Genomic DNA, 57,671 nt, shown 5'->3' with positions numbered 1-57,671 from the left:
AATGATCCATGAAATGCGCAATGAAGTCGTGGAAGATCTTGTAGAAACTTATATTCCGTCTGGGACATATTCTGAAAAATGGGATGTAAAAGCTCTTGAAGAAGAACTTCAACAACTCTTTAACCTTGATCTTCCTGTGGGAGAATGGGCAAAAGAAGATGGAATTGCCGAGGAACAAATTTTAGAGCGTATCTTGGACGCTGTTACAAAACTTGAAAATGAGCGTACTGAACGCTACTCTCCAGAGGTTATGGCTTATTTTCACAAAGCAGTATTGCTTGAAACTATTGACATGTTATGGCGTGAACATCTGGTAAGCTTAGACCATTTGCGTTCTGTTGTGGGTTTTCGTGGTTATGCACAGCGAGATCCACTCAATGAGTATAAGACAGAATCTTTTGAACTCTTTCAAAGTATGCTAAGAAATTTGCGCCGGATTGTGACTTCTAAACTTATGCGCTTTGAAATTATTCAACAAACTACCGATCCGTCCCTGCCTGAACAAACTGGTGCTGATTCTTCTGTTTTTAATGATCAAAATCAAGAAAATACTCCACCATTATGGGCACGATCACAAGAAAATAGGTTTGTTAATCCACAAGACCGTGACCCCAATGATGTAAGCACATGGGGAAAAGTTGGACGCAATGAACGTTGTCCTTGTGGTTCAGAGAAAAAATACAAACACTGTCATGGAGCCTTTGTTTGAAAAGCAAACAGTGAACGATGAATAAAAAGCAAGACTATGAGCAAGAATTGCGCACAGCTGGTTTAAGAGTAACGCGCCAGCGGCGTGTTATTCTTGATATTTTGACGGATACAAATGATCACCCCAATGCCTTTGAAATTTTTCAGCGTGCAAACAAAATAGATTCGAGTATTTCACTCTCAACGGTTTATCGAACCATRAAAATATTAGAAGGAAATGRAACAATTCACCGCCATACCTTTAGTAGTGGTCCATCTCGTTTTGAGCAAGCAGATGGGCAACATCATGATCATCTCATTGATATAGAAACAGGACAAGTTATCGAGTTTCATTCTGATGTTATTGAAAAACTGCAAGAGGAAATTGCAAAATCCCTTGGCTATGATATTGTTCATCATCGTCTTGAACTTTACGGAAAAAAAAACTCTTAAAAAGATGATTATATGCCATAAGATGAAGATATCTCAGATAAATCGAATTTTATAAAAATTTATTTTAAAAATATAATAGATTTCATTGGCAAAAAAGTTATTCTGCTCTATTACCCCTTTTGGTATGATGCTATACGATAATTCATTGCCAGTGTTATAATAAAAAAACCATTATAACAAAAAATGTTGCAACAAAATATTATAAAAAATTGTATTATGAAAAATTAGGCTAGTATTATCATGGTTTCTTTGCCACAAGATCGCATAAAACAGCTTGAAAAGCGCTTTGAAATAATTGAAAGCCAAATGACAACCAATCCAAATGCTGAAACATATGTCAAATTAGCTTCTGAATACGCAGAGTTACAACCCGTTATTACCTCTATACGCGCATTAAATGCTCTTTACGGAGAGATTACAGAATTAGAAACGATTATCAACGATAAACAAACAGATATAGAGATGCGTAATCTTGCCCAAGAAGAGCTACCATCACTCTATAAAAAGGTAGAGCAACTTGAAAAAGAACTGCAGATTCTACTTTTGCCTAAAGATGTTGCTGATGAAAAAAGTGCTATTGTTGAAATTCGAGCAGGAACAGGAGGATCAGAAGCAGCACTTTTTTCCGGTGATCTTTTCCGCATGTATGAACGTTATGCCCATGCTCACCATTGGAAAGTAGAGGTTATTTCACTCAGTGAGGGAGAATTTGGCGGATATAAAGAGATTATTGCTACCATCTCAGGAAAAGGTGTCTTTTCTAAATTGAAATATGAATCAGGTGTCCATCGTGTGCAACGCATCCCTGAAACAGAGACTGGAGGACGTATCCATACATCAGCTGCGACCGTTGCAGTGCTCCCAGAGGCTGAAGAAATTGATATTGATATCCGTCCTGAAGATATTCGTATCGATACAATGCGTGCATCTGGAGCAGGAGGACAGCATGTCAATACAACAGATTCAGCTGTTCGTATCACCCATATTCCAACAGGAATTATGGTCGTACAAGCAGAAAAATCACAACACCAAAACCGAGCACGAGCTCTTCAAATTTTAAGGGCACGCTTATTCGACATCGAACGACAAAAAGCAGAAAGTGAACGTTCAGCTTCTCGTAAAAGCCAAGTTGGTTCTGGTGATCGTTCAGAACGTATTCGTACCTATAATTTTCCACAAGGACGCGTCACCGATCATCGTATTAATCTGACCTTGTATAAGCTTGATCGCATTTTGGAAGGAGATCTTGATGAGCTCATTCATGCACTCATCTCAGATCATCAAACAACACTCCTGATGGAAATGGATAATAATTGAGCAAATATTCTTTCAAGAATGTCATTCAACAAGCGCAAGAAAAATTGCGCACGGAAGGGATTTTGGAAGCTGATCTCGATGCGAAAATACTCGTCGAATGGATAACAGGAATAAATGCTGCGACAAGAATTTCTAAACCAGATATGCATCTGTCTTCTGAACACATTATACAAATAGAACAGGCTCTACAACGGCGTATTGCAGGCGAACCCGTCTACCGTATTATAGAGATGAGAGAATTTTATGGCATATCCTTCGCATTGTCTCGAGAGACGTTAGAACCCCGTCCGGATACAGAAACGCTCATCGATCTTGTTCTTCCTTACCTCAAAAAACAGCTCGAAAATTCGAGAAAAATAACACTCCTTGATATGGGAACAGGAAGTGGCGCTATTGCCATTGCCATTCTTAAACAAATTCCCCAAGCCTATGCAGTAGCGGTCGATATTTCTGAAGATGCCCTTAAAATGGCTACAAAAAATGCAAAAAATGCTGACGTCATACATCGCTTCACACCTCTTCTTAGCGATTGGTTTGATTCTGTCACAGATCGCTTTGATTTTATTGTTTCTAATCCCCCCTATATTCCCGAAAAAGATATCAAAACACTTGCAAAAGAAGTGCGCTTATATGATCCATTACGTGCTCTTATTGGTGGAAAAGATGGGCTTGATTTTTATCGAAAGCTTGCCCATGAATCAGCCAACTACTTAAGAGAAAACGGCACTATTGCTGTTGAAATCGGTTACTCTCAAGAAAAAGAAGTCTGCAATTTGTTTGAAAAAAATGACTTTCAATGTTTAGAAATGCGCAAAGATCTCAATGGGATACCCCGCGCACTTCTGTTTGCATGCAAACATTAAAATTCCCAATCATCATCCGTAGTCGCAACCGCCTTGCCAATGACATAAGAAGAACCAGCCCCTGAAAAAAAGTCATGATTCTCATCAGAGTTTGGTGATAAAGCTGCCAAAATCGCAGGATTAACACGACACACCTCAGGAGGGAAAAGAGCTTCAAAACCCAAGTTCATTAAAGCCTTGTTGGCATTATAATGGAGAAAAATTTTTACATCTTCCGTCAATCCAAGGGCATCATAAAGATCTTCAGTATATTTGCACTCGATGTTATAAAGGTCAAAGAGCAAGTTAAAAGCAAAATCTTTGATTTCTTGTCTTTTGGCTTCATCAAGCTTTGTAAAGCCCAATTGAAATTTATAGCCTATATAATAACCGTGGACCGCTTCATCACGAATGATCAGTCGAATGAGATCTGCTGTATTGGTCAACTTAGCGCGACTAGCCCAATACATGGGCAAATAAAAACCAGAATAAAATAAAAAGCTTTCCAGCAAAGTCGAAGCAATTTTTTTCTTGAGTGGATCATTTGCTTCATAACGCTCAAGGACTAATCTAGCCTTTTTCTGTAAATGACTATTTTCTTCTGACCATCTAAATGCATCATCGACTTCTACCGTCGAGCAAAGAGTTGAAAAAATAGAGGAATAAGAACGTGCATGAACCGCTTCCATAAAGGCAATATTCGTCAAAACAGCCTCCTCATGCTCTGTTATCGCATCAGCAAGCAATGAAATAGCTCCTACCGTGTTTTGAATTGTATCTAGAAGCGTTAATCCTGTGAAAACACGAATCGTTAATTTACGTTCTTCATCCGTTAAGCTTGACCATGAGGGAATATCATTAGAAAGCGGAACTTTTTCAGGCAACCAAAAATTTCCAGTTAAGCGGTTCCATACTTCAAGATCTTTCTCATCGTGTAATCGATTCCAATTAACAGCAGACACAACAGGATTTTTGGTTGTAATCTTTGTCATATGATGATCTCCTATAAACTGCACGAAACACAGCCATCAACTTCTGTTCCACTCAATGCTACTTGCCGCAGTCGAACATAATAAATACTCTTTATACCCTTTTTCCAGGCATAGATTTGTGCGCGATTAATATCACGTGTGGTAGCAGTATCCGGAAAAAATAGTGTCAATGAAAGACCTTGATCAACATGCTGTGTTGCAGCAGCATAGGTATCTATAATTTTTTCAGGACCAATCTCATAGGCATCTTGGTAAAAATTCAAATTCGTATTATCCATATAAGGAGCGGGATAATAAACGCGCCCAATTTTCCCCTCTTTGCGAATTTCAATTTTTGAAGCAATTGGATGAATAGAAGAAGTGGCATGATTAATATAGGAAATAGATCCCGTAGGGGGAACCGCCTGTAAATTGCGATTATAAAGCCCGTATTCAATAACGCGCTTCTTGAGTTCCTGCCAATCTTTTTGATCTGGAATAATAATATTGTTCCGTGTAAAAAGCTCTTGTACAAGCGCAAATTGCGGTTTCCATTCTTTTTCAATATATTTTTCGAAAAAACGTCCATCTGCATAAGCTGATTTTTCAAACCCTGCAAACATTTCTTGACGTTCGCACGCGATTAAATTGGAAGCCCGTATGGCATGATATGTCACAATATAAAAATAGATATTAGTAAAATCAATGGCTTCTGGAGAACCATAATAGATCTTCTCACGCGCTAGAAACCCATGCAAATTCATCTGTCCCAAACCAATCGCATGACTTTCAGCATTGCCTTTCGCAATGGAAGGCACGCAAGCAATATTACTCATATCCGAAACTGCAGTAAGAGCACGAACAGCAGATTCTACGGTCTGTCCGAAATCAGAACTTTCCATGGCTTTGGCAATATTCATTGATCCAAGATTACAGGATATATCACTTCCAATTGTGCGATAGGTTAAATCTGTCTCTAGCTCACTCGCCTCACTTACCTGTAAAATTTCTGAACATAAATTGCTCATACTTATGCGTCCAGCGATTGGATTCGATCGATTAGCAGTGTCCTCAAATAAAATATAAGGGTACCCAGATTCAAATTGAATTTCTGCCAATGTCTGAAAAAAAACACGTGCACTTATTTTCTTCTTCCGAATCTTTGCATTATCAACAAAAGAGCGATAATGCTCCGTTAAAGAAATATCGCTAAAGGGTTTACCTGTCACACGCTCAATATCATAAGATGAGAAAAGATACATATCCTCATTATTCCGAGCAAGCTCAAAAGTAATATCAGGAATAACCACACCAAGCGAAAGCGTTTTAATTCTGACTTTTTCATCAGCATTTTCACGCTTTGTATCCAAAAACTTCATAATATCTAAATGATGTGCATGCAAATAAACAGCGCCAGCCCCCTGCCGTGCCCCAAGTTGATTGGCATAAGAAAAAGAATCTTCCAAGAGTTTCATTACCGGTAAAACACCGGATGATTGATTTTCTATTTGCTTAATTGGCGCTCCAGCCTCCCGCAAATTGGTTAAACAAAGTGCCACACCTCCACCGCGTTTTGAAAGCTGCAAAGCCGAATTAATCGCACGACCTATCGATTCCATATTATCTTCAACACGGAGCAAAAAACATGAAACCAATTCACCACGTTGTTTTTTTCCAGCATTTAAAAATGTTGGTGTTGCTGGTTGAAAACGTCCTGTAATAATCTCATCCACAAAACTTTCAGCAAGAGCCTTATTTCCTTGTGCCAAATATAAAGCCACAAGACAGATACGATCTTCATAACGTTCAAGATAACGCTTTCCATCAAAAGTCTTTAGTGTATAGCTGGTATAATACTTAAATGCGCCTAAAAAGGTAGGAAAACGAAATTTAAATGCATAAGCACGTTTAAAAAGCTTTTTAATAAAAGAAAAATCATAAAGCTCAAATAAAGCTTTTTCATAATAACCTTCCTCTATTAAGTAATCTATTTTTTCCTTCAGGTTATGAAAAAAAACTGTATTTTGATTAACATGTTGAAGAAAATATTGCCGTGCGGCAAGCCGATCCATATCAAATTGAATATGACCATTTTCATCATAAAGATTAAGCATTGCATTCAGCGCATGATAATCCGTAATCTGATCTGGTTTCTGCGATTGTTCTATACCAATTGTTTCCAAAATCTTTCCAATCCCTTTTTTACACAAATAACGTCTTCATCAGTTCCACGCAGCTCAAAATGATAAAGGCAAGGTATACAACATTTCTCAGCAATGATCTTACTGGCTAAATTATAATAGCGACCAAAATTACGATTCCCACCACCAATGACACCACGAATTAATTTGCGGTTCTCAGCTTCATTAAGAAAATGAATAACGGCTTTCGGCACCGCCCCTCTTCCTTCACCATCTGCATAGGTAGGAATAACCAGTACATAAGGTTCACCAACGAATGCAGAGGGCTTTCTTTTATCAATTTTGAAGAGTCGTTGACCAAGCTGCGAGACAAAATGTTCTGTATTACCCGTTGCACTCGAATAATAAACAATAAGCCCCATTAAGCACAAAGACCACTAATCATATCTGGTCTAAAACCCGACCAATGATTCTCACCACAAACAACGACAGGAACCTGACGATACCCAAGAGACTGAACAAAACTGTATGCTTGTTCATCACAGGAAATATCAACAACACGATAATGAATGCCTTTTGCATCAAAAGCGCGGCATGTAGCATCACATTGGACACAAGATGGTTTGCTATAAATAGTGATCGACATTTTCTTCAACTTTCACAATTCAAAACAATCAACCCTAAAAGAGTCAATCTAATAATTTTATAGGTACTCAAGAATAACAAACAACAGAAATCGTACGCAAAACGTGTGATTATTTTCAAATAGCACACAACTTTCTGAACATAACAGAATCCCTCATCAAGTAACTTTAAAGACTGTGATGAGAATAAGCGATTGTTCTACAACTTAAATGGACAACCCCAGTTATAAAATCTTTTGGTCGCATTACAATTCCCTCCTGCTGTCTAAAAAACTAACGTTCTAAACCACCGCTTTCAAGAGTTCTTGTTTTACTCTTTTACGGCAAAAATCAATTACAAAAACGAAAGGAAACCCTTCCAAAAGAGATACTCGAGCAAAAACATCACCACACTCTTGCTCAACAAACTCTTACGATAACATTGGAAATAACTTAGACACTAGACGAAACACACTAAATACCCTCTCTTGTGCTTATTCAGAATCGCCAATCATTTTGATACTATATATAGTATATACTCTTCCTCTTTCGTCAAGGAGAATTCGACCATTATTTTGAATTGTCCACGATCTTCCCACTAAAATAGTCATCCCTCACAACTATGTAATAATATAACATCTTGTTGACAAACGTTATGTTATTACATAGTTTCTCAAATAATAAGCAAAGATGGTATAAGTTATGGATCTGCACTTTAAAAAGACAACATTAGGTTATAGGAATAGAATAGCGATCAAGGACTTTTCAGCAAAGTTAAAAGCGGGTTCATTGGTCGCAATAACAGGCGATAACGGTGCTGGAAAATCAACATTGCTAAAGGCTATCGCCGGATTAATTAAACCTCTTAAGGGAAAAATTATAAACCCCCAAAAAAACCGCATTGCTTATCTTGCTCAGCAATGTGATATAGACCAAACATTTCCCATTGATGTGAAAGCACTTGTTAAAACAGGATTATGGTCTTTTTGTGGGTTGTGGAAAAACCAACGCCCTTATGATTCTAAGATTCAGAATGCGCTTGAGATGGTTGGACTCACAGCTCTCGCCACCCGTTCACTTGAAATATTATCAGGTGGGCAATTACAACGCGCTCTTTTTGCACGTATCATTGTACAAGATGCCGATATTATCCTGCTTGACGAACCTTTTAATGGTATCGATCGCAATACTCAAAAAGACCTTCTTGCACTGATCACGGACTGGAAACAGCAAGGTCGCACAGTTCTCACAGCACTCCATGACCCTCTCGTCGTGCAAGAATTTTTTCCTCAAATGATTCAAATTCATCAACAAAACGCCTTTTATGGAGAAACAACACAGCTTCTCGACAACATCATTCACCACATTATGCCCCCCCTCTCCTCCGACTCTTTGTGTATTCGTATGCAAAAGCATCTCCCTCCTATCAATGATTCTCTCTTTCTTAGGTAATAAGACGTGTATGCATTTTTTCTTGCCCCCTTTGTTGATTTCCATTTTATGCAAAACGCCCTTATCGGCTCTATTCTCCTTTCTATTAGCGCTTGTCCTGTTGGTGTATTTTTGATGCTCCGTGGAATGAGTTTAACAGGAGACGCTATTTCTCATGCCATTCTTCCTGGTGTTGCAACTGCCTTTCTCATTTGCGGCTTCTCCCTTATATCTATGACACTTGGTGGTATTTTCGCTGGCATTATTGTTGCTTTAGCAACTGTTTTAATTTCACGAAATAGCTTTCAGAAAGAAGATGCATCTATGACCGTCTTTTATCTTATTGCACTCGCAGCAGGTGTCATTATTATCTCACTGAAAAATTCAACCATTGAACTTCTTCATCTCTTATTTGGATCTGTTCTTGCAATTGATACACAGGCTCTTTGGTTGATCACCACCATCATGTTGATCACACTCTGCAGCCTTTTTATTCTCTGGCGTGCGCTCGTCTTAGAAAGCGTTGATCCCCTCTTTTTTAAATCACTCTCTCCATTGAGTAAATATATTCATATTTCATTGCTTGGACTTGTGGTATTGAATCTGGTTGGGGGCTTTCAATCCCTAGGAACATTACTTTCCGTTGGCATTATGATGATTCCAGCGATTACAGCCCGTTTTTGGTTTTCACGCTTAGTCCCTATTTGCGTACTTTCCACTCTTTTTGGCATCATTTCTAGCGTATGTGGTCTCCTGCTTTCTTTTCATCTCTCACTTCCCTCAGGCCCTGCTATCATCATTGCCGCAGGATTTATTTACCTCATTTCCTGCCTCATAAGCCCACGTGGTTTTATTGTCGCATGGTTTCCTCACCTCTTTTATACTTCCTCACTTTAAGGAAAAATTATGCTTAAGCTTACTCAAAAATTTATTCTGCTTGGTACTTTATTGTTTGCCCTTTATCCTTTTTCTGCTTCTGCACACAATAAAATAAAAGTTGTTACAAGCTTTTCTATTCTTGCTGATCTCGTAAAAAATGTAGGAGGCAACAATATCTCTATAACCACTTTTGTAGGCCCCAATGCAAACACCCACACTTATGAACCTACGCCTCATGATGCTCAAGCTCTTAGAAACGCTCAGATTATTTTTATCAACGGGCTTCATTTAGAAGGATTCATTGACCGTCTCATCACAGCTAGCGGTACAAAAGCACTTCTTGTCGAGGTTAGTGCTAACATTCCCCCCCTCGAAATGAAAAATCAAGAACATGACGCCCATCACCACCATCACGGCGTTATTGATCCGCATGCTTGGCAAACAATTCCCAATGTCGAAATCTATGTGAAAAATATCGCCGCTGCTTTTTGCAAAATTGATCCACAATCTTGTACGCGCTACAATAAAAATGCCGAAACCTACATCAAAAAGCTTCAAACAGCACAAAATACCCTAAAAACAAAAATCGCTACCATCCCTCAAGATAAACGTACCATTATCACATCTCATGATGCTTTTGGCTATTTTGCCAAAGAATATGGCTTCACTATCCTTGCCCCCCAAAGCGCTTCAACAGAAGCTGAAGCAACCGCAGCTGATGTAGCTCAACTTATCAAACAAATTAAAGCGAATAAGGCAGCAGCATTGTTCGTTGAAAATATCTCTAATCCCCGTCTCATCAAACAAATTTCAAAAGAAACAGGTTTGAAAATTGGTGGAACACTTTATTCTGATGCATTGTCAAATGAAAACGGCCCTGCCGCAACTTATCTTGATATGATGGAGCATAATGTGAATACCATCATTGATGCCATCACAAAACATTAAAAAATTCATAAAATCAGAGGCTTATTATTATATTAACAACGAGATCCAATATCCATAATTGATAACAATGATATGAAATAAAGTTAATTTTACAGAAAAAAATTATACTCGATAGATATCCAGATAGATAAGATCATAAGTGGATTTATTACCTCATGGTGCCCAAACCGCAAACACTATTATTCTATTTTCAAAATTTCTTTTGCTATACTTCTCGACACTTGAAACAATTCATAAAAAGCATTTGTATTTTTTTAGTGTTTTATCTACACAGCAGCTCCCACTTATGACATACAATTAGGATTAGTGTACGGATAAAACACTTGAAAAAATGCCCTCTTATAAAGAGTCTCAAGACAACACCTGTCGCAACATTAGAGAATGGCAGAGCGTATAATGACACCCATCTGCACTTCGTTGTATAAGCATAAAGGTGGCAATTCTCAATGGATTTTATGTGATAGCACTCAGATGATTGCATAAAAAATAGATTGGAATACCCTTGAAAAATGGTTTTAAAAACAAGTGCGTAAATTGGCGCCCCAATAGCATTTTGGTTAGGACATTTTGTTGTGTATGAGGGGCACGATTCTATTCAAAGAATGTGATAAACAAAAATGCGCGCCAATGCGTAATCTTCATTATTTAGGAGACATTGCCTCAGATATTTTTTTAAACCATAATGCTAAATTAAAAAGACGATGCTAAAAGACATTTCTTAATGTACCCGAATCTATTTCGCAACGGCGCCCACAAATGGTAATGGTATAGAGAAATCCATTGAGCCCCCATCTTTACATTTATGAAGAAGAAAGCAGGCACCATCACACGATTTGCCAGCTCGTGGATATTATTTATAGCCCTTGCATCCAGACTATTTCATAAGAGACATTTTATTTTAAGTCTTTTCTTAATAGTTTTTTATCCACATGGCTTTTCCTGCTTGTAAAGGCCAAGCGAATGGTTTTGATTGATTCAACATGGAGCAGTTTTAGAATGAGAAAATCATACGGTACTTAAGATGCTCACGCAATACAAAAAAAGTGAATTATCATACTAAATCAATCTATTCTCGTTAAGCAGAACGTACCTATTTTTGTACAAGCTATTCAGAACACCGTCCTGTTTTTTATAATTAAAATGGACTTTTTATATCACCGATCAAAGCTAAAGATATAGGCGACCCGACGCCACCATTTGAGAATAATTTTATCTCTCTATTGTTCTTATTCATTCTTTATAAGACATATAAATTATTCCATCAAAAAGTTTATGATAAGAGACTTTTTAAATCAGAAAAAATATGATTAATAAATTATTATCGCTATTAATTTAAATGAAAAAAACTTTTATGTTTAAAAATAATATCCTTTTTATAGAGCATAAAAATATAGAATTTCTTTATATGAGTATTTTAGCATTCTCGTGTCATGTCGCAATGCATCATTACAAAAACTTTTAATTTTTTTAATCTCATCGATCACACTTTAATTTTGCGAATGTAATCGAGAGGGGGAGAACATAACATTATCATGATGCATGCATAAAAAAGTCTTATCACATCGATGAATGTTTACTTATTCCTTGTCCGCTTTCCCGTGTTTTTTTTAAAGGTATGAAAGTCTTGATGAGCGACAGTGAAACTTAATTTTTGACCATGGTCGTGTGTCAAGCGTTCTTTTATTTCAATCGTAAAAATCATATTATTCCAACGCGTTAAAACATGGCAACCTGTTCCAATAGGCTTAATAAGTTCAATTTGTGTGTGAAAGACAGGTCCTTTATCTAGGTGTTCGCCCAATAAGATTATTTCTGGCCTGAAAGCTAAAAGATCAGTTTCTTCACTATAAGAAAAGGAATGCCCTAAATGTTGTTCTAGGACATGACGATCAAGAAAATTCATCGGAGGAGAACCAATAAAATCGGCAACAAATATGGTTGCTGGAGTATCATAAATTTCCATTGGTGTTCCAATTTGCTCGATAGTGCCTTTATTCAAAACGACTATTCTATCAGCTAATGTCATGGCTTCTAGTTGATCATGCGTAACATAGAGGCTGGTTGTTCCTAATGAACGCTGTAGCGTTTTTATCTCAATACACATTTGCGCCCGTAATTTTGCATCAAGATTTGAAAGAGGTTCATCAAAGAGAAAAACACGGGGTTGACGTACAATGACACGTCCCATTGCAACACGCTGGCGTTGTCCTCCTGATAATTGTCGTGGTTTACGATCAAGAAATGGTTCTATCTCCAAAAGCTTTGCAGCATGTGCGATGCGTTTTTTTATTTCTTCTTTAGGCGTTTTACGATTTTTAAGACCATATTCTAAGTTTCCACGAACTGTCATATGGGGATAAAGAGCATAATTCTGAAAAACCATAGCAATATCACGATCGGCTGGTTCACGATCATTGATGCGTTCGTTATCAATACATAGTTCCCCTGAGGTGACTTGTTCAAGTCCTGCAATAATACGTAATAAGGTTGATTTTCCACATCCTGAAGGACCAACAAGAACAAGAAGTTCTTTATCAGCAACCGTTAAGTTCAAGTCATCAATGACCAGAATGCCATTGTCATACCGTTTTTTTATATTTGATAACTGAATTATGGCCACAATTACTTCTCCGTTTCAATAAGGCCTTTGATAAAAAGCCGCTGCATGAAGATAACAACAAGAACAGGCGGTACCATAGCAATAACCGATACTGCCATGAGGATATTCCATTGAGGATCATGTTGTAGTGATTCGACAACAAGCTGTTTTAAAATAATAAGGATTGTTTGATGATCTTGATCCGTTGTGATGATAAGAGGCCAGAGATATTGTATCCATCCATAAATGAACATAATGATAAATAAAGCAGCGATATTACTTTTACTAAGAGGAAGAAGAATATCCTTAAAAAATTTGAATGGTCCTGCACCATCAACACGTGCTGCCTCTAAGAGTTCATCTGGAACAGTCAAAAAAAACTGACGAAATAAAAATGTCGCGGTTGCCGATGCAATAAGTGGAATAATCATTCCACTATAGGTGTTAATCATTCCCAATTTCGCAACAACCACATAGGTTGGCAGAATACGAACTTCGACAGGAAGCATCAATGTAACAAAAATAAGAACAAAAGCAATTTTTCGGAAAGGAAAACGCATGTAGACAATTGCATAAGCAGACAAAAGTGAAATAATAATTTTTCCAATACTAATCCCAAAAGCCATAATAAGTGAATTCATTAAAAGTGGCCACAGATTGGGTAAACCACGCTGTGAAAGGCCGTTACCAAAGATTATTTTATAATTTTCCAGAGCGTGTCCCCCAGGTAAAAGAGGAAGTGTCCCTGAATTAAATGCTGCTGAACTATGTGTTGATGCAATGATAGCAACATAAACTGGAAAACAAATAATGATAATGCCAATAATGAGAGTGATATGGGTTAGAAATTTCAAAATAGGGCGATTTTCAACCATAATTTATTTCCTAATATTGTACACGACGCTCAATCCAGCGAAACTGGATAAAGGTTAAGACAATAACCATCAACATCAGTATTGTTGATTGTGCTGCTGATACACCGATTATCTGATTTCTAAAACCATCGTCATATACTTTATAGACGAGGATGTTCGTTGCACGCGCAGGCCCCCCAGAAGTTGTGTTATCAATAATACCAAAAGTATCAAACATAACATAATTGATATTGACGATAAGAAGGAAAAATGTCGTTGGTGAAATTTGCGGAAAGACTACAGTCCAAAATCGTTTAAAGGGACCAGCACCATCAATGGCTGCTGCTTCTATTTGAGAACGCGGAACGGACTGAAGACCTGTAAGAAAAAAGAGAAAATTGTAAGCAATCTGTTTCCAACTAGCCGCAATAACAATAAGAATCATCGCTTGGGTGCCATTAACACGATAATTCCATAGCACTCCTATTTTTTCGAGAAGAAAAGGAATAATCCCAATGGTGGGATGAAAGATAAACAACCATAATATACCAGCCAATACTGAAGCAACAGCATAAGGCCAAAGCAAAAGAATTGTATAAGCCTTTTTTGCACGAACAACACGATCAACACAAACAGCTAAAAGAAGTGATATTGTCATTGAAACGACAGTAACAGAGATGGAAAATATTACGGTTGTAAGAAGTGATTGCCGATAAGTAGGATCAGAAAGAACGGTTAGATAATTTTCAAGACCAATAAAAGTTGTTGTAAAGCCAAAAGGATTTTCACGTTCAAAGGATGATTTTATGGCTTGAGCGGCTGGCCAAAAGAAAAACAAAAACGTCACAAGGAGCTGAGGAAAAAGCAGTCCGTAAGAAAGGAGACTATTTTTAAAATATGCATATTTTTCTTGCATTCGTAGGGCTCTTTAAATGTAGAGACTTTAAAAAGATAAACAAAAAGGACTCAACTGTTTTTGTTGAGTCTTTGAATGTTTAACAAAAAAACAAATTAACGATTAGATTTCTCAAATTCACGCAAGAGTTTATTTCCACGCTCAACGGTCTCATCCAAACCATCTTTCGGTGTTTTTGAACCACTAAGAACAGCTTCCAACTCCTGATCAAGAATGGTACGGATTTGTGGTAAATTACCAAATCTTATCCCTTTCGAGTTAATTGTTGGCGGATTAAGATTGATCTGTTTGATAGCGATATCAGCCCCTGGCGTTTTTTCATAGAAATGTTGTTCTTTGCTCAATTCATAAGTTGCTTTTGTTGTTGGAAGATACCCTGTTTTCTGATGCCATTTTGCCTGGTTTTCTGTTTTTGAAAGAAACTTAAGAAAAGCAGCTGCTCCAGCATATTCCTTTGGCGTATGCCCTTTAAACGTCCAAATAGAAGCGCCTCCAACAACTGAATTTTGCGGCGCTCCTTCTACATCCTTATAGTATGGTAGCATACCAACGCCCACATTAAACTGAGCTTCAGAAACAATGCCAGCATGTGATCCTGAAGATTGTATAAAAATTGCACAATTTTGTGCCATAAACATTGGTGCTGCATCTAATGCGCCCGCAGGACCACCATAGCGGAAAATACCTTGATCAGACCACCTTTTTAGATCTGTCCACATACGTACTTGTAAAGGTCCATTAAATGTAAGTTCTGAATCAAGTCCTTTAAAGCCATTTTCTCTCGTTCCAAAAGGAACGTTATGCAACGCTGAAAAATTCTCGACACCAATCCATTGAGCTGCATAAGCCATTGTAAAACCACACGCTGCCGCTTTAGTTTCAAGAATTTTTTTAGAAAAACCTTCTATATCTTGCCATGTTTTAGGAGGCTGTTCTGGATCAAGTCCTGCTTTTTTAAAGATATCTTTGTTGTAATAAAGGATTGGTGTTGAAATATTGAATGGCATAGAGACCATACGGCCCTGTTTATCTGAATAATAACCACTAATAGCAGGAAAATAATCGGCAGGATCGAATTCCTGTTTTGTGTCAGCCATAAGTTGATAAAATGGATAAATTGCACCTTTTGCAGCCATCATAGTTCCAGTACCAACGTCATAAATCTGAGCAAGAACGGGCTGTTTTTTTCCACGAAATGCTGCAATGAGTGAAATCAACCCCTCTTCATACTCACCGCGAAATGAAGGCACAACTTTATATTCAGATTGACTTGCATTAAAATCGTTAATGAGACTTTCAGTTTGCTTTCCTACTTCACCACTCATAGAATGCCAAAAGCTGATCTTTGTCTGCGCAAAACTCGCTGTTATTCCAGCTGCGGACATTATGATAGCAACCGTGGCCGCTATGGAAAGATAAAAACGACTCATGGTCTACCCTTTCTGAAGTGATGAAATACAAACTACCCTTAGATTTATAGTATTACACATGAAAATGCTATGATAGTTTTATTTCCGAAATACATTCTTCCATTTAAACAGGAACCACAAAAAGGTCAAATGAATTTGTCTAGATTTATTCGTTTTCTTTTATAAGCTTTCTTATGCTTTAAAAAGATACGGGGTTGTAACTATCTGAAAAAAATGAAATGACTTAAATAAAAAATGCAATAAGTAAAAAGATATAGATCGTCAATATCATTTCATGACTTTTGTAATATCTATAATATCTGGATTTACTTTTTTAAAAAAATAATTGTTATTCTTTATACTATTTTTCTTATAATTCTCAGTTTATAACTTTAAAATAATGTTGCTACTAAATTTAACAAAGAGATGAATAGAATTTTTTCCAAATTAAGAAAATCATTTTGAAGTGCTTAATTGTCTCCTTCTCTGTAATGGAATCACCCCCCTCATGCAAAACAGCATGATATTGTATAACCAATTTCCATGCCGTAAAAAATCTTTCAATCCATCTACACCCATTTCATGATAGCGTCTTATAATAAGTCATAAAACCCTCTGTTAAAGTATATTAGACTTTTTCTAAACCATCATTTTTACACTTGATAAAGGTGCAAAACGACACCATCATACGATTCCCCTCATCCTTCACTAAGCCTTGCTTTTAAGAGAGTTTAAATGAATATTTTATTTTTTTTCAATAGCTTTTTATCCACACACCAATCCCGCTCGTAATATGCAAATGAATGATTTTTCTTGATTCATTGTAAAAAATTTGAAGTGAGAAAATCTTTTGATATTAAGAGCTCTCACTCAATATAAAAAATATTGAGTGATTATTAAAAATCAACGTGTTATTATTGCGCAAAAGAAAACACTTCCTACTTTTTTTCATGAGGCTAGCTTTATGAAGGGACAGTGATTTTGTAGAAGTATATTTTTTTACCTTTGTGTACGCAATTGCAATGCAAGATCCGGTTGATCTGTCGTAATGTAATGTACAGGCATATTAAGCCAATGTGATAACCGAACTTTTCCGTTGATTGTCCATACCCCTACAGTAAAACCAGCTTCAAGCGCTGCTTCAATAAAATCCTGTGAGGCAATGGAACCATCTAAACTTAAATCAGAATACCCCAATTGTTTCCATTCAGAAAAATGGCGATACATATCACTTTCAAAATTATCAATGCATGGACCAGATGGTATGCCTGCTTCAATAAAAGGACGAAGGACCAAAGGATCAAAACTAATGGCAGAAACCCGTTCTGATAAATTTCTACTTTTTATGAGTGCAAGCGCTTTTTGGGATAATATTGTTTCACGCTCCACTTCACCACATGTTTTGATTTCAAGATGCAAACCAACATTGGTTGGTGCTAAAAGATCAAGCACTTCTTCTAATAAAGGGGGGGCTTCTCGACTTCCTTTCACGCAAAGTTGTTTGCGTGTTTCATTATCAATGTCATGAATATACCCCTTTTTGCCAACCAATTGATCTAAACCAAAATCGTGAAAAACAACCACTTCACCGCTTTTCAGTAAATGAACGTCGCATTCAATTTCATCAATATTTAACGCTATAGCGTTATTAAATGCCGAAAGGGTATTTTCAGGATAAAGATGAGCGCCACCACGGTGTGCAACAATTTTTTTCTCATACATGCAAATTTCACACTTCTTCGTCTTAAATGATATTGGTCAATTTTAAATGACATTGGCTCTCAATGAGATTAGCGGACAAATTTCCAGATAAAGCTTTATATCATATGAGAATGCACAATTATTTTTTCTCCATTTTTCTCAATATCAAACCCTCCATGATATTTTATTCTTAAAAAGCTTATCCTTTATTTCAATTATTCCCATTCAATGGTACCAGGGGGCTTGGAGGTTACATCATAAACAACACGATTAATCCCTCTAACTTCGTTAATAATACGTGATGCTGTCTTACTTAAAAATGCCATATCATAGGGATAAAAATCAGCGGTCATTCCATCGACAGATGTGACAGCGCGAAGCGCACAAACAAATTCATACGTGCGACTATCCCCCATCACTCCAACAGTCTGGACAGGAAGAAGAACAGCAAAAGCTTGCCAAATTTCATCATAAAGACCAGCCTTACGGATTTCCTCAAGATAAATGGAATCTGCTTCACGTAAAATTTCCAATTTTTCGCGTGTTACGGCACCTGGACACCGAATTGCAAGGCCGGGACCTGGGAAAGGATGGCGACCAATAAACTGCTCTGGCAGCCCTAACTCTCGCCCTAGCGAGCGAACCTCATCCTTAAAAAGCTCACGCAACGGTTCTACAAGTTTCATATTCATCTGTTCCGGTAACCCCCCCACATTATGATGGCTTTTAATGGTTACCGATTCACCAATGACTGAGACACTCTCAATAACATCTGGATAAAGTGTTCCTTGCGCTAAAAACTCTGCACCTCCTATCTTTTTCGTTTCCTCTTCAAAAACTTCAATAAAAAGGCACCCTATCGTTTTGCGCTTTTTTTCTGGATCTGTCACCCCTTCTAAAGCATTAAGAAATATATCGGCAGCATTAACGTGAATAAGCTCTATGTTATAGTGATCGCGGAATAATGTAAGAACTTCCTGAGCCTCATTCTTACGCATCAATCCATGGTCAACCAAAATGCATGTTAATTGATCTCCTATGGCTTCATGAAGAAGCACCGCTACAACAGATGAATCTACCCCACCTGAAAGACCACAAATCACACGACTTTTCCCAACTTTTTCTTGTATTGTCGCAATTGCTTGCTTCCGATAAGAAGCCATTGACCAATTGCCTTTAATAGCAGAGATCTTATGAATAAAATTTTGCAAAAGTTTTGTACCATCCGGTGTATGGATAACTTCAGGATGAAACTGTACCGCATAAAAATGTCTTTTCTCATCGGCAATAGCCGCATAGGGAGCACCTTTTGAGGTTCCTATGACACGAAAACCTTCTGGTAAAGCTGCCACACGGTCACCGTGACTCATCCATACTTGATAATGAGAACCTTTTTCCCACACTCCATCAAAAAAGGCACTCTTCTCTTGGATTTCCAAAAAAGCACGCCCAAATTCACGCTCACGTCCTGCTTCAACCTTTCCTCCAAGCTGAACACACATGACTTGCTCACCATAACAAATACCAAGAATCGGAATACCGGCCTCAAAAATTTCCATTGGAGCACGCGGCGACCCTTCATCAATAACGGAATAAGGGCTTCCGGATAAAATAATAGCTTGAGGATTTATACGGCGGACAGCGTCTAAAGCCAATTGAAAAGGAACAATTTCACAATATACCCCCATTGCTCGTACTCGTCGCGCAATAAGTTGTGTTACTTGTGAACCAAAGTCAATAATAAGAACAGTGTCTGGATGTGATATGCTCATAGAAAACCAATCAACAATTGTAAAAGAGAACTTATGAGAGTTATGATTCAATCTTTCTCTTTTCACAAGCCTGTTTTCTTAGGAAAAAGATTATTCTCATAAAATTTATGATAAAAAATGCAAAAATATGGATCAATGTTTTTTTTGCAACACAGATAAAAAGAAACCATCTGTTTGTGTTGTTGCGGGCGATAAAGTCAATCCATAATTTGAAAAGACTGGTTGTACAGAAGAAAAACTAAAATGTTTCTGCCAAAGTGCCTGCATATCTATTGGATAAAAATGAGAATGTTGTTGAAGAAAATGGGAAATTTGTTCCTCATTTTCATCTGCAAAAAGAGAACAAGTAATATAGACTAAGCGCCCATTTGGCTTAAGATAATCTATCGCTTCATTTAAAATAGCTCTCTGTTCTGTTTGGCGTTGTTTTACCTGCGCTAATGTTAAACGCCATTTCGCATCTGGACGACGACGCCATGTTCCTGACCCACTACAGGGGGCATCTAACAAAACTCTATCCATCTGGCCTATTAATGGCTTTAATTCTTCTTTTTGTGCTCGTGTTTGTACATTACGAACACCCGCGCGTCGAAGACGATCAAAAATAGGCGCTAAGCGCGCTTTATCAGAATCATAAGCATAAATTTGCCCACGATTGTTCATATCGGAAGCTAAAGTTAATGTTTTGCCCCCAGCACCTGCGCAATAATCTAATACCTGCATGCTTTCTTGTGCTTCCACAAGATGAGCAACAATTTGAGACCCTAAATCCTGTATTTCAAAATGCCCTTTTTGAAAAGCTGGTTCAACTTGGACATTGGGATGGCGATCAAACTTTTCAATCGGTGCAATTCTTAAAGCTTGCCGAAACCATGGAAAAGACTGAAGTTTTATCTTTGCTAACTCTTTCAACACCTTTTCTGGTGTTGCCTTGAGGCTATTTACCCGTATGTCTAAAGAAGGACGCGTTGCTAACCCAGCAGCTTCAGCGATCCACTTCTCACCAAATAAAGGACAAAGATGTGCTTGACACCATTGAGGAATATCACCACGAATGTAATCTGGTGCATCCACTAATTGCCTCCTTTGCCACGATTGGCGCTGTTTGTCCTCTAATAACTGTGGAGCAAATCGATCTCCTACTAACACACTGTCAATTTGCTCCAGCGTCATTTTTCCAGTATCTAATAAGGATGCAAAAACAATATCCCGAATATCATCACTCTCCATACGCCATTGTAAAGAATATCGTCGTCTTAAAACATCATAAACAATTGTACCAATGGCTGCACGATCACCTGCCCCTGCAAAGCGATGAGAAAGCCCCCAATCCTTTAAAGCTTCTCCTACGGGGCGATGCCTCATTTCTATCTCTTTGAGAACATCTATTGCTGCGGCACAACGCCCACCTAATCGCATTCGTTTCTCCCATTAAAATCCTAAAATTCTAAACTATTAAAAAAATAATATTATCTTCTTGTTGCCAATGAAACCTGTTTAAGGCTAGCAAAAATTTACATTCACTTTTAAAATGTTCTGAGTGTACTGCTTTATAAAATCCAATTGAGTGTATTTAGATTTTTCCTTTCATTTTCTGCCCATTGGTTTTTTATCCTTCTAAAACACATACAATCCTCTTACGCTAAAAGATACACTGCCATCCATAAAGAACTTCTTTTTGCCATGTATTATACTCTTTAATTATTGCGTAAAATGAAATTTTCTCAACCTATATAAACAACAGAAACAATCAAAAATCTTCCATCTTGAAAATATTATTCCTCTGAAAAATAGAAAAAGCTTCTAAAAAGATGAAACAGACGCATCTTATTCTCAATAAAAAATTAACTTTTTAAAAAATGCTTGGAACCACTATTTGGCATGACCGTTTTTACCATACTGGCAACTGCCAGACAATTTAAAAGGAGAAAATAATGACTTATAATAATGGAAAAACAACTTCATCTAAAAGTCGCCACAATACAATGCCCTCAAACAATGGAAAGAAATCCGTCCAAGGTGATCAGACAAACAATCGCCAACGTGCGTCAAAGACGGAACGTAAGACAACAAAAAGTTAGTTTTAACTTTATATAATTTACTTCACACAAATCTTAATAGAAAGAATTAGAGTTTTAGCCTCTAGTTCTTTCCTTTTCTGGATTATTATACCAAATCATAAACATAAAAAAGAACCGTTTCTCTTTCTTGTTCTTGGAATATTTTATATTTATGCGATATGACGCTAAGCTCTTATTCCTTCAAACGGGGCCCCGATAGTTTGGACTCTCCCGCGTAATGGAAACATCATGCGTATGACTTTCATGGAGTCCTGCATTGGTAATACGAACAAAGGTTGCTTTTTTACGAAACTCTACGAGATCTTTTGCCCCAACATAGCCCATCGAAGCACGCAGTCCACCAGCAAGCTGATGGAGAACCGATGCTATAGGACCTTTATAGGCCACTTGACCCTCCACACCTTCAGGAACCAATTTCAATTCATCACAAACATCATCTTGAAAATAGCGATCTGCTGATCCTCGTGCCATAGCACCAACAGATCCCATACCACGATAGGCTTTAAAAGATCGACCTTGATAGAGATAAACTTCACCGGGACTTTCTTCTGTACCTGCTAAAAGAGAACCGATCATCGCTGCACAAGCTCCACCCGCTAAAGCCTTAGCAAAATCACCCGATGCTTTGATCCCACCATCTGCTATGATGGGAATACCTGCTTTTTCAGCAACTTCTGCAGCACTCATAATAGCTGCAAGTTGAGGAACACCAACACCAGCAACAATACGTGTGGTACAAATAGAGCCAGGACCAATACCAACTTTTACCGCATCTGCACCACTGTCAATCAATGCTTGCGTCGCTTGAGCGGTCGCGACATTCCCAGCAATAACAGCTGGAGAGGAAGCCATCTTTTTAATCCGTTCAACCGTTTCTAGCACACGCTGAGAATGTCCATGCGCTGTATCAATAACCAATACATCAACACCTGCATCCATAAGGCGTTCAGCACGTTCAATTCCATCATTCCCAACACTACTGGCTGCCGCAGCACGCAAGCGCCCTTGAGAATCTTTAGCCGCATTTGGATTCAATTTTGCTTTTTCAATATCCTTAACTGTTATCAGGCCGACACAACGATTTTGTTCATCCACAACCAATAATTTTTCAATACGGTGATGATGTAAAAGATATTTTGCTTCACTCAGTCGAACATTTTCATGCACCGTGATCAAATTTTCATGAGTCATTAATTCATAAATTTTTTGTTTTGGATCCGATGCAAAACGGACATCTCTATTGGTTAAAATGCCAACAAGTCGTCCCGCTGTCTCACCTTTAACACTATTTTCAACAACCGGAATACCTGAAATGCTATGAAACCGCATCAAAGCTTTCGCTTCTTCAAGTGTTGCATCGGGTCCAATTGTAACTGGATTAACAACCATACCAGATTCAAACTTTTTTACTTGACGGACTTCTTCTGCCTGCTCTGCAGGAGACATATTACGATGAATAACCCCAAGACCACCAGCTTGCGCCATAGCAATTGCTAAACGCGATTCTGTTACCGTATCCATTGCAGCAGAAAGTAATGGCAAATTGAGCTTAATATCAGCTGCAATGCGCGTCCTAAGATCCACTTGACTAGGCATAACAAGAGAATGACCGGGCTGTAAAAGTACATCATCAAAAGTCAGCGCCAATGCCCCTGTCCCTGTCTCAACAATCTTTGCCATAGCAAAATTCCTTTTATAATAAGATATTATAACAAAACGCCGCAAGGAGCCTTAAAATACAACTGCGGTTCTCATAGGGTAGATTGGCAAAAAATTATGCCATGCTACAAATAAAATGAAAAGAAAAATAAATATTTTTTTAAAGTGTGGTTTATAAAAATTTACAATTGTGATTCAATAGGTAACCAACTTATTATTTTTGCAAATGCGCGACGCCAAAAATTGCTTTCTGGCTCACGATCAATGCTATATTTTTTTTCATTTTCAATAAAATCCCAATAAATACGATTATTGTCATCAAGACGAAGATGATAGCTCATTTCCCCCGTCGTTTCTTCACAAAATAACAAATCTAACCTTGCTGTAATGGGAGCACATTCAAAGAGAATACCCATTTCTGTATTGAGTGCTGCTGATCTGGGATCAAAGTTTAAAGATCCAATAAAAGCTGTTTTACGATCAACTAAAAAAGTTTTAGCATGTAAACTTGCCTTACTCGATCGAAATAATCGTAACCCATGGGGGTTGCCTTCCGCTTTTAATTCATAAAGCTTAACACCACTTTTCAACAGCGCCTTACGATACGGTACATAACCACCATGCACTAATGCTACATCGGTCGCAGCCAAAGAATTGGTGAGAATTTTGACATCAACACCTTTTGAAACCAAATTACTAAAATGCTGCGTACCAACCTTACCAGGAACAAAATAAGGTGATGTAATCTGAACCGTTTTTTGGGCATTGCCAATAACCTTTGAAAGGGCCTTCATAAGCCAATTTCCTGCTTTTTTACGCAATGCTTTTTCTGGAGGATCAGAAAGAACAACAACTTTATCGGCTAAAAATAACCGCTTTCCTGTCTGGATAAAACAATCAAAATTAATGTGCTCTTTGACATAATCTAAATAAACTTTTGCAACCTTGGAATCCCGAAATTTGCGTAATTTATCTTTCCAATAGCTAAGATCGCCTGCACTTTTAGGAATAACCAAAGTATGAATTGGCAAAACAACAGCACTATTCCAAAAATCATCAAAGACACTTTCCACCTTTTTAACAGAGGGGCCGATTAACATCAAATCTAAATCTCGAAAATGAGATTCTTCACCAGCATCAAAATAAGAATCTGCAAGATTACGTCCTCCTACAAAAGCGACCCTGCCATCAATAATAAAAGCTTTATTATGCATTCTCCGTGTTACAGTAATTGCCCGTAATATAATCTCTAAACCACGGCGTAAACCACCTTTACGCGATCGCCCTGGATTAAACATTCTCACCTCAATATGAGGATGTTTATCCAGCGCAATATAAGCTGGATCACGTGCCTGAGCGTTAATATCATCTAACAGAAGCCGTACCCGAACACCCCGATCAGCTGCTTCAACTATCTCACTTAATAATAAACGCCCCGTTAAATCATCATCCCAAATATAATACATCAGATCAAGGCTACGGCCAGCCTCTGCCGCACCTATCGCACGAACACAAAACGCATCCAAATTACTGATGATAAGGGAAAGGGCATCTTTATTAACCCCCAATCCATTTTCTTTCTCAGCCAATTGACTAACGATACGATCAAGCCTGGTTTCATCCTTCTGAATAGGTAACGCATAAGAAGATTGTCCCCTGGAACTTTTCATAAAACGCCCATAGGTGTAGATGGCCAACATAGACGCAATAAAAAAAAAGAGAATAAAACCAATAACAATCTGTAAAAGAGTCAAAGAGGATAAACTTTCTATTTTTAAGCGATCGCATCACCCGTGATACAAACCACAATTTATCTTAACCGTATAGCCGGTAAAATGCCACTTCTTGCTTAAGAGAATATAAACTTAATATCCATAATGCCAAAATTTTAGTTGCAATATTTAAAAGCTTAAAAAATATCTCTCGGCTTTAATAAATGTAAACCGAACTAAAATTGTATAAAATGAAACAAATGATAAAATAATCAAATAAATTTATACTTTATTTAAGTCTATAAAATCATCCTCAATAGATAAAATTTACAATAAAGAGGTCTTTTTTTGGGGTGATTCCCCATCGAATTTATCAAAAGCCCCTCTCTTTTTTGAAAATCATGTTTATCATCAAAAAAATTGTTATGCGTTTTACTTTCGTTCTTGATTTCTTATGGTTCTCAATTCTTCCATTTTTCTATAAAGTGTAGAGCGACCGATATGAAGGCGGCGCGCAATCTCACTCATATGTCCCTTATAATATTTAATCGCTTTCTCGATAATATCATGTTCCATCTCTGCAAAAGTACGCACATGCCCATCAGTATTCAAAAATTGTATCGATTCTTGTTCATTATCTCCTTGCATATTACCCTCAATGATATTTGGAACACTCATGAATGAATTTCCTATTAATTGCGGAAAATCTCGAACAGTTAATAACGGTCCCTCACTGAGTAAAATCGCACGAAATAAAAATTTTTCAAGTTCATTTCTATTACCAGGCCAATCATACTGCATAAGCAAGGAAAGAGCCGATCCTGCTAAACCATGGACATGTGATCGCCCTGTTTCTGTTATAATGTGATCGATTAAACGTTGTGTGATCTCTGGAAAGTCATCCCTTAATTCTCGTAAAGCAGGAACGCTAATAGATAAATGAGAAAATTGTTCATACAAACTATGCAAAAAACAGTTCTCTTTAACCAAGTCCTTTAAACGCGAAGTTGAAATAGCAATGATCCGAAAAGGAAAAAGTTCCCCTTTTGTACCCCTTTCTCTGTCTTTAAGATAATGAGAAAACCGTCTTTGCTGTATAGACTCAAGCCGATCAATATCACAAAGGCAAAGTGTCCCTTGTTCAAGCGAAGAAACCAAAGGGAGAAATTCTTTAAACCAATGCTGATTTTCTTCTTCTGGATCAGCAATCGCTGAACATTGATAGCGAATAAAAGCACCTTTCGAGAATAAACCTTCATGATGAATAATTTGTGCTAAGGTCTCACGACCTGTTCCAACTTCACCTTCTATCAAAAGATTCTGTGAAGTCGTTGCTGCTTTTCTCGATTGCTCTAAAACAATCTGCATAGCTCTACTTTTGATGTAAAGGTCAGAAAATCGCAAATGATTCTCTTTCTTTCGTCGAATATCTCGAACCTCATGCTCTAAAGCAGAAATAAGAGCCAGAATATCCAAAGTAACTCTTACACGTAATAATGTTACTGGATAAAGCCAATAATCAATCGCTCCAGCTGTTAAAGCTTTCTGGAGTAAATCTTGATTTTCTTTTTGTGCTATCACAACAATAGGAACAGAAACACCAGCAACTCTAATCATTTTAATCAAATCACTCACACTCAAATCACTCATCACGACATCAAGAAGTGCAAGCACAATGTTTTTACGCCTATGCAAAAGATCAATTGTACGCAGGCCATTTTCTGCTTCAATGACACGGTAACCAAAACCTCGGAGCATAGCAGAAAGCTCTATACGTCTTCCATAATCTTCACTCGCAACAAGAATGGGACCAACCATAATGTCAATAATCTCCTTTGAGACTATTCAGCGGCTTAATGTAAAAATTGTTGTAAACCATAAGAAATATTTCACCTCTTGTGTTTCACTTATGAATTTCATCAAGCTGTTAATTAAATACAACATTAAGGCATTTTTTTCCATTTTTTTTGCTTTTTCATTGATTTTTATAAAATTTTTCATATTGACTCATAGCGTAATTTAATAATCTTATAGAAAACAGAGAGCAAAATAATCTAAATAGAGTGAAATCAATGAAACATACCTGTCATATTTTATGTCTTACAATCACCGCTTTCCTATTAAGTGCCTGTAACTTTTCACAATATTATAACTCCAATATGTCCACTGAAATTGATGGAAAATGGGTTGATGAGAATGGTATTATTTCTTCTTTCCACAATGGTGTTTTTGAAACGCGTGCCGCAGATACAGAAGAAAAACTATCAGAAGGGGCCTATAATTATCTCAATGCCCAAAATATAGAAATTGAAATACGCTCTATTCTCCGTGGAACAATTTCTAGAGTGAATTGTACAATGTCATATGATGCCACGCAACTTCTCTGCACTTCACATACAGGAGCACAGTTTTTCCTTAAACGGAAAACTTCAACAAAGTAAAAGAGAAACTTCTCTTAAGAACAGAGAGCGCACATACATCAAACAGGAGGTGATCCTTTCTCCTCCTGATGGAAAATCCTCTCTAAAATATGCAAAAAGACTGATATAATCTCTATCCGTAGAATTTTCTAAACATTATAAAATGTGTAAAATAATCGCTTTTTTCTACACAATATCAGCCAAAAATCCCTTCACAATAAAATTGTGACTTTGTATCATTCAAGCTATTGTAGCCTAAAATAACATTTTAGCTAATAGGAAACACTAACTTAAGCAGCACCGATGCGCAAAAGATCATGAAAATGGACAATTCCTATCGGTTTTTTATCTTCAACCACGAAAAATGCACCAATATGATGTTCATTAATAAAGGCCATTGCCGCACCAACAAGTGTATTTGGCTTTACAACTTTAGGTGCTTTTGTCATCACTTCGTCAACATTAAATTTTGATAAATTAAAATGAATGTTCCGCGCAAGATCACCATCGGTCACAATTCCGATGAGTTCACCTTCTTGATTGATAACACCAACACAACCAAAATGTTTTTTTACCAAAACAGTCATCGCTTCAGTCATCGCTGTTCCCTGCATAACCAAAGGAATACGATCACCCTCATGCATAATATCACACACGTATTTAAGACTTGCACCAAGAGAACCGCCAGGATGATATATTTTGAAATCGGTTGCGGTAAAACCACGCATTTCTAAAAGAGAAACCGCTAATGCATCTCCCATTGCTAGTTGCATAATTGTTGAAGTTGTAGGAGCTAAACCATGAGGGCAAGCCTCTTCTATCTTTGGTAATAAGAGAACAATATCAGCTTGTCGTCCTAACACAGAGTGCTCACGTGATGTCATTGCAATAAGAGGGATACGAAAACGCGCCGCATAACTCATAATGCCACTTAACTCTTGCGTTTCACCAGACCATGATAACGCAAGAATAACATCATCAGATCCAATCATACCAAGATCACCGTGATTGGCTTCTGCGGCGTGAACAAAAAAGGCAGGCGTTCCAGTTGAAGCTAAGGTTGCTGCAATTTTTGTCCCTATATGACCACTTTTTCCAAGACCCGTAATAACCACATGTCCGTGAGCGTTTCTAATGGTTTGCACAGCCGCTTCAAAAGAAGATGAAAGATTTCCAAGAAGAGCTGCTTCAAGAGCTTGAAGCCCTTGCTTTTCAATGGCAAGTGTTTTAAGCGCCAATGCAACAGAATCTTGCAAAGCCGTATGAGAAAATGGTATTGTCATAATCAAATTCAATCAATAAAATTAAGTGAGAGATCTACATCATTTTTCCACTTTAATGGTTTCTAGTAAATTTTTCAATGAAGCGGAAATATGGCTGTGCATATCAGCACGTGCCAAAGAAAATGCAACATTAGCTTCAATAAAACCAGCCTTAGAACCGCAATCAAAAGTGCGCCCTTCTAATTGCAAACCCCAAAAATCCTGTTCTTTTGAAAGCTTTATCATCGCATCTGTTAGTTGAATTTCATTTCCTTCTCCTCGTTCTTGAGTGGAGAGAATATTAAAAATTTCTGGCTGCAAAATATAACGACCATTGATATATAAATTTGATGGTGCCGTTCCAAATGCTGGTTTTTCTACCATTGTTGTGATTTCAAAACCATTGGCAATTTGTTTGCCTTTCCCCACAATGCCATATTTATGGGCTTCTCTAAGATCGCATTCTTGAACTGCTATAATATTTCCACCCACCTTTTCATAAAGGCTCATCATCTCAGAAAGAGACCCCTTTTTCGCTTGTACCAACATATCAGGTAATAACAAAGCAAAAGGTTCGCCTGCAACTAATTCACGTGCGCACCAAAGCGCATGCCCCAACCCCAAAGGTTGCTGTTGCCGTGTGAAAGAAGTGGTCCCTGGCAACGGCTGTAAACGGTATAAACGCGAAAGATCTTCCTTTTTTCCACATTCAGCAAGTGTTGTATATAATTCAACTTGCGCATCAAAATAATCCTCAATAACCGCTTTATTGCGTCCAGTCACAAAAATAAAATGCTCAATACCAGCCTCCCGCGCCTCATCCACAACATATTGAATAACAGGCTTATCAACAACTGTTAGCATTTCTTTCGGAATCGTTTTTGTCGCAGGAAGAAAACGCGTACCAAGACCTGCAACGGGAAATACTGCTTTCCGTATTTTACGCAAACTCACCCTCCTCAATGAATTCATATAACTTATTTATTTATCGCATGTTTTTACGAAATAGTAAAAAAGATATCTTATTGTTTTGATTATCATTATAATGGGCAATCAGAAATGTACAAAGAGAATATGAGAAGTTATGGAAAGAATTAAACGAATTATCTGTTTCAGTTTTTTCCTCTTCTTGATCATATTATCTATTAAACTAAATACAAAATAAAGTTATTGCACATCGAATAAATTGAATATTAATGGGGACTTCAAAATGCAAAAAACAGAATTGAAAACTTTCTCTTTTTTAGAGAAATCAATAAATCAGAGAACGCCTATCACTGGCTTTGTCGTTCTTTTGTCTGCTTTTTTTATGTTTTTTGCCTCCTTTTCCTATGCTGATAGCGGATTTAAACACTGGATTAAAGAGTTTAAAAAAATAGCTATTGCTCACGATATTGCCCCCTCTATATTTCATATGGCTTTTAAAGGCATTCATGCCATTGATCCAGAAGTTTTAAAAAACGCTGCATACCAACCAGAATTTGTTGCTCCCTCATGGAATTATTTCGATAATCGTGTCCATGATATCGCAATTGTGGAAGGACGCCGCCAAGCAAAAAAATGGAATAAATGGCTTCTTCAAATTGAAAAACGTTTTGGTGTTAACCGCAATATTCTGCTTGCTATTTGGTCAATGGAAAGCAATTACGGGAAAGTTTTAACCAATAAAAGTGTCATGCGTGATACCATTCGCTCGCTTGCAACTCTCGCCTATGCTGATAAAAAACGTTCAAAATATGCACATACACAACTGATTGCTGCTATGAAGATTCTACAAAGTGGTGAAATTAAACGCTCTCAACTCACTGGATCTTGGGCTGGAGCATTGGGACATACACAATTTATTCCAAGCAGTTATCTCGCCTATGCCATTGATATGGACAAAGATGGGCGGCGTGATATCTGGAACTCTGTTCCAGATGCTCTGGCTACTGCTGCTAACCTTCTCCACAAAAATGGCTGGCAACCTCACCTTATTTGGGGGATAGAGGTAAAAGTTCCCCAGGGGAAAAACCTTCCTGAAAACTGGCACTCCTTTGAAAAATGGAAAAAATTAGGTGTAGAATGCGCAAATGGGCATCCTCTTCCTCCATTAGCTGAACAAGCAATATTAAAATATCCAGATGGCGCAAAAGGACCTATATTCTTAGTCACAAAAAATTTCTTTGTTCTAAAACGTTATAATAACGCAGATCGTTATGCTTTTGCTGTTTCCCTTCTTGCTGAGCGTATCTCTGGACGTCCTGGATTAGTGCATGATTGGCAAAGACCTTTTCAACCTCTCACCTTCCAAGAATGCAAAGAACTGCAATCTCGCTTAAGTGCACTGGGCTATTATAAAGGGAATATTGATGGAAAAATCGGAACAGCCTCCCGCAAAGCAATTAAAGCTTTTCAGCTGCATCACGGTTTAAAAGTAAATGGATATCCATCCTCTCAAGTGCTTTTGCTCCTTCGCAAACAATAATGGAGCATTAAGGTTTTGTCTCTTTTTCGTCTGATATACTTGATGTTCTTTCTGTGCTCACTTTTTATCGTGGGGATCATACAGCCATCCCCAAGTAAAGCGACCAACTTCTTTAAGTGGTTGTCACAACAAAATAAACCGACACAACAACCACCTCAAATTATAGAACCAAAAATAAACAAGCCGCAAAAAAAGATCGGAACACCAAAAAACATACAACAGCTGAAAAACGAGAATGCAAAGCGTATTCTTGTCATAGGGGATTTTGCAGCTTCTGCTGTTGCTGATGCACTTAAAAAGTTTTTTACGGATAATAGCGATATCGTTATCATGAATAACACAATGCCAGCCTCCGGTTTAGTTCGAACGGATTACTATTCTTGGCAAAGTAATATTTCTAAACTCATTGATCAAAATAATCCTGATGTTATTATCATAATGATCGGTGCAAATGATAATCAACCCATCACAGACTCGCATAACACAATTAACACAGACCAGTCAGAATGGGTACGCATCTATAAACAACGAATTATCGAAATTGCTGAAAGTCTTCATGCCTCTGGAAAATCATGGATATGGATAGGCCAGCCTTCTTTTGGCAATGATCTTTTGACACAAAAAATGAAAATTTTTAATGCGCTCTACAAACAAGAAACAGAAACAGCGGGAGGATATTTTCTCGATATTTGGAGCGGTTTTATTGATAAAGAAGGAAACTTTTCTTTTTCCGGCTATGATATTCATGGAAAAATAGTTAAATTACGTACCAATAATGGCATGCATTTCACCTCTGAAGGAAAGAAAAAACTTGCCTTTTATTTAGAAAAACCATTGAAAAATATTTTAAATTTTCATGCCTTTTCTCATGATGGACCATACTCAACCGATCAAACTATTCAAAAACTTATACAAGAATCAGAAAAACAAGAGCCAAGTAATATTATGCGCCAGCCTCCGATAAGCCTCGAGGATATGGCGCAACAAAATACCCACCTTTTAGGCAAAAGAAAATCAAGTTTTATAAAAAAATCATGGTTTCCGCCAAATGGGCATCAAAAAGATCGAGCTGATAATTTTTCTTCCCCATAATGTCTCTTTAAAATATAAAATCTAATTTTTTCCATACATGAAAAGCAAATAAGGTGAAAAATACTGCTTACATAATCATAAATAAAGGAAAAATTTGTATAACTGGCAACTACATCTTTTGAATCATATGAAAACGGCATGGTGCTAACCATACCGTTATCGTTTATAGTCCACGTTTGTTAATCATTGCCTCTGGTAGAGGCATCCGTCCCCGAAAAGCTTTATAAAGTTCTTCTGGATCGCGGCTTCCTCCAGCGGAATAAATAAAACGCTTTAAAAGATCAGCAAGCTCTGAATTAAAGGCATCACCTGTTTCTTCAAATGCTTGAAAAGCATCAGCATCAAGTACTTCCGACCACATATAAGAATAGTAACCAGCAGCATAACCATCCCCTGCAAAGACATGCATAAAATGCGCAGGCCGATGACGCATAATAATTGTATCAGGCATTTGCAACTTTTCTAATTCTTTATGTTCAAAAATTGTTGGATCCGTGATTGTTTCTCCTTTGTGAAAAGCCATATCCACTAAAGCCGATGAGATAAATTCAACCGCAGAAAATCCAGCATTAAATGTCTGTGCTGCCAAAATTTTATTGATTAATTCTTGTGGTATCGGATGCCCTGTTTTTGCATGTATAGCATAAGATTTCAATATCTCTGGTACGGTTAACCAATGTTCATAAAGTTGAGAGGGGAGTTCAACAAAATCACGTGAAACAGATGTTCCCGCTACAGAAGGCCATGTGACATCAGAAAGCAAACCATGCAATGCATGCCCAAATTCGTGAAAAAGTGTATGGGCATCATCAAGTGATAAAAGTGCAACCTCCCCTTTAGAGGGTTTAGCAAAATTACAAATATTGTAGATAATCGGTTTTTGTCCGCCATCCAATTTATGCTGTGATTGCAATCGGCTCATCCATGCACCGGACCGTTTTGAAGAACGTGCAAAATAATCACCAATGAAATGCCCAAGTAAACTTCCATCAGATTTCTTTACCTCCCACAAACGTGCATCAGGATGCCAAAGTGCAACAGCGTTTTTTTCTTCAAAGGTAATGCCAAAGAGTCTTTCTGCTACTCCAAACGCTGCTTTAATCATACGATCAAGTTGAAAATAATATTTAATTTCAGAACTATCGAACGAAAGTTTTTCAGTGCGGAGCTTTTCAGAATAATAACGCCAATCCCAAGCAGCTAAAGATTCATTGCTTCCTTGATTGTTGGCAAAATTTTGTAATTCAATTTGCTCAGTAGAAGCCTTTGCTCTTGCGCGCTCCCATATAGGCATAAGCAAATCCATAACGGAATTAACACTTTTAGCCATGGTATTATCAAGTTTCAAGTCTGCAAAAGATTTATATCCCAATAAGTTAGCCTGCTCATCTCGAAGCGCAACAATTTCTAAAATAATGGTTCGATTATCATTCTTGTTGTTATTTTCACCACGTTTAGCCCAAGCTTGGAATGCAACCTCACGCAAATCACGCCGATCAGAGAATTTTAAAAAAGGTTCAACAATTGAGCGTGCTAGTGTTAATGCATAGGCTTCTTCATTGCCTCTTTCGCACGCAATTTCCCTCATTGAAGCAATGAGATCTTCCGGTAAACCAGATAAGTCTGTTTGTTTTAAAAATAGAATCCATTCAGCCTCATCGTTTAAGACATTCTGCCCAAAAGTAGCATTTAAAAAAGCAAGTCTTTCATTAATTTCCATAAGCCGTTTCTGAGCTTTATCGTCTAGTTTTGCACCATGACAAATAAACTTTTTCCACCATAATTCAAGAACGCGTGTCGTTTCACTCTCAAATATGCCCTGCTGCGACTGTTTATAAAGTACATCTATTTTTGCAAATATTCGCGCGTCCATCATCATTTTTGAAGAATAATGAGAAAGTTTTACAACGAACTCTTGTTCGAGCTGTTGAATCAACGCATTCGTATGAGCACTAGTGCGCAAGAAAAATATTGAACAGACACGATCAAGTGCTTTGCTACAAAGCTCAAAAGGTTGCAAAAAATTCTCAAGCGTTGGTGGTTCTTGCACTATCGCAAGCGCCTCTAATTCTTCTTCAGCTTCTTGAAGCGCCTGTTCAAAAGCGGATTTAAAATCTTCATCTCTTATAGAAGAAAAATCAGGAAGACCTGAAAATCCCTTCCAGTCCAGCACTGCTGCTTTTGTCATGATACTTTATGTCTCCATTATAAATTTCAGCTGTGACAATTATCTTTACGACACAAATTGATAATATGCTAAAATTATTTCGCAAATTTCAAAACTACCTTTCAAAGCTCTCTTGAATAAAGAATGTTTTTAGCTTCAGAAAATAAATAAAAATATGAATTTTTAAAATTATCAAAAAAATCTTTGATTTATAATGATAATTTATCGCTTTTTATGTTGATTGAATATCGTAAGATTCCCTCGTTTTAAACCATATTATATCGTAGCAATAAAAATTATTTTCTCGCACATCACAAATGAATTTGACTATTGATAAAAACGCTTCTTATGAATTATTAAAATGCAAGAGCTGTTATAATATTGGGAGCTGGAAAACAGTATAATGGTACCAGCGTGCCCCCTTTATTTAAACGTAAAAATGATAATCTTCTACGAATTTTATACCATTCATAGCTAGCGTTATAAACAGCTAGCGTTATAAAATGGGTGTGACGTGTGCTGAGAAATATTTCTTTAAAACAAGCGTATAAATTTGCAACGTAAGGGTATTGTGCTTTTTTAAGGCGTAACCCTATAAAGAATGTAAAAAAATAAAATTTTGAAGAAAAGTATAATCTCTACCCTTTATAAGGTATCATTGTAGATTTTTTCGAAAATTGCAAAATTAACTAAAGAAATAATGGTAAAAATGAAAATTTATTTTTACGTTGACGCCTTCATATTATCCCTAAATGAGGCTGTATTCTTGCTTTTAGTGTTTTCAAAATCTTGTTTATAACTTATAATTTACCCTTGATTTTATTTAAAATATTAACAATTGAGAATATAATTGGGGAGGTTTTTTCGAATCTTCCATAAATTTTTATTTTTTATCTCGTCATCTTATCTAGATTTATAACGCTCCAACTTTTCAGGAGGCACTTTATCATGACTGAAATCAAAACGACATTTGACTTCAAAAATTTTTCTCCTGAAGCTCTCGCTGAAAAATTAAAAAGTCAACATTTTGCAGACTCTATTGATATCATTAATGACCTCGATATCATGGAACGTGTAACTATTCTTAGTCTTCTGCCTCTTGAGTATGTTATCGAACTTTTTGATAAACCAGAGCTTGAACAACCTGTTGCTATTTTGGAACTTCTACCCATAAATCGTGCTGTTGAAATTCTTGATGGCATGTCTGCAGATGCTGCTGCAGACGTCTTTCAAGAAATGGATAAAGAAACCCGCACACGGCTTTATGCCTTACTTAAACCCTTAACGCGCGCTGAACTTAAAAAACTCACCAGTTATCCTGATCATACAGCAGGAGCACTGATGACAACGGAGTTTATAGCAGTTCCTTCAAACTGGACCATACAAAAAACTTTGGATCACATTCGTGAGGTCGAGCGAACACGTGAAACAGTTTATACCAGCTATGTGATTGACCCCAAAACTGGGACTCTTCTCAAAGCTGTTTCACTGCGTAACCTTATTCTTGCCTCACCTGATGAACAAATTCTTAATGTCCCTACCCATGACTCGCCCATTACAATATCACCTTTCACACATCATGAAGATATTGCGCGCCTTTTTCAGCGCCATGACCTTCTCTCAGTGCCCGTCGTTGATGAAAACAACCATGTCATTGGCATTGTAACCGTTGACGATGTGCTTGATACCATGGTCGATGAGATGAATGAAGATGCCTACAAATTTGGGGGTATGGAAGCGCTTAATAAACCCTATATGCAAATCAAATTTCCTGAAATGATGAAAAAACGCGGCGGCTGGCTCGCTTTACTCTTTATCGGTGAAATGCTCACAGCAAGCGCTATGCAACATTTCGAAACGGAACTTGAAAAAGCGATTATTCTTACACTGTTTATTCCTCTCATTATGAGTTCAGGAGGAAATTCTGGTTCTCAAGCTACATCCCTAATTATTCGCGCATTGGCTTTACGTGAACTCACACTGAAAGACTGGTGGAAAGTTATCATTCGTGAAATTCCAACAGGACTATCCCTTGGTCTTTTACTCGGAATTATTGGTGTTACGCGCATCGCCCTTTGGCAACAACTCGGTATCTATGACTATGGACAACATTGGATTGCTGTTTCAACAACTGTAGGCACAGCTTTAGTTGGCATCGTTACCTTCGGTTCTCTCTCTGGCTCTATGTTGCCCTTTATCCTTAAAGGTTTAAAATTTGACCCAGCAAGTGCTTCTGCTCCCTTTGTAGCAACTTTGGTAGATGTCATGGGTATTATAATCTATTTTTCTGTAGCTTCCCTCATTTTGTCAGGAACTCTTCTTTAAACATGTGAAATAAAAACATACCCTTATGGAAAGATCTTATCATATCGTTTCAGATCTTTCCATAAGAGCAAAAGCTCTATTATTTGTTTTCTAGCGCCTTATTTTATAAATAATACAGCACTTCATAATGATAATTCATCATTTTTATATCGAATAATAGCTCAAAATACCGTAAAATTACCTCATCATCGCCTTCTCATAAAATCATCTTCTTACCTGCCAAAAGCAGATGGATGTGTGGATGAAAATTATTCAAAAAAGGAGTAAAATACTTCTTACGTTCTCTCTCAAATACAAAAGCTGTCGCTATATTGACAGCTAAGACAATAATAGTAATGGAAGTGATATAGAGTTTATACACTTCACAAAGGAATTGATCGTATTTCATTCACGTATATTATAGTATCCATTGGTCCTATCATGAAATGGATGTGTGATGTTAAGATACCTCTCTTTAAAAGAAGACATAAATGCGCAACAACAGGTGGATTCTGTTTGAACCGTTTTATTTGCATGAGAAGTATCATTCTATAAAGTAGATAAACAAAGGTGTAGAAAATACCCCAATCTCGATGGTTTAAAATGTATTTCTTGAGATGCTTTTGAAAGCATAAAACAAAATTAAAAATAGCGGTAAAGAGAAAAACTTTTCTTTGATGCCTTCATATTCTTTCTAAATAAGGCTGTATTCTTGTTTCATAAATAAATCTAACAGATACCATTTTTCTTCTCATCAAGCATACAAAGGCTAGAACTTCTTATAAAATTCTTAAATCTCAATATTTATCTCAAATATGCGGTTGCATTAAATCGGGCTGTTGATTGAAAAACTCCAAAAGAAGCAAAAGCTTTATTAGAAATAATACTGCCAATAGATTGGTTATAGATTGAGAAATATTTCGAATTTTTACCAATCTTTTTGCAAAACAACAAATGGCAAAGCTTGCTTTACTTATTCTTAAAGGCGTTCACATCAATTCCTTACTTCATATTGATAAAAATCCAATTGACAGTGACTTATGGACAATCCTTGGCTCCAAAATAGAACACACACGAACTATGAAATTCTTTACGAAACTCCAGCAATTAAGGCTTCATAGAGCATTAAAGACTTGGATAAATCGTTTTGCTATAAAAATATGGCCTCCATCTTCCAAAATTATAAAAAAACATGTAAAAGGCTTTTTAATAGTCAGGCAAAGAATGTAAAGACTTTGCCTCAAGTGAAATTTCATTAAACGAAAAGAAGAAAATTTATGCAATTGCGTAACATTGCCATCATTGCCCACGTTGACCATGGGAAAACAACGCTTGTAGACGGGCTTCTCAAGCAATCAGGAAACTTCCGTGATAATCAGCGTACAAGCGAACGTATGATGGATTCAAACGATATTGAAAAAGAACGTGGAATTACAATTCTAGCAAAAGTGACATCTGTTGTTTGGAAAGATACCCGAATTAATATCGTTGATACACCAGGACATGCCGACTTTGGTGGAGAAGTTGAACGTATTCTAAACATGGTTGATGGCGCTATCGTCCTTGTTGATGCTGCTGAAGGCCCCATGCCACAAACAAAATTTGTTGTTGGCAAAGCATTGAAGGTGGGTTTGCGTCCTATTGTTGCTATTAATAAAATTGACCGACCTGACGCACGCGTTGATGAGGTTATTAATGAGGTTTTTGACCTTTTTGCCGCTCTTGATGCAACCGACGAACAGCTGGACTTTCCTATTCTTTACGGCTCGGGGCGCGATGGATGGATGGCTGAAGCTCCAGAGGGACCAAAAGATCAAAGACTGGGTCCTTTATTTGATCTTGTAACACGGCATGTTCCTTCTCCTAATGTAGCAGAAGGACCATTCCGCATGATTGGAACTATTCTTGAAGCAGATCCATTTTTGGGACGAATTATTACAGGTCGTATTCATTCCGGCTCTCTAAAGCCCAATCAAAATGTTAAGGTCCTTGGGCAAGATGGAAAACTTTTAGAAACTGGACGTATCTCGAAAATTTTGGCATTTCGTGGTCTCGAACGGCAATCTATTGAAGAAGGAAATGCTGGTGATATTGTTGCAATTGCTGGTCTACAAAAAGGTACCGTTGCGGATACTTTCTGTGATCCAGCTGTCAATGAACCCCTTACTGCCCAACCCATTGACCCTCCTACTGTTACGATGAGTTTTCTTGTCAACGATAGTCCCCTTGCTGGAACAGAAGGAGATAAAGTAACAAGCCGTGTCATCCGTGACCGTTTGTTAAAAGAAGCAGAGGGTAATGTCGCTCTTAAAATTGAAGAATCAGCCGATAAAGATTCTTTCTACGTTTCAGGACGAGGAGAATTGCAACTTGCAGTTCTCATTGAAAATATGCGCCGTGAAGGATTTGAGCTTAGTGTTTCACGCCCACGTGTTGTGATGCAAAAAGATGAAAATGGAATAACTCTCGAGCCCATTGAAGAAGTTGTTATCGATGTTGATGAAGAATATTCCGGTACTGTTGTACAAAAAATGTCTGAACGTAAAGGCGAAATGGTGGAATTACGCCCTTCTGGAGGTAATCGTATCCGCCTTGTTTTTTATGCGCCCACTCGAGGACTCATTGGTTATCAATCTGAACTTTTAACGGATACCCGTGGTACAGCAATTATGAATCGCCTTTTCCATGCTTATGAACCTTATAAAGGAGACATTGCTGGGCGTGTTAATGGTGTTATGATTTCAAATGACAACGGTGAATCTGTCGCTTATGCTCTTTTTAATCTTGAAGATCGCGGGCCTATGATCATTGATGCAGGTGTGAAAGTCTATCAAGGTATGATTATTGGCATCCACTCACGGGATAACGACTTAGAAGTCAATGTTTTAAAAGGAAAAAAACTTACCAATATGCGCGCTTCTGGGAAAGATGAAGCCGTAAAGTTAACGCCTCCCATTAAAATGACCCTAGAACGTGCCCTATCATGGATACAAGATGACGAACTTGTGGAGGTGACCCCTAAAAATATTCGTCTCCGCAAACTTTATCTTGATCCCAATGAACGTAAACGTTTTGAAAAAACACGTGCATCAATTTCAAGCTAATTTTAATCTCTTTGATAAAATATTTGATTGTAAGCCTTACTTTAATCCCAGAAAGGATGTCTCTATGAATATTAAGGAAATACCCGTGGGCAAAAACCCACCAGAAGATATTAATGTTATTGTGGAAGTCTCTCTTGGTGGTCAACCAATAAAATATGAGATGGATAAAAAGTCGGGCGCATTATTCGTTGACCGTTTTCTTCATACCTCAATGGTTTATCCTGGAAATTATGGTTTTGTCCCTCATACCCTTTCAGATGACGGAGATCCTATTGATGTTCTTATCTGTAATACCCGTCCACTGATGCCTGGATGTGTGATCAATGTTCGCCCCATTGGGGCTTTGATGATGGAAGATGATGGTGGTAAAGATGAAAAGATTATTGCCATTCCCACGCCAAAATTAACAAAACGCTATCTCAATATTCATGACTACACAGACTTGCCTGAGATTACACTTAAACAAATTGAACATTTCTTCAAGCATTATAAAGATTTGGAACCTGGGAAATGGGCTAAAATTGAAGGGTGGCGTGATAAAAACTTTGCTCATGAATTAATTAAGCAAGCTGTTGAACGCAATAAGGAAATATAACAATTTTAATAAAATAAAGCCTATTAAAAAATAGGCTTTGTTATTTATTTTTTCTACGAGATACAATCTTTAAAGGATTGCCATATCTGCTTTAGCTCTTCTAAATGTGTTGAAAAATAAAGTTGTTTGTAGCGAGATGTTGCACCGCTTTTCAGAGAAATAGAAGAAGATGGAATTTTCCACTGCTTCGCAAAAAATTTAATGAGAGCCTTATTTGCCTTTCCATCTTCAGGAACAGCACGAAGGCGTATAACAAGATATTGTTTCTCACCATCCTTACATTCAATCCCTATTATTTTGTCAACGGATGATTTGGGAATGAGGTATACAAACAAAATCAAGCTATTTTTATCAACTTGATAAAACATATATTTGCCTCAAATCACATTTCTATAGATACATGCTTGCGTAAGCGCGCCACATAAAAGTACGAATAAAATAAATAATAATAAATACCACAATAGGCGAAATATCAATTGTTCCCAAATTTGGTAAAATCCGCCGGATAGGGTTTAAAATGGGATTTGTAAGGCGATATAAAAAGTTTCCTATCAAAATAACAAAGCGGTTGCGCGAATTTATGATATTAAAAACATAAAGCCAAGAAAAAATGACACTAGCAATTAAAATATCAATATAAATATTAAAAATCAAATCAATCGTTTGAAGCAATGCATAAACCATGCGTTATCTCTTTCAATCCAGGAAACAGAAAAGCGTATAAAAAGCCTTCGTTAAGATAAGTCTGTATATTGAATACAATATTTATACTCTAATATTCTATGAATAAAAGACTAAATATTCCAAATTCTCCACCTCTCCATTTAATGATGATGAAGCGAGAAGATAAATATCAAAATTAAAAATAGTGCAATGGAAAGAAAAGAAACAGAAAATAATCTGAAAACTTTAAAACCTCTTAATTATAAGATTAACCTTAAATCTCATCGTTTGAATGATCATATACGCAAAAACTAAAAACGGCCTTAAAAAGCCGTTTTTGTTGTTAAAATTATTTCTGCAAAGCAGTCAAACGGTTAAGGGCATTACTAAAACCATCGAGCTGAACAAATAAATCATTTAAAGCTGGTTCACCTGCAGCCGCAATTGTCATCGCCAACTTTAATTGTTTTCCAGAACGTAAAGCTGCTACGTGATTTTTGTCAAAAGCAACTGGAACCATGCAACCTGCTGGTACACAAGTCCGAATGCCGGTTTCAATAACCGCTTTTCCCTCATCAACTTGTAAACGAACAGGCTTAGAAACCAAAATGCCAAAAGGAACTGTCAAATTACCAGTTACAGCACCCTCAGAATTGAGAATCAGGCTCATAGCCACAATAACACGCCCCTGCTCATTCACTTCTTGACGGTGCATAAAACAGATTTTTTTCCCTTCTTGTAACCCACAGTTAATGGTCCACAAACCATAGGTTTCAGTCAAAGAAGAAGCGCCGTTTGGCAATGTCGCTGCTGCCTCTTTCGGCGCAGAAGGCTTTGGACTTGTTGCAAATGCAACAGATGAAATACTCAAAAGAGCACAAACTATGAGTAAATTAAATAACTTTTTCATTTTTATATTCCTGTTCTTTACGTAAAAGAGAAACATGTTTATCATCTATAAATAATTACATTATATAAAGCATCTTAATAAAAAAAGCTTTCTCGTAGTCATATAGCCTTTATAATGGCTTAAGGCTACCTCGAAATTCGTTGACAACTCTCATATAAACACGCCTTTTAAAAGAAACAACAATCGAAGGAAGGGCTTCTAGATCAGTCCATTTCCATTGATCGAATTCCGCTTTATTGCCGTCTGGCGGTGGATTAATTGCAATTTCAGAAAGCTCTCCCGTAAACTGAAACGCAAACCATTTTTGCATTTGCCCACGATATTTGTTGCTTAATGCACTTCCAACAAGTTCTTGTGGAAAATCATAGTGGAACCAATTTTGCGCTTCTTTAATCAACTTTATAGATCGAATACCCGTTTCTTCATAAAGTTCACGATATGCCGCATCTAATGGCTTTTCATCTTCATCAATCCCTCCTTGAGGAAGCTGCCAACGATGAGATATTTCAATATCCGCATGAGCAGGCGTCATTAAACGACGCCCGACCCAAACTTTACCTTCATGATTAAAGACAACAATCCCAACACATCTGCGATAAGGAAGAGTTTTCAAATTAACATCTGCATCCATTTATATTCCTCAAAAGCGCAAGCTATCGATATCATTCCTCACTTTAATACATCTTTATCAGGATCTGGTGGAAATGCTGCATTGGCCATCTCCCCCCGTAACAATTTATAAGCCTCATTCAATTGAATATCATCCTTAGGATCTTGCGGAACAAAAGCAGCTGAACCAGAGCCTTTATTATTTTCTCGTTTTCCTTTGATATGTCCTTTTAAAGCAGACTCACCAACTTTGACATCATAACCCTTATATTTTTCAGGAAGAGGTTGCTCTACAATAATATCAGGTGTGATCCCTGTTCCTTGAATAGAAGTGCCAGATGGTGTGTAATAAAGCGCTGTTGTTAAGCGTAAAGCTCCATTTTCACCCAAAGGAATAATCGTTTGAACAGATCCTTTTCCGAAAGATTGCGTCCCTAAAATTGTTGCACGACGGTGATCTTGTAGGGCACCTGCAACAATTTCAGAAGCACTTGCCGAACCACCATTAATAAGGACAATAAGTGGTTTTCCATTGATGACATCCCCTGGTTTCGCATCAAATCGCGTCACATCACTCTTTTTGCGTCCACGAGTCGACACAATTTCACCTTTATTGAGAAAAGCACTCGAAACATTAACAGCTTGATCTAAAAGCCCACCAGGATTAAGCCGCAAATCAAGAACATAACCTTTTAGCTTATCTTCAGGAATTTTAGATTGGATATCTTCAATTGCTGCCAGAAGATTACCTAATGTCTGCTCAGAAAATTGGATAACTCTTAAATATCCAATGTTATCCTCAACGCGATATTTCACCGCCTTTACCTTGATGATATCACGAATAATCTTAATTTCAAATGGCTTATCAACGCCAGAACGAATAATTGTCAAGGTAATTGGCGTTCCAGGAGCCCCTCGCATTTTATTAACAGCTTCATTCAATGTTTGACCATTCGTTTGTACATCATCAATTTTTGAAATAAGATCCCCTGCTAAAATACCTGCTTTTGAAGCGGGAGTATCATCCATCGGTGAAACAACTTTAATTAAGTTATTTTCCATAGTGACCTCAATACCAAGACCTCCGAATTCTCCTTTTGTAGAATCCCGCATATCCTTGGCTTCTTCAGCATTCAAATAAGATGAATGGGGATCCAATGATGTGAGCATGCCATTGATGGCATTTTCAATAAGTTTTTTATCATCTGGAACTGTGACGTATTGCCTACGCACGCGCTCAAAAACATCACCAAATATGGCCAACTTTTTATATACGTTATCTTCATTATTCGCAGCAACAGACTGCACCATAATCATTGAACAGGCGCCGAGCAATACCCCAGCAATCAAAACAATAGCTTTACGAATCATTTGGGCTCCTTCTCATTTTTTCAGTCTGCCACCAAGGAGTTGGATTTACAGGCTTTCCCTGCTTTCTAAACTCAATGTAAAGCATTGGAGTAGCTTTTCCTATATCCAATGCAACACTATTTGCAATAAATTGCATCCCCATCATACCCAGAGGCTCACCTGAAAGAACAAACTGCCCCTGTTTTACATTAATTTTCGACATTCCGGTAAGAATGATATGATAACCATTTCCAACATTGAGAATGATTAACTGTCCATAAGAACGAAATGGCCCAGCAAAAGCAACAAAAGCATCCGCAGGCGATACAACAACAGCCCCTGATTCTGTTTCTACCGTCTCACCAAAGCGCGTAATCTGCGAATTCTTATGAGAAGATCGCATTCTTTTTCCTGAAACAGGAAAAAGTAAAGACCCTTTTCGACTTTCAAAATTGGACTGCTCTAACAATTGTAAACTTTTCCGTATCTGTATTGATGAATCAGAGCTAAATTTTGATTGATGATCAAGCTCTGAAATCAATTCTTCCAAAGTCCGCGCTTTTTTAGCAAGAGCAATATTTCTTTGTTGCTGTTCTGTAAGTTCTTTTTCTGATTTTTTTTGTAGTTTGTTCTTTTTGTCTAATAAAAGCTCTAGACGTTTTTGCTGCTCTGCTTGACTTTGCAGTTTTGCCTTTAACGCCGTATATTGCGTAGTAATGGAATTGCTTAAATTAGTCAACTCTTTGAGTTTCTCTGTTAAATTTCGTGTTTTCTCTTGTATATGAGGAATGACATGCCCTAATAAAACAGAACTGCGCATAGAAGCCAACACATCCTCTGGCTGTATCATAAGAGCTGGAGGTGGATTCAATCCCATACGTTCTAAAATTGCAAGAACTGCCGCAAACTCAGCGCGACGATTTTTTAAACTTTGATAGACTTGCACCCGTTTTTCTATCATCTTTTTAAGCTTTTCTTCCCTTTCAGCAATATCATCTGCGACTTTACGTTCTTCTTGAGCCGCTTTTATGAGTGCATCACTCAAAATATGTTGATCTTTTTTTAAATGTTCAACTTGACGCGTAAGCAAAGTAATACGCTCACGCGAAAGTGAAATATTTTGACGAATTTCTCCCAATTCTTTATGTACTTGCGTACTCCTCATTGTATCTTCCGCATGCGATACAGAAAAGCAAAAAAACATACTCAAGAGTGAGATGACAAATATCACACATTCCCCATATCAATATCGCATCTTTCTATGAAGAAGCTTTTTCATTTGCAAAAACCATAACACCTCATTGTATACATGAGAAATGCTTTAAATGGTTTCGGCTAAAACTATATTAATAAATATATAAATAAATGCTAAAAATTGCACAAAAATGTTAAAAACGGTGATACGGATGGTAGTTTGCAATTGTTACAGCACGGTAAAGTTGTTCTGTAAGAAGAATACGAGCAATTTGATGTGGCCATGTCATAAAACCAAAAGATAAAAGAAAATCAGCACGATTTCTTATCTGTTCATTATGCCCATCAGGTCCTCCCAATGCAATGATAACATCTCGAGTGCCTTCATCGCGATAAAATCCCAATTTTTCAGCAAAAGCAGCTGAAGAAATCGACTCTCCACGCTCATCTAACACTATTAATTGACATTTTTCAGGTAAAAATTCAATAAGTCTCCTCCCCTCTTCCTCCATACGCTGACATGCTGTTTGAGCACGACTTTCTGGTATCTCCTGTAACTTTTTTAAATGAAATCCTACAGCTCCAGAAATTTTAGAAAAACGATCTAAATAATGCTGAACTAATTTTTGCTCCGCCCCACTTTTCATACGACCAACCGCAAAAATAGAAATTTGCATTTTAATGATCTCCAAAGAGAACAGATGTTGTATTGTTTACATCTGGAGCCATCCATATTTTTTCTAAATTATAAAAAAGACGAATTTCTGGACGAAAAAGATGAATGATAATATCACCTGTATCAATCAATACCCAATCACCTCCAGCAAGCCCTTCTACACGCGCAAGGCCCTGCCCACTGTCTTTCCAAGTGCGTAACAAATGATCAGCAATAGAAGACACATGACGCTGCGAATTTGCTGAAGCTATGACCATATAATCAGCCAAAGGTGACTTTCCTTGAATATCAATCGCAACAATATCTTCTGCTTTTGTATCTTCTAAACTCTTAAGAATAATTTCAAGACTCTCATTAACAGAAAAAAATTTTTTTTCTGTTGAAAATCTAATACCATAAGAATGCTTGTGTACAACGTTTTTCAGATCAATATTCCTTTCTTATCGTTATGGAATGTAAAAAAGCTTTCTCTAAAGAGAAGCAGAATCTTATAAATTGTTCAAAAAAAATCATTCTTCTTCAAACGAAGTTTTGTTGAAGATTGAAAAGATAAAGGTCCATGCAAATAAGTCCAAACTGGCGGTTTTATAAAAGGTAATTTCTTACTTTTTCGTTCATCTAAACGAAACCACCGATAGATATGTGCCATAGGAGAAGAGAATGCCGATCTATTACCTAAAGGACGATCAATAATCGCAATAGGAATCATAGAAACAATATCACGCCATCGATACCAATGATGAATCGTTGTAAAACTATCTGCCCCCATAATCCATACAAAATTTACATCACTGTAATGGTTCAGAATATGAAAAATCGTATCATTTGATACTTTGCTCCCTATAGCCTGCTCAAAACCTGTTAAGCGAATTTTCGGATGATCAATAAGTTTAAAACTTAATCGCATTCTCTCCTCTAAAGGGAGTAACTGTTTACAATCTTTTAAAGGATTTCCTGGACTAACCATCCACCATAATTGGTCAAGGTGTAAACGCCGAATAGCAATTTTTGCAACAAGAAGATGCCCCGCATGCGGCGGATTAAAAGAACCACCAAAAAGACCCACAACATTGGATCTTTCAACAGGTGGCATACGATTTTTCCATGGAAAAAATGGATTTTTCAAGCTCTAACCTGACCATTGCCTTTAATATGATATTGAAATGATGTTAGCTGTTCAACACCTATGGGACCACGTGCATGCATTTTTCCTGTTGCGATACCAATTTCCATTCCAAAACCAAATTCACCTCCATCAGCAAATTGTGTGGACGCATTGTGCAATAAAATAGCTGAATCTAAATGATTAAAAAAATTCTTCACCACTTCCATATCCTCAGCAATAATCGATTCCGTATGTCCTGATGAATAACGCTTAATATGAGCAATGGCTCCCTCAACCCCCTCTACGGTTTTAACAGAAAGAATAGCATCAAGATATTCATGCGACCAATCCTCTTCAGTGGCTAATTTTACATCTGGCATGAGAAAAGCAATATCTTCTGTAGCACGGATTTCACACCCTTTCTCCTGTAAAGCAGTCAAAACAGGAAGAAACTTTCTTAATGCTTGGCTGTCAATGAGAACTGTTTCAACAGCACCACATATCCCTGTCCGACGCAATTTTGCATTTAAAACAATATTGCATGCCATATCTAAATCTGCCGATTTATCAATATAAATATGACAAAGCCCCTCTAAATGGGAAAAAATTGGAACACGTGCATCAGACTGAACGCGCGCCACAAGACTCTTTCCACCACGCGGTATGATTACATCAATTGCTCCATCCAATCCTTTAAGCATTTCCCCAACGGCAGCGCGATCTGTCGTTTCAACCATTTGAATCACATCTTTAGGTAAACCAGAGCGCTCTAAACCTTGTACTAATGCACAATGAAGTGCATGTGAAGAATGAAAACTATCTGAACCACCGCGCAAAATCGCAGCATTACCAGATTTTAAGCATAAAGCGCTCGCATCAATTGTAACATTTGGACGGCTTTCATAAATAATGCCAATCACACCAAGAGGTGTCCGTACACGACTTATATGAAGCCCATTGGGGCGTGTCCACGCATTTATGACCTGCCCAACAGGATCAGATAAACGAGCAACTTGACGAACACTCTCTATCATTGCACCCAAACGCAATTCATCTAATTTGAGCCGATCAACCATTGCAGCCTTTAAATTATTCTGAGAGGCCTTCTCTAAATCCAAATAATTCGCCCGTAAAATTTCATCTGAGTGAGCCTCTAAGCTTAAAGCAATCATTTCCAACGCATTGTTCTTTTGCTCAGTAGAAGCAACTGCCAATGCTGCAGCAGCATGGCGTGCTTTTTGCCCCATATCTTTCATTTGTTCTTCTAAAGTCATCATATCATTCACTCTATTAAAACAATAAAACTAAAGTAATTTTTTTAAACAGAATTGGTCAAGCAGCGTAAAATCATATCATTACGATGCACCATAGCAGAGCGTGCCTCATACCCAAGAATAGATTCTATTTCTTCGCTTTTACATCCTATAATACGTACAGCTTCATCTTTGCCATAACTTACAAGTCCGCGCGCAATTTCAACTCCATTTGTATCAACAATTGCAACCGTATCCCCACGATGAAAATTTCCCTCAACGGCAATAACCCCTGCTGCTAATAGTGATTTTCCTTCTTCAAGAGCCTTAATGGCTCCTTGATCAATCGTCAAAATACCAGACGGATCTAAATGACCAGAAATCCATGTTTTCCAAGCACTAACAGATTTCTCACCGGCTGCAAAAAAACTCTTGCGTTCACCTTTGTCAATCGCCGCAAGGGGATTCATACGCTTTCCTGAAGTAATAATCATCGCCGTTCCAGCAGCATTGGCTATCTTTCCAGCATCAAGCTTAGTTTTCATTCCTCCCCGTGAAAACTCTGAAGCAGCAACGTCTGCCATTTTTTCTATATCATGCGTAATGGACGCAATAAAAGGAACAAATTCAGCCGTCGGATCACAATGGGGAGACTTTGTATAAAGACCATCAATATCAGATAAAAGTATTAAAAGATCTGCCCCCATCATTGTTGCCACACGTGCAGCTAAGCGATCATTATCACCATAACGAATTTCATTTGTCGCAACAGTATCATTCTCATTAATAACAGGCACTGCTCCAAAACGTAAAAGCACATTAATCGTCGCACGTGCATTGAGATAACGCCTTCGCTCTTCCGTATCAAATAAAGTGAGCAAAATCTGACCTGTTTTGAGCCCATGTTGTGCAAGCGCATCACCATAGGTTTTTGCTAATTCAATTTGTCCTAAAGCAGCACATGCCTGACTTTCTTCCAATTTCAAAGCTCCTTTTGGAAGCTGTAGCAATGTCCTTCCTAGCGCAATAGCACCTGAAGACACCAATAAGATCTCTACGCCTCCTTTGTGCAATTCAACAATATCATTGATTAAGCTTTTAAGCCATTCAACGCGTAAACCTGTCTGAGGATCAACCAAAAGTGCAGACCCAATCTTGACTACAATACGTTTATAGTGTGTGAGTTTTTGCAATCCAACAGCCATCTCAATCAATCCTGCTATCCCCACCAATCTCCTCTTTGCGTGACATTTCAATAATATGTGCACCAGCACGCAGCACATTTTCTAAACCTTCGCGGCTAACCGCAGAAAACATCATAACAGGTTGATCCGTTACTCTTTGCAAAGCTTCCTGCTTCGTTTTACGCTCTTCAATCGTGAGCGTATCTATCTGGCTTAAAGCAACAATTTCAGTCTTATCACTTAGATTATTTCCATAAGCCTCAAGTTCATGACGGACAATTTGATATGCTTTTTCTACATCTTCTTCTTGAGCAGAAATCAAATGAAGAAGGACACGACAACGTTCCACATGTCCTAAAAAACGGTCTCCAATTCCCACCCCTTCATGGGCTCCTTCGACTAACCCCGGGATATCAGCCAAAACAAATTCACGACCATCAATTCGTACAACACCAAGATGAGGATGAAGAGTGGTAAAAGGATAATCTGCAACCTTTGGCTTTGCCGCCGTCACAGAAGCTAAAAATGTTGATTTTCCGGCATTAGGCAAACCAACAAGTCCCGCATCAGCAATTAACTTCAAACGAAGCCATATTGCACGCTCTTCCCCTGCTAAACCTGGATTTGCACGGCGCGGTGCCCGATTTGTCGATGTCGWAAAATGAAGATTGCCAAAACCGCCATTCCCTCCTTTTGCAAGACGATAACGTTGCCCCACTTGTGTTAAGTCACAGATTAACGTTGTATTATCTTCTTCAAAAATTTGTGTTCCAACCGGCACTTTGAGGATAATATCATCACCCTTCTCACCCGTCATATTACGTCCCTTGCCATGCCCCCCTGTTTTTGCTTTAAAATGCTGTTGGTAGCGATAATCAATCAGTGTGTTAAGCCCATCAACAACAAGAGCCCAAACATCACCACCCCGTCCTCCATTCCCCCCATCTGGTCCCCCAAATTCTATGAATTTTTCACGGCGAAATGATACTGCCCCAGAACCTCCATGCCCAGAACGAATATACACTTTAGCTTGATCAAGAAATTTCATTGGAAGCACTCACTGAGGAATCAATCTCTCTACCTCTATAGGCAATACATTAATTTTACCAGTTTTTCATCATTGATAACAGAAAAACTGTCACTATCTCTGATAACTCTTTGAAAAAATCATTACATTTAAATAGGTTAAGTAAAGTTCAAGCCTTTTTAAAAGAAGACGCTATTCTTGTATTTTTGTTTTTCCCTTAAATTCAAGAGCGAGAAGATAAAGCTCCACTGATTCTGATCGACTGGCGGGTGGTTTAACATGATAAACTTTTTTAAAATGCTGTTTTAATATTGTAAGAAGAGTATTTTCTGCCCCTCCTTGAAAAGCCTTTGCTAAAAAATGTCCCCCAGGCTTGAGAACCGAAAGAGCAAAATCAGCCGCAACTTCACATAAATGAATCGTTCTTAAATGATCCGTCTGACGATGACCTGTTGTTGGCGCAGCCATATCAGAAAGAACCACATCTGGTTTTGTTCCTAAAGTTTCAATTAATTTCTGCGGTGCATCTACATGCAAAAAATCCATTTCTAACATCGCAACTCTAGGCAATGGATCAACATGCAAATAATCAATGCCAACAACACTAGGTTTTTCATCGCTTGACCCTACTATGCGCTCAGCTACCTGACACCATCCCCCCGGTGCTGCTCCTAAATCAATAACCTTTTGACCTTTTTTCAAAAACTTATAACGCTCATTAATTTCAATGAGTTTATAAGCCGCGCGCGAACGATAACCATCTACTTTTGATTGATGAACATAGGGATCATTCAGATGCCTCTCTAACCAACGCCGTGATGAAGCTTTAATGGTTCCTGCTTTCTTTTTTACACGCTGATATAATTCATGTGACCCTGAACCTCCATAACCACCTTTGGGTGTTTTTGTTGTTTTTTTCATCGTTATTCATTGTCTCCATATTTAATTCTCTAACGCTTGAAATCTCTTCTCTTTTTACGACGACACCATACACCATCGCGTAACATCAACTCTATCAAAATTCCTTCTCTTAATCCACGATCAGCAACTCTTAAACGCTGACTTGGCCAAACTTCTCTAATAACATCTAAAATTGCACAACCTGCTAAAATTAAATCTGCTCTCTCGCGCCCAATAAAAGGACTTATGACACGTTTTTCTATATCCCATGACAATAAGCGTTTTGTCATAAGCGTAACATCAGCATCATTCATCCAAATGCCATCCACTTTTCTCCTATCATAGCGCTCTAAATTAAGATACATTCCTGCTAAAGTCGTAACCGTACCAGAGGTTCCCAAAAGATGAAATTTTGATCCTCGTGCTAACTCTCCTAATTTATGACGATCTGAAAAATTATTTAACAACCTTCGCACATAACTTTTCATTTTTTCAAAATCATCTAAATTGATCTTATTTCCTCCAAAACGTTCAGCAAGCGTAACAACCCCAACAGGCAGAGAAGTCCAAGCAATAATTTGTCCAGCTAAACGAAAAGAACGCTTTTGAGAAACATCAAGGAGCACAATTTCTGATGATCCTCCTCCAATATCAAAAAGTACAATTGCATCAGTATTTGGTTCAACAAGTGTACTACATCCTGTAACAGCAAAACGAGCTTCTGTTTGCCGATCAACAATTTCCAATTCAAGACCTGTCTCATCTAAAACACGCTGAATAAAATGTTTACCATTTTCTGCTGAACGACAAGCTTCCGTTGCAATCAAACGATAACGCTTAATATGCCTTTGTTTTAGCTTTAGATGACAAATCTTTAATGCTTCAATCGCACGATCCATAGCTTGTGCATTAAGAAAACCGTTATTTATTAAACCTTCTCCCAACCGTACAATACGAGAAAAAGCATCAACAACACGAAAATATCCAGGCTTACTGGGAGACGCGATCAGAAGACGACAATTATTCGTTCCCAAATCAAGTGCTGCATAAAAAGGTGGAGATTTTACTTGAGAATACCGTCGAAGAAAGGGTATTTTGAGTTTTTTTGTTTTTTGAGCACCTGTCACCGTTTGACGATGAAACCCAAAAGCTGTCTCCAATGGGATAAAAACCTGTTTCTGTTTACATTGTTTTTTTCTCTGTTGTTTTTTTATATTAACGTGGATAGAATACGCCTCTGTTCGTGATAATATAGAACTATTATTTTTATTACTACCAGACCGATCATATAACTTATCTACTTCGGTATCGTGTTTTTTTTCTCGTTTTAGCTCTTTTGAACCACAATTTAACGGGGTCATGTCTCTTATCCCTTGAGTATTTCCCCCAATAAATAAACGTGAAAACTCTTCTGCTCATTTTTAAATAAAGCAAGAATGATAAATATAATAAACTATTTCCTCTTTTCCTATCATCGAAATTTTCTACACTATCATCATTTAGATTTTATATAACTTTTTAGTTGTTTTCATGAAATCATACTTCTCTTTATGAACTTAAAACTGAAAGTTAATCGTTTACGTTCATATCAATTTTTGTAAATTCTGCTCTTTTCTTTATACTATTTACACGAAGCAATATCTCTATTGTAAGAAACCAATATATCGTACTATTTACTGGCTCCTAATGTTGCAAAACCCTATATATTCACATGATTTATAAGAAGAATTTTTAGTTTTTTCAATCGCTCTATCCACAGACCAGCCTCAGTTATTATATGCAACGAAATGGCTTTGATTATGCTGGAATAAAAAATCTATGGTATTACAAAATACAATTACAATAGCTGTTATCTCATAAATATACAGAAAAACACTCGTTCAAAAAAGTTCTCTAGGATTATAAATTCATCTATTATTATAACACTTCAATTGAAAAATATTAATGCTTAATTAGATCACTCTAAAAATCCATATGAAGCTTAAAAAGGAAATTAACAATTACCCATTATTGTAAGAAAGCCATATTTTATTTATGTAAAATTGAATATTTCTAATATTTTTTCTTCTAACAACTCTTTAGGCTTTGTGGAAAACTCTAACTTGAGTTTCTATTATATATAATCAGTTATTATGATTTTCACTTTATGAAACTCCTACTACTTCGTAAATCTCCTCTCTATCATATTACATACAACTTTCTATTTATTTAACCTTATAATTTACATTCAAAAATATAACACAATTATTTATAAAAATATGACTCTTGGATTTATAAAAAAATGCCTCTTGTTAAAAATTCTCAACAGATTCTAACGGCGCAAAGAATTAAGGGCCGCATTTAATCCTTTAAATGGCACAGTAAAAGAAAATACTCTTCCTTCTTTAAGCTTATAGGAAATACGTACTTTATTGTTCTGCTCTATTTGTTTAGTCAAAATTGGTCCTACAGATGATTGTGCCAAACAAACCGTTTCATTACATTGCGTATAATTAATGAAAACAGGTTTTTTTACACCCTTCACAAACATTTGAATCGGAGCATTTATATCAGAATTTGGCAATGTTCGAAAAAGCATTACTGCTTGACCATTTGTCGTAGAAACAAGAGACCAACTAAAAATGGTATTTCCTTCTTGATCATGAACAGTCTGTGTCACATTACATATACCCTGTTTCAGTTTTTGTTTTTCATCACAAATTAAAGTCCAGTCATAAAACTGCATAATAATTCGGCGTGTCTCACCAGGTTCTCCCTTAGGTATCGATAAGTGTGGTGGATGCACTGTATAAATATTATTGTTCTCGTTAGCAAAGCTTTCGCTCTTGCCTATTAAGGCAAGAGCAAACAGAATTTTCACTAAAACACTTTTCTTTTTTATAATGGTCATTTTTTCTAATATCATCTCAACCTCAGCGTAATCCCAGCGCCTATACCCCAATGACCTCCAGCACTTGTCACAGATACATTCGAGCGAATGTTTCCATCTTCAGATGTATAACCAGCACCAAAAGCAAGGGCTGATTGGCTGCGCCACAAACCACTCCCAAATGAGATACTTAAAGAACCTGGTATATCATAATAACGCAAGTTAGACACAGCCAAACCAATAGCTGCCGCTTGTCTTGCTTCCTTACGGACGTCCTCAACAGCATAACTCAACGTCTCAAACTTCATATCCGTATAGCTTTTCGCCTCATTAACACCATTATTGACAAGACTGCTTACTTGATCATCCGTATATTTCTTCGCATCATCTAAAACTAGCTTCATCTGCTCTGCTGTATAGTCATGTAACTGACCTCCATTAACTGCTTGATGAGAGCCTTTTTCTATCTTACCATCACCTACATTATCTATTAATACCGGCGCACTGTCATCACCACCTACTAACGTAATGCTATTGGTCTTTTTCCCATCATCATCTTTGTCATAGTTAACAGCTCCATCGGTAACGGCAACCTCAATATCTTTAACACGTTGATTTATCGTATCTACCTTCTGCTCAACCTTTTTTACCTTCTCATTCGTCGTCCAGAGCTGGCCTCCATTCACAACTTCTTGTGAACCTTCCCCAACCTTACCATCAGAGACATTCGTAATCTTACTCGGTACTCCCTTATGACTAGCGTCATACGCTCCTTGTTCTTCACTCCAAGTCAAAACATTCGTATCAAGATTGTTCGAAACCTCTTTTATACGATCATTCATACTCGTCATACTATCACTGACACCATCAAAGGCACTCGCAACATCATGATAGACCGCCTTATCACCTGAACTTCCATCCACACCGAATTGTGCAACATGGAATTCTGGCGCATGCCATTGACCATCTGCATAGCTCGCTCCGCCCCCTAAATACATCGCTAGTGTCTGATGCAACTGATACAACTGGTTACCCGTGATCGCTTCTGTCGAACCCTCCGAGATATCGCCATCAACAAGATGACTTAACTTGCTCTTGCTTCTTTCCTCTCCTTTACCATGAAGCGCTACAAAAGCTTTATCTTCATCACTCCACAACAACGCATTCTGCTCAATATTGTCTGAAAGCTCATGATGAAGCTTCGTGAAGGAATTATTCACACCCGCAAAAGCAGCAGCAACATTATCATAGCTTGTTTCTTCAGAACTTCCATCCTCTTTAAAGCTCACTATCTTGAAGCTTGGAGCACTCCATTGACCTTCTTCATACTTCGCTCCGCCCCCTAAGTAGCTCGCTAGTGTCTGATTCAATGAATAAAGTTGTGAACCATTTACTGCTTCCGTCGAGGTTTCAGAAACTGTTGCTGCTTTCACACCAGTGATACTGCGTGTATCTCCATGGCTGTTTGAAACCGTGACTTCTGTACCCTCTTTCTCCGCACCTATCTTGATGACCTTGGTTTCCTCATCCTGCTTGACAAGACTATCACCAACAACTTGGTTAATTTCATTCTTAAGCTCTTTATGAAGATTGCTGAAAGATGTACCAACACTTTCAAAGGCTTCCGATACACTTCCATAGCTCTTCTCTTCAACCTTGCTACCATCCTCACTGACAGTGTTAACCTTAAAGCTTGGAACTGTCCACTGACCATTCTCATACTTAGTGCCACCGCCTAAATAAGTTGCAAGTGTATTGTTCATTGAATAAAGCTGTGAACCTGTAACTGCGTCACTTGAACCCGTTGCAATATTACCATCAGCAAGGGACGTAATCTTGCTATTCGTTTTTTCCTCACCATGCTGAGCAACAAACGCTCCCTTATCATCGCTCCAATTTAAAGAATCCTTTGCAACGCCCTCTGAGACTTCTTTAATACGATTATTCACATTCTTAATATTCGTATCAAGACCTTCAAATGCTGCGCCAACATCAGTAAAGGACTTATCCGTGACATTACCTTCTGTAGAAACATCAGATAATTGATAAGTTGGGCTTGTAAAAGCTCCGTTGTTAAATGTTGAACTACCACCTAAAAACTTTGCAACATCTTGAGAGATGGTGTTAATCTGGCCTCCATTGATGGCATCATGCGAATTCTCAGAAATCTTACCATCCGCAACATTGTGGAGAGCTGTGGCGACTTTATCTTTACCACCAAAAGTTATGTTTCCATAATTAACGGTGCCATTTTTATCATCTTTATCATAATGAACAACGGCTGAATCATCAGACTGAAGATGATTAATCTGGTTAGTTATCTCATTTTTAATATTTGTGAAAGAACTACCAACTCCAGCAAACGCATCAGAAACATTCTCGTATTTCTCTTCTGCTTCACTCCCATCTTCCTTAATTGTCTTAAACGTGAAGCTTGGAGCAGTCCATTTACCTTCCTCATACTTAGCGCCACCACCTAAAGATTGTGCAACATTGTTTCCTAAAGAATGAAGCTGTGAACCATTAATAGCTTCTGTTGAAGTAGCAGAAATATCACCTTGTGCAAGATACTTAATCTTACTCGCCGTTTTCTCTTTGCCTTCTTCTCCATGCTTGGCAATGAAGGCTCCATCACTCTTGCTCCACAACAATGCATCGCCTTGTAATTCTTGCGTAATATTCGTGATGTTGTTGTTAATTTCTTCTGTAGTTTTGGTAAGCTTATCATCAAAATTCTTAACAACATTCGTGAAGCTGTTACCAACACCCGTAAAGGCTGTAGAAACATCTTGATACGTCTTATCTTCAGAAGTGCCGTCCTCACTAATCTGCTTGATTATGAAACTTGGGGCATTCCATTTACCATTCTCATAACTCGCATTACCGCCTAAAGTCTTCGCAACATTGCTTCCTAGAGCATGAAGCTGATTACCTGCTACGGCATCGCTTGAACTTGCACTAATATCGCCATTGGAAAGTGACGTAATCTTACTTTTCGTTTTGTTACCTTCTTCTCCATGCTCTGCTACAAACGCACCTTTAGTCTTGTCCCACAACAACGCATCACCCTTAACTTCTTGCGTAATGTTCGTGATACTTTGGTTAAGTTCATTAAACTTATTCGTAACGTTGTCATTCACATTCTTGAAATTCGTATCAACTCCTTCAAAAGCTGAACCAATATCACCATAGGTTTTTTCTACTACATCACCTTTTGCATCAACACTGGATAATTTATAGCTTGGGCCTGTGAATGTACCATCTTTAAAGCTTGTACCTCCACCTAAATAAGACGCAACAGTTTTATTGGTCTCAAAAAGCTGAGAGCCATTGATGGCATCGGCTGAGTTTTCTACAACTTTACCTTGCCCAACATTGTGTAATCCAACAGTACCCGTGCTAGGATCTCCAAAAGTAACACTATTTTTATTAACTTTACGCGCTGATCTGAGAAGTGGAGTAACACCTTTTGGCTCTACTTCTTCATCATAAAGAACCGCTACTGAACGTACTTCTTCTATTTCG

Annotated in this window: 46 protein-coding genes and 1 pseudogene (1 of these 47 running past the window's edge); 14 read left to right on the top strand and 33 right to left on the bottom strand. The window is 37.6% G+C overall.

Translation table 11 applies throughout. The annotated features are described in order from the left end of the window. The 4 genes and pseudogenes from secA to prmC form a co-directional block, all read left to right on the top strand. Nucleotides 1-709: the 3' end of a preprotein translocase subunit SecA gene (secA, locus tag CEV08_RS02085; protein WP_100130134.1), read on the top strand. Its footprint begins 2,009 nt before the window's first position; the window shows 709 of its 2,718 coding nt (coding positions 2,010-2,718); its start codon lies beyond the left edge, outside the window; it ends in the stop codon at nucleotides 707-709. Then, a pseudogene (locus CEV08_RS02080) lies at nucleotides 648-1,140 on the top strand (Fur family transcriptional regulator). The gene secA and the pseudogene CEV08_RS02080 overlap by 62 nt, the downstream one beginning before the upstream one ends. Before the next feature lie 240 nt (nucleotides 1,141-1,380). Further along, nucleotides 1,381-2,457: a peptide chain release factor 1 gene (gene prfA, locus CEV08_RS02075; protein WP_100130132.1), complete on the top strand. Its 1,077-nt coding sequence runs from the start codon at nucleotides 1,381-1,383 to the stop codon at nucleotides 2,455-2,457. Then, nucleotides 2,454-3,320, top strand: a complete 867-nt coding sequence (prmC, locus tag CEV08_RS02070) for a peptide chain release factor N(5)-glutamine methyltransferase (protein WP_100130131.1) — start codon at nucleotides 2,454-2,456, stop codon at nucleotides 3,318-3,320. Before prfA ends, prmC begins: the two co-directional genes overlap by 4 nt. On the opposite strand, the gene nrdF is transcribed toward prmC, so the two are convergent. The 4 genes from nrdF to nrdH are packed head-to-tail and all read right to left on the bottom strand — an operon-like array spanning nucleotide 3,317 to nucleotide 7,057. Beyond that, entirely contained in the window at nucleotides 3,317-4,291 is a 975-nt protein-coding gene (nrdF, locus tag CEV08_RS02065) for a class 1b ribonucleoside-diphosphate reductase subunit beta (RefSeq protein ID WP_100130130.1), read from the bottom strand. The genes prmC and nrdF overlap by 4 nt on opposite strands. An 11-nt stretch (nucleotides 4,292-4,302) precedes the next feature. Next, nucleotides 4,303-6,453 carry a class 1b ribonucleoside-diphosphate reductase subunit alpha gene (gene nrdE, locus CEV08_RS02060; protein WP_100130129.1) on the bottom strand — a complete coding sequence of 717 codons (2,151 nt, stop codon included), beginning with the start codon at nucleotides 6,451-6,453 and terminating at the stop codon, nucleotides 4,303-4,305. Next, complete coding sequence (nrdI, locus tag CEV08_RS02055) at nucleotides 6,435-6,833, bottom strand: class Ib ribonucleoside-diphosphate reductase assembly flavoprotein NrdI (RefSeq protein WP_100130128.1); 399 nt, start codon at nucleotides 6,831-6,833, stop codon at nucleotides 6,435-6,437. The genes nrdE and nrdI overlap by 19 nt, the downstream gene beginning before the upstream one ends. Next, a complete protein-coding gene (gene nrdH / locus CEV08_RS02050) occupies nucleotides 6,833-7,057 on the bottom strand; it encodes a glutaredoxin-like protein NrdH (RefSeq protein WP_100130127.1) in 225 nt (74 codons plus the stop codon). Before nrdH ends, nrdI begins: the two co-directional genes overlap by 1 nt. 679 nt (nucleotides 7,058-7,736) lie before the next feature. Here nrdH and CEV08_RS02045 point away from each other — a divergent pair. From CEV08_RS02045 to CEV08_RS02035, 3 genes are read left to right on the top strand one after another with little or no spacing between them, the layout of a single operon-like run. Beyond that, the gene (locus CEV08_RS02045) at nucleotides 7,737-8,486 is read left to right on the top strand and encodes an ABC transporter ATP-binding protein (protein ID WP_100130126.1); all 750 of its coding nucleotides are present in this window, start codon (nucleotides 7,737-7,739) and stop codon (nucleotides 8,484-8,486) included. Between the two features lie 6 nt (nucleotides 8,487-8,492). After that, nucleotides 8,493-9,362: a metal ABC transporter permease gene (locus CEV08_RS02040; protein WP_100130125.1), complete on the top strand. Its 870-nt coding sequence runs from the start codon at nucleotides 8,493-8,495 to the stop codon at nucleotides 9,360-9,362. A gap of 9 nt (nucleotides 9,363-9,371) precedes the next feature. Further along, the gene (locus tag CEV08_RS02035) at nucleotides 9,372-10,292 is read left to right on the top strand and encodes a metal ABC transporter solute-binding protein, Zn/Mn family (protein WP_100130124.1); all 921 of its coding nucleotides are present in this window, start codon (nucleotides 9,372-9,374) and stop codon (nucleotides 10,290-10,292) included. Nucleotides 10,293-11,865: 1,573 nt separating this feature from the next. Here CEV08_RS02035 and CEV08_RS02025 read toward each other — a convergent pair. The 7 genes from CEV08_RS02025 to CEV08_RS01995 form a co-directional block, all read right to left on the bottom strand. Further along, the gene (locus CEV08_RS02025; RefSeq protein WP_100130123.1) at nucleotides 11,866-12,912 is read right to left on the bottom strand and encodes a sn-glycerol-3-phosphate import ATP-binding protein UgpC; all 1,047 of its coding nucleotides are present in this window, start codon (nucleotides 12,910-12,912) and stop codon (nucleotides 11,866-11,868) included. Nucleotides 12,913-12,914: 2 nt separating this feature from the next. Next, complete coding sequence (gene ugpE, locus CEV08_RS02020) at nucleotides 12,915-13,766, bottom strand: sn-glycerol-3-phosphate ABC transporter permease UgpE (RefSeq protein WP_100130122.1); 852 nt, start codon at nucleotides 13,764-13,766, stop codon at nucleotides 12,915-12,917. 10 nt (nucleotides 13,767-13,776) lie between these two features. Beyond that, on the bottom strand, nucleotides 13,777-14,661 hold the full coding sequence (gene ugpA, locus CEV08_RS02015) for a sn-glycerol-3-phosphate ABC transporter permease UgpA (protein WP_100130121.1): 885 nt from the start codon (nucleotides 14,659-14,661) through the stop codon (nucleotides 13,777-13,779). A gap of 95 nt (nucleotides 14,662-14,756) precedes the next feature. Continuing rightward, on the bottom strand, nucleotides 14,757-16,091 hold the full coding sequence (gene ugpB / locus CEV08_RS02010) for a sn-glycerol-3-phosphate ABC transporter substrate-binding protein UgpB (RefSeq protein WP_100130120.1): 1,335 nt from the start codon (nucleotides 16,089-16,091) through the stop codon (nucleotides 14,757-14,759). Nucleotides 16,092-17,069: 978 nt separating this feature from the next. Beyond that, on the bottom strand, nucleotides 17,070-17,792 hold the full coding sequence (locus CEV08_RS02005) for a glycerophosphodiester phosphodiesterase (RefSeq protein WP_100130119.1): 723 nt from the start codon (nucleotides 17,790-17,792) through the stop codon (nucleotides 17,070-17,072). 194 nt (nucleotides 17,793-17,986) lie between these two features. Further along, complete coding sequence (gene guaA, locus CEV08_RS02000; RefSeq protein ID WP_100130205.1) at nucleotides 17,987-19,543, bottom strand: glutamine-hydrolyzing GMP synthase; 1,557 nt, start codon at nucleotides 19,541-19,543, stop codon at nucleotides 17,987-17,989. Between the two features lie 132 nt (nucleotides 19,544-19,675). After that, nucleotides 19,676-20,962 carry an RsmB/NOP family class I SAM-dependent RNA methyltransferase gene (locus CEV08_RS01995; RefSeq protein ID WP_100130118.1) on the bottom strand — a complete coding sequence of 429 codons (1,287 nt, stop codon included), beginning with the start codon at nucleotides 20,960-20,962 and terminating at the stop codon, nucleotides 19,676-19,678. 515 nt (nucleotides 20,963-21,477) lie between these two features. On the opposite strand from CEV08_RS01995, the gene CEV08_RS09475 reads away from it, so the two are divergent. After that, nucleotides 21,478-21,624 carry a hypothetical protein gene (locus tag CEV08_RS09475; RefSeq protein WP_180753537.1) on the top strand — a complete coding sequence of 49 codons (147 nt, stop codon included), beginning with the start codon at nucleotides 21,478-21,480 and terminating at the stop codon, nucleotides 21,622-21,624. 180 nt (nucleotides 21,625-21,804) lie between these two features. Here the strand turns inward: CEV08_RS09475 and guaB are convergent, their stop codons facing one another. The 3 genes from guaB to CEV08_RS01980 all read right to left on the bottom strand — a co-directional run bounded on the left by guaB (nucleotide 21,805) and on the right by CEV08_RS01980 (nucleotide 26,813). Beyond that, nucleotides 21,805-23,304, bottom strand: coding sequence for an IMP dehydrogenase (guaB, locus tag CEV08_RS01990; RefSeq protein ID WP_100130117.1), 1,500 nt, complete (start codon nucleotides 23,302-23,304; stop codon nucleotides 21,805-21,807). A 161-nt stretch (nucleotides 23,305-23,465) separates the two neighbouring features. Further along, complete coding sequence (locus CEV08_RS01985) at nucleotides 23,466-25,037, bottom strand: phospholipase D family protein (protein ID WP_100130116.1); 1,572 nt, start codon at nucleotides 25,035-25,037, stop codon at nucleotides 23,466-23,468. 390 nt (nucleotides 25,038-25,427) lie between these two features. After that, nucleotides 25,428-26,813, bottom strand: a complete 1,386-nt coding sequence (locus CEV08_RS01980) for a sigma-54-dependent transcriptional regulator (protein ID WP_100130115.1) — start codon at nucleotides 26,811-26,813, stop codon at nucleotides 25,428-25,430. Between the two features lie 254 nt (nucleotides 26,814-27,067). Between CEV08_RS01980 and CEV08_RS01975 the strand changes: the two genes are divergently transcribed. Next, nucleotides 27,068-27,436 carry a hypothetical protein gene (locus tag CEV08_RS01975; RefSeq protein WP_100130114.1) on the top strand — a complete coding sequence of 123 codons (369 nt, stop codon included), beginning with the start codon at nucleotides 27,068-27,070 and terminating at the stop codon, nucleotides 27,434-27,436. 269 nt (nucleotides 27,437-27,705) lie between these two features. Here the strand turns inward: CEV08_RS01975 and CEV08_RS01970 are convergent, their stop codons facing one another. Both CEV08_RS01970 and CEV08_RS01965 read right to left on the bottom strand, forming a co-directional pair. Further along, nucleotides 27,706-28,698: a KpsF/GutQ family sugar-phosphate isomerase gene (locus CEV08_RS01970; protein ID WP_100130113.1), complete on the bottom strand. Its 993-nt coding sequence runs from the start codon at nucleotides 28,696-28,698 to the stop codon at nucleotides 27,706-27,708. Nucleotides 28,699-28,737: 39 nt separating this feature from the next. Continuing rightward, a complete protein-coding gene (locus CEV08_RS01965; RefSeq protein WP_100130112.1) occupies nucleotides 28,738-29,625 on the bottom strand; it encodes a UTP--glucose-1-phosphate uridylyltransferase in 888 nt (295 codons plus the stop codon). A 262-nt stretch (nucleotides 29,626-29,887) separates the two neighbouring features. Here CEV08_RS01965 and CEV08_RS01960 point away from each other — a divergent pair, with 262 nt between their 5' ends. Together CEV08_RS01960 and CEV08_RS01955 are read left to right on the top strand one after the other, a co-directional pair. Next, the gene (locus CEV08_RS01960; protein ID WP_100130111.1) at nucleotides 29,888-31,144 is read left to right on the top strand and encodes a lytic murein transglycosylase; all 1,257 of its coding nucleotides are present in this window, start codon (nucleotides 29,888-29,890) and stop codon (nucleotides 31,142-31,144) included. A gap of 15 nt (nucleotides 31,145-31,159) precedes the next feature. Continuing rightward, nucleotides 31,160-32,236: an SGNH/GDSL hydrolase family protein gene (locus CEV08_RS01955; RefSeq protein ID WP_100130110.1), complete on the top strand. Its 1,077-nt coding sequence runs from the start codon at nucleotides 31,160-31,162 to the stop codon at nucleotides 32,234-32,236. Between the two features lie 163 nt (nucleotides 32,237-32,399). On the opposite strand, the gene CEV08_RS01950 is transcribed toward CEV08_RS01955, so the two are convergent. After that, nucleotides 32,400-34,424 carry a M3 family metallopeptidase gene (locus CEV08_RS01950; protein ID WP_100130109.1) on the bottom strand — a complete coding sequence of 675 codons (2,025 nt, stop codon included), beginning with the start codon at nucleotides 34,422-34,424 and terminating at the stop codon, nucleotides 32,400-32,402. A 927-nt stretch (nucleotides 34,425-35,351) separates the two neighbouring features. On the opposite strand from CEV08_RS01950, the gene mgtE reads away from it, so the two are divergent. The 3 genes from mgtE (at nucleotide 35,352) to ppa (ending at nucleotide 40,406) form a co-directional block, all read left to right on the top strand. Next, on the top strand, nucleotides 35,352-36,728 hold the full coding sequence (gene mgtE / locus CEV08_RS01945) for a magnesium transporter (protein WP_100130108.1): 1,377 nt from the start codon (nucleotides 35,352-35,354) through the stop codon (nucleotides 36,726-36,728). A gap of 1,256 nt (nucleotides 36,729-37,984) precedes the next feature. Then, entirely contained in the window at nucleotides 37,985-39,811 is a 1,827-nt protein-coding gene (gene typA / locus CEV08_RS01930; RefSeq protein WP_100130105.1) for a translational GTPase TypA, read from the top strand. A gap of 64 nt (nucleotides 39,812-39,875) precedes the next feature. Continuing rightward, on the top strand, nucleotides 39,876-40,406 hold the full coding sequence (gene ppa / locus CEV08_RS01925) for an inorganic diphosphatase (protein WP_100130104.1): 531 nt from the start codon (nucleotides 39,876-39,878) through the stop codon (nucleotides 40,404-40,406). Nucleotides 40,407-40,459: 53 nt separating this feature from the next. Here the strand turns inward: ppa and CEV08_RS01920 are convergent, their stop codons facing one another. From CEV08_RS01920 to CEV08_RS01845, 16 genes are all read right to left on the bottom strand, one after another. After that, the gene (locus CEV08_RS01920) at nucleotides 40,460-40,774 is read right to left on the bottom strand and encodes a DUF167 domain-containing protein (protein WP_100130103.1); all 315 of its coding nucleotides are present in this window, start codon (nucleotides 40,772-40,774) and stop codon (nucleotides 40,460-40,462) included. Between the two features lie 22 nt (nucleotides 40,775-40,796). Continuing rightward, nucleotides 40,797-41,090, bottom strand: a complete 294-nt coding sequence (locus CEV08_RS01915) for a YggT family protein (RefSeq protein ID WP_100130102.1) — start codon at nucleotides 41,088-41,090, stop codon at nucleotides 40,797-40,799. Nucleotides 41,091-41,418: 328 nt separating this feature from the next. Continuing rightward, nucleotides 41,419-41,979, bottom strand: coding sequence for an invasion associated locus B family protein (locus tag CEV08_RS01910; RefSeq protein WP_100130101.1), 561 nt, complete (start codon nucleotides 41,977-41,979; stop codon nucleotides 41,419-41,421). Between the two features lie 109 nt (nucleotides 41,980-42,088). After that, a complete protein-coding gene (locus CEV08_RS01905; protein WP_100130100.1) occupies nucleotides 42,089-42,610 on the bottom strand; it encodes an RNA pyrophosphohydrolase in 522 nt (173 codons plus the stop codon). A 38-nt stretch (nucleotides 42,611-42,648) separates the two neighbouring features. Next, the gene (locus CEV08_RS01900; protein WP_100130099.1) at nucleotides 42,649-43,959 is read right to left on the bottom strand and encodes a S41 family peptidase; all 1,311 of its coding nucleotides are present in this window, start codon (nucleotides 43,957-43,959) and stop codon (nucleotides 42,649-42,651) included. Continuing rightward, nucleotides 43,949-45,142 (bottom strand): murein hydrolase activator EnvC family protein, encoded by a 1,194-nt coding sequence (locus tag CEV08_RS01895; RefSeq protein WP_100130098.1) that lies wholly within the window; start codon nucleotides 45,140-45,142, stop codon nucleotides 43,949-43,951. Before CEV08_RS01895 ends, CEV08_RS01900 begins: the two co-directional genes overlap by 11 nt. Nucleotides 45,143-45,326: 184 nt before the next feature. Next, complete coding sequence (gene rlmH / locus CEV08_RS01890; protein WP_100130097.1) at nucleotides 45,327-45,809, bottom strand: 23S rRNA (pseudouridine(1915)-N(3))-methyltransferase RlmH; 483 nt, start codon at nucleotides 45,807-45,809, stop codon at nucleotides 45,327-45,329. Between the two features lies 1 nt (nucleotide 45,810). Beyond that, nucleotides 45,811-46,239: a ribosome silencing factor gene (rsfS, locus tag CEV08_RS01885; RefSeq protein WP_100130096.1), complete on the bottom strand. Its 429-nt coding sequence runs from the start codon at nucleotides 46,237-46,239 to the stop codon at nucleotides 45,811-45,813. 68 nt (nucleotides 46,240-46,307) lie between these two features. Then, nucleotides 46,308-46,901, bottom strand: a complete 594-nt coding sequence (locus CEV08_RS01880; protein WP_100130095.1) for a nicotinate-nucleotide adenylyltransferase — start codon at nucleotides 46,899-46,901, stop codon at nucleotides 46,308-46,310. Nucleotides 46,902-46,930: 29 nt separating this feature from the next. Beyond that, nucleotides 46,931-48,187: a glutamate-5-semialdehyde dehydrogenase gene (locus CEV08_RS01875; protein ID WP_100130204.1), complete on the bottom strand. Its 1,257-nt coding sequence runs from the start codon at nucleotides 48,185-48,187 to the stop codon at nucleotides 46,931-46,933. A 44-nt stretch (nucleotides 48,188-48,231) separates the two neighbouring features. Beyond that, nucleotides 48,232-49,371, bottom strand: a complete 1,140-nt coding sequence (gene proB, locus CEV08_RS01870; RefSeq protein ID WP_100130203.1) for a glutamate 5-kinase — start codon at nucleotides 49,369-49,371, stop codon at nucleotides 48,232-48,234. Between the two features lies 1 nt (nucleotide 49,372). After that, complete coding sequence (gene obgE / locus CEV08_RS01865) at nucleotides 49,373-50,398, bottom strand: GTPase ObgE (RefSeq protein ID WP_100130094.1); 1,026 nt, start codon at nucleotides 50,396-50,398, stop codon at nucleotides 49,373-49,375. Between the two features lie 171 nt (nucleotides 50,399-50,569). Then, nucleotides 50,570-51,298, bottom strand: a complete 729-nt coding sequence (locus CEV08_RS01860) for an RlmE family RNA methyltransferase (protein WP_100130093.1) — start codon at nucleotides 51,296-51,298, stop codon at nucleotides 50,570-50,572. A 29-nt stretch (nucleotides 51,299-51,327) separates the two neighbouring features. Continuing rightward, a complete protein-coding gene (locus CEV08_RS01855; protein ID WP_100130092.1) occupies nucleotides 51,328-52,638 on the bottom strand; it encodes a Ppx/GppA phosphatase family protein in 1,311 nt (436 codons plus the stop codon). A gap of 950 nt (nucleotides 52,639-53,588) precedes the next feature. Beyond that, nucleotides 53,589-54,182 carry an invasion associated locus B family protein gene (locus CEV08_RS01850; RefSeq protein ID WP_100130091.1) on the bottom strand — a complete coding sequence of 198 codons (594 nt, stop codon included), beginning with the start codon at nucleotides 54,180-54,182 and terminating at the stop codon, nucleotides 53,589-53,591. Continuing rightward, nucleotides 54,179-57,671: Vomp family autotransporter (locus CEV08_RS01845; protein WP_180753536.1), on the bottom strand; the 3,493-nt coding region annotated here is incomplete at its 5' end. The genes CEV08_RS01850 and CEV08_RS01845, both read right to left, overlap by 4 nt.

This window comes from Bartonella tribocorum, from assembly GCF_002778015.1.
Taxonomy (GTDB): Bacteria; Pseudomonadota; Alphaproteobacteria; order Rhizobiales; family Rhizobiaceae; genus Bartonella; species Bartonella tribocorum_B.
Note: the sequence above shows the minus strand (reverse complement) of the source record. Positions and strands in the feature narration are given on the sequence as shown.

What these genes read in the sequence shown, in the direction of transcription:
- CEV08_RS01975 (WP_100130114.1), top strand. Translation starts at nt 27,068, where the DNA reads ATGAAACATACCTGTCATATTTTATGTCTTACAATCACCGCTTTCCTA.
- CEV08_RS01875 (WP_100130204.1), bottom strand. Translation starts at nt 48,187, where the DNA reads ATGACTTTAGAAGAACAAATGAAAGATATGGGGCAAAAAGCACGCCAT.
- CEV08_RS01900 (WP_100130099.1), bottom strand. Translation starts at nt 43,959, where the DNA reads ATGATTCGTAAAGCTATTGTTTTGATTGCTGGGGTATTGCTCGGCGCC.
- nrdI (WP_100130128.1), bottom strand. Translation starts at nt 6,833, where the DNA reads ATGGGGCTTATTGTTTATTATTCGAGTGCAACGGGTAATACAGAACAT.
- proB (WP_100130203.1), bottom strand. Translation starts at nt 49,371, where the DNA reads ATGGCTGTTGGATTGCAAAAACTCACACACTATAAACGTATTGTAGTC.
- CEV08_RS02035 (WP_100130124.1), top strand. Translation starts at nt 9,372, where the DNA reads ATGCTTAAGCTTACTCAAAAATTTATTCTGCTTGGTACTTTATTGTTT.
- mgtE (WP_100130108.1), top strand. Translation starts at nt 35,352, where the DNA reads ATGACTGAAATCAAAACGACATTTGACTTCAAAAATTTTTCTCCTGAA.
- nrdH (WP_100130127.1), bottom strand. Translation starts at nt 7,057, where the DNA reads ATGTCGATCACTATTTATAGCAAACCATCTTGTGTCCAATGTGATGCT.
- CEV08_RS01995 (WP_100130118.1), bottom strand. Translation starts at nt 20,962, where the DNA reads ATGCGATTAGGTGGGCGTTGTGCCGCAGCAATAGATGTTCTCAAAGAG.
- rlmH (WP_100130097.1), bottom strand. Translation starts at nt 45,809, where the DNA reads ATGCAAATTTCTATTTTTGCGGTTGGTCGTATGAAAAGTGGGGCGGAG.
- typA (WP_100130105.1), top strand. Translation starts at nt 37,985, where the DNA reads ATGCAATTGCGTAACATTGCCATCATTGCCCACGTTGACCATGGGAAA.
- ppa (WP_100130104.1), top strand. Translation starts at nt 39,876, where the DNA reads ATGAATATTAAGGAAATACCCGTGGGCAAAAACCCACCAGAAGATATT.
- guaB (WP_100130117.1), bottom strand. Translation starts at nt 23,304, where the DNA reads ATGGCAAAGATTGTTGAGACAGGGACAGGGGCATTGGCGCTGACTTTT.
- CEV08_RS01860 (WP_100130093.1), bottom strand. Translation starts at nt 51,298, where the DNA reads ATGAAAAAAACAACAAAAACACCCAAAGGTGGTTATGGAGGTTCAGGG.
- CEV08_RS01855 (WP_100130092.1), bottom strand. Translation starts at nt 52,638, where the DNA reads ATGACCCCGTTAAATTGTGGTTCAAAAGAGCTAAAACGAGAAAAAAAA.
- ugpE (WP_100130122.1), bottom strand. Translation starts at nt 13,766, where the DNA reads ATGGTTGAAAATCGCCCTATTTTGAAATTTCTAACCCATATCACTCTC.
- nrdF (WP_100130130.1), bottom strand. Translation starts at nt 4,291, where the DNA reads ATGACAAAGATTACAACCAAAAATCCTGTTGTGTCTGCTGTTAATTGG.
- CEV08_RS02045 (WP_100130126.1), top strand. Translation starts at nt 7,737, where the DNA reads ATGGATCTGCACTTTAAAAAGACAACATTAGGTTATAGGAATAGAATA.
- CEV08_RS01905 (WP_100130100.1), bottom strand. Translation starts at nt 42,610, where the DNA reads ATGGATGCAGATGTTAATTTGAAAACTCTTCCTTATCGCAGATGTGTT.
- ugpA (WP_100130121.1), bottom strand. Translation starts at nt 14,661, where the DNA reads ATGCAAGAAAAATATGCATATTTTAAAAATAGTCTCCTTTCTTACGGA.
- guaA (WP_100130205.1), bottom strand. Translation starts at nt 19,543, where the DNA reads ATGAGCATATCACATCCAGACACTGTTCTTATTATTGACTTTGGTTCA.
- CEV08_RS01970 (WP_100130113.1), bottom strand. Translation starts at nt 28,698, where the DNA reads ATGACAATACCATTTTCTCATACGGCTTTGCAAGATTCTGTTGCATTG.
- CEV08_RS01915 (WP_100130102.1), bottom strand. Translation starts at nt 41,090, where the DNA reads ATGGTTTATGCATTGCTTCAAACGATTGATTTGATTTTTAATATTTAT.
- CEV08_RS01980 (WP_100130115.1), bottom strand. Translation starts at nt 26,813, where the DNA reads ATGGTTGGTCCCATTCTTGTTGCGAGTGAAGATTATGGAAGACGTATA.
- prfA (WP_100130132.1), top strand. Translation starts at nt 1,381, where the DNA reads ATGGTTTCTTTGCCACAAGATCGCATAAAACAGCTTGAAAAGCGCTTT.
- CEV08_RS02005 (WP_100130119.1), bottom strand. Translation starts at nt 17,792, where the DNA reads ATGTATGAGAAAAAAATTGTTGCACACCGTGGTGGCGCTCATCTTTAT.
- ugpB (WP_100130120.1), bottom strand. Translation starts at nt 16,091, where the DNA reads ATGAGTCGTTTTTATCTTTCCATAGCGGCCACGGTTGCTATCATAATG.
- CEV08_RS01910 (WP_100130101.1), bottom strand. Translation starts at nt 41,979, where the DNA reads ATGAAAAAGTTATTTAATTTACTCATAGTTTGTGCTCTTTTGAGTATT.
- CEV08_RS01850 (WP_100130091.1), bottom strand. Translation starts at nt 54,182, where the DNA reads ATGATATTAGAAAAAATGACCATTATAAAAAAGAAAAGTGTTTTAGTG.
- CEV08_RS01950 (WP_100130109.1), bottom strand. Translation starts at nt 34,424, where the DNA reads ATGACAAAAGCAGCAGTGCTGGACTGGAAGGGATTTTCAGGTCTTCCT.
- CEV08_RS01895 (WP_100130098.1), bottom strand. Translation starts at nt 45,142, where the DNA reads ATGTTTTTTTGCTTTTCTGTATCGCATGCGGAAGATACAATGAGGAGT.
- CEV08_RS01880 (WP_100130095.1), bottom strand. Translation starts at nt 46,901, where the DNA reads ATGCCACCTGTTGAAAGATCCAATGTTGTGGGTCTTTTTGGTGGTTCT.
- CEV08_RS01960 (WP_100130111.1), top strand. Translation starts at nt 29,888, where the DNA reads ATGCAAAAAACAGAATTGAAAACTTTCTCTTTTTTAGAGAAATCAATA.
- CEV08_RS01920 (WP_100130103.1), bottom strand. Translation starts at nt 40,774, where the DNA reads ATGTTTTATCAAGTTGATAAAAATAGCTTGATTTTGTTTGTATACCTC.
- CEV08_RS09475 (WP_180753537.1), top strand. Translation starts at nt 21,478, where the DNA reads ATGACTTATAATAATGGAAAAACAACTTCATCTAAAAGTCGCCACAAT.